Here is a 57533-nt window from a genome sequence, read left to right on the forward strand (position 1 = left end):
CCGTGCGCGCGAATGCGAGGAGGCGCAGACCGCGCTCGTCCGTCTGGCCAAGTCGCTCGCCGATCGCGGAGAGATCGTGCTGGTCGATCCCAAGTCCGATGAATCGATGATCTACTGATCATGTCGTTTCACGAGAACATCCAGGCGCGCCCGTTTGCCTTCGACCGCACGTTTACGCTTCCGGTGCGCGAAGCGGCGCGGCAGTATCGCCGCAAGACCGATGCGTCCGAGCTGGCGCATGACGTGGAGACCCTGCGCCGCCAGATCGAACGGCTGGAACAAGGCCACGCCGAAGAGCTGGCGCGCACCCGCTCCGAAGCCTTCGAAGCCGGTCGCAATCACGCCGCAGCCGATCGCGAAGCGGCCATCCTGTGCGCGCTCGACGCGATGCAGGCGTCGCTGGAGGAGATTTGGGAGCAGCACGACGAGATGCGCGTGCAGGCGGAGGCCGATGCGACCGAGGTCGCGCTGGTAGCTGCGGAAGCGCTCGCCGGACGTGCCATTGCACGCGAGCCCGGCGGTGCCGTCGACGAGGCGATCGGTCGCGCCCTTGCCCAGGTCGGGCGCGGGCAGGAAATCGAAGTGACCGTCCATCCCGATCTGGTCGACGATATCGAGGCGCGCATCGCGCTTCGCCAGTGCCGCGACCGGCGCAAGCTGTGTCTCGTCGTCTCCGCCGACCCGTCACTTCGACCGGGCGACGCGGTGCTCAATTGGGAGCGCGGCGGCGTACGCATGGATGCCGCCAGCCGCCGCCAGGCGGTGCTCGACGAACTCGCCCCGCTGCTCGCGTCGCAGAATTGAGGCAAACCGGGGGCCGATCGAGCGAATTTCGTCCGCGCGAGACCACCCGGCAATAATTTCCCACCGGCAGAAAATGCCGGGCCGCAACCCTCCTATAATGATCCCGGAAGCCGGCCCGATTGCCGGCGTAACTCGACGGGGCGACCTTGGAAGCATTGCGCAACTTTGCCGGACAGCTCGGACCACGTCGGCTGCTGTTGATGGGTGGCGTGGCGGTGGCGCTGCTCGCCACGCTGGCAGCCGTCGCCCTGAGCGGCGGTTCATCCGACCGGATGGGCTATCTCTACACCGATCTCGACCCTTCCGCGGCCGAGGCGATCACCGAGAAGCTGCGCGCGCAGAACGTGCCCTTCTCGCTCTCGGGCGACGGCACCGCGGTGCTGGCCCCCGAAGACCAGCTGCCCGAACTGCGGATGAGCATGGCCGGTGAGCAGTTGGGTGGCGCGATCGGCTACGAGGTGCTCGACACCCAGCAGGCCTTCGGCGTCTCCTCCTCGCGCGAGAAGATGAACGAGACGCGCGCGATCGAGGGCGAACTGGCCCGGTCCATCGGGACGCTTCAATCGATCACCAATGCCCGCGTCCATATCGTCATGCCCGAACGCGCGCTGTTCGCGCCCGAAGCGCGCAAGGCGAGTGCATCGGTGACCGTCAAGACCCGCGGGCGGCTGTCGTCGGGCAATGTCGAGGCGATCCGCCATCTGGTCGCTTCCGCCGTGCCCGAACTTTCTCCCGAAGCGATTTCCATCGTCGACCAGACCGGTGCCCTGCTGGCGCGTGCCGGCGAGGCGGGCGAAGCCGGTGCAAGCCAGGCGGACGAGCGCCAGATTGCCACCGAGGCCCGCATCCGCAGCCAGATCGAGGCACTGGTGGAACCGATCGTGGGCGTCGGCAAAGTGCGTGCCGAGGTCTCTGCGGAGATCGATCGCGACCAGACGCGTGAAGAGGCCCAGATCTTCGATCCCGACACACAGGTGATTGCACGCCAGATCTCGGTCGAATCGGGCGATCAGAGCCGCGAGAACTCGGGCGCCGACGATGGCGTGACCATCGGCGCGCAGCTGCCCGAAGGGGCGGATGTCGGCGGCATCGGCGGCGATAGCCGCGAGAGCGCGCGCAACGAGACGTCCGAGGATATCACCTTCCAGAACAGCAGCCGCCGCACTCTGACCACGCGCGCGCCGGGCAAGGTTTCACGCTTGACGGTGGCGGTCATGGTCGATGGCGGCGAACAGGGCCTTCCCGCCGAACAGGTGCAGCGACTGACCCGCCTGGTCGAGAATGCCGTGGGCTACGATGCGGAGCGCGGCGACAGCGTGATCGTGGAAAGCATGGCCTTCGCGCAGCCCGACGAAATCGCCGATGCCGACGAGAGCCTGTGGTCGCAGCTTCCGGTCAATCAGCTGTTCGATCTCGGCAAGCTGCTGATGATTGCGGCGGTCGGCCTGCTCATCCTGCGCATGCTGAAGCCCAAGCCCGACCCGGCGCTCGCCGGGGTTCTGCCCGCCCCCGGACAGGACGTGATCGACCTGACGCCCCAGCCCCGCGACGGCGAAGAGTACGATCCCGAACAGCTCGAAAACGACGGGACCCCGGCCCTGAAGGGCCCCCAGCTCGACGATGAAATCGCCCTCGCGCAGGTGGAAGGCAGCCTCAAGGCTTCGGCGCTCAAGAAGATCGGCGACGCCATCAGCGCCAGCCCCAGCGAGTCCGCCGCCGTCGTGCGCCAGTGGCTTAGTGCCTGAAGGAGAATTCCATGACCCAAGTGCAAGATGACAGCGCCGCAACCGAGATTGCGGAGGACGTGCTGGCCGACGCTCCGGCGCAAGCTCCTGCCGACGCACCCGCCTTCGTCGACCTGCCGACCCTCGGCGAGGCCGGACCCTCCGGAGAGCTGGAGGATCTGACCGCTTATGTGGGCGACGACGGTCCCCTCGGCCTCGAGGCCGTGCACGAAGTGCCGGTGAAGATGCAGGCAGTGCTGGGCCGCGCCCGGATGACCGTTTCCGAACTGATGCAGATCGCGCCTGGCCGCGTCGTCGAGCTCGACCGCAAGGTCGGCGAGCCGGTCGACATCTTCGTCAGCAACCGGCTGATCGCCCGCGGCGAGGTCGTGCTGATCGACCGCGCGCTGGGCGTGACTCTCACCGAAATCGTGCACGAAGACGACTGATGGGCGCCTCGCTATTCACCCCCGTTCGCATGACGCTGGTCGGCGCGCAGCACTCGGTCTTTCGCCAGGCCGCGCATATGGCGCGCGAAACCGGCGCGCTCGTGACGATGGCGGACGACGAGACAGCCGCGCTCGATCTCCTTCGCCGCGCAGGCGGCGACCTCGTGATGATCGACGTAGCGCTCGACGTGCGGAGTTTCATCGCCAACCTGCGCGCCGAACGCATCGTCATTCCGACCATCGCCTGCGGGATCGACGCGAGCGCCGAACGTGCCGTCGCCGCGGTGCGCGGCGGTGCACGCGACTACCTGCCGTTGCCGCCCGACCGCGATCTGATCGCCGCCGCGATCATGTCGGTCGCCAGCCCGCCGCTCGAAATGGTGGGGTCCTGCAAGGCGATCGGCGAAGCGATCGGTTTTGCCAAATCGATGGCGACCAGCGCCGCACCCATGCTGATCCACGGCGAGCCGGGCACCGGCAAGGAAGTGATGGCCCGCCTGATCCACGCGCATTCCGACCGGCCCGGCCATTTCGTGACCGTGGAGTGCCACGGCGTCGCGCCCGAAATCCTCGAATCCGAGCTTTTCGGCCATGAAAGCGGCGCGTTTCCGGGCGCGGTCGCGCGGCGCGTGGGACGATTGGACGAAGCCGAAGGCGGGACGATATTCCTGCGCGGCGTGGAAGCTCTAGTGCCCGCTCTGCAGGCGCGGCTGCTGGAGGTCGTGCAGGCCGCGGACACGTGCCGCAATGGTGCTTCCGCAAGCGCTTGCCCAGGCGCGCGGCTCATCACCAGTTCGAGCACCGATATCCGCACGCTGGTCGACAAGGGCCAGTTCCGAGCCGACCTGCTCGCGCGGCTGGGCCTCGCCGAGGTCCGCCTGCCCGCGCTGCGCGAAAGAGGGGAGGACATCATGGCCCTCGCGCGGCATTTCGCCACGCATTTCTCCAATCTCTACGACCTGTCGCCTCGCGAATTCGACGAGGAGGCATGCAGGGTGCTCGATGCCTATTCGTGGCCGGGCAACGTCCGCGAGCTGGAAGAAACCGTGCATCGAGCCACCCTGCTCGCGCGGTCCGGCATTATCGGACCGGACGCCCTCGTTCACAGCAATGGCGCACGGTTCGAGCCCGTGGAGAGGAATCACGATGGCAGTCTGCCTGTGCAGGGCCTTGTCGGTCACACAGTCGCCGAGGTGGAGCGCGAGCTGATCCTCCACACGCTGGAGCGGTGCGGCGGCAATCGCACCTCCGCGTCCTCGATCCTTGGCATTTCGGTGCGCACCATGCGCAACAAGCTCAAGAGCTTCGTCCAGGCGGGTATTTCCGTCTCGCCCTCCCACTAATGTCCTGAAGCGAAGCGCGCATCGCCATGCCCCAGCAACTGACCGGCTTCCTCGACCGCATCGGCGCCAACCGCGATCTCGCGCTGGCGATCGGCGTGATCGGCATCATCGCGATGCTGATCCTGCCGATGCCCGCATGGCTGCTCGACTTCGGCCTCGCGATCTCAATCACACTGTCGGTGATGATCCTGATGACCTCGCTGTTCATCGAAAAGCCGCTGCAGCTGTCCGCCTTCCCGACGATCCTGCTGATCGCGACGATGCTGCGGCTGGGCCTCAACCTCGCCTCGACCCGGCTGATCCTGGGGCACGGGCACGAGGGGCCGCAGGCCGCTGGCGGCGTGATCGGCGCGTTCGGGCAGTTCCTGATCGGCGGCGAGACCGTGATCGGGCTGACCATCTTCATCATCCTCGTGGTGATCAACTTCGTCGTCATCACCAAAGGCGCGGGCCGTATTGCAGAGGTCGCCGCGCGCTTCAGCCTCGATGCGATGCCGGGCAAGCAGATGGCGATCGACGCCGATCTGGGCGCAGGCATGATCAGCGAGGAACAGGCGCGCGCGCGGCGGCAGGAACTGGAGGCGGAAAGCGGCTTCTTCGGCGCGATGGACGGTGCCTCCAAGTTCGTGAAGGGCGACGCGATCGCCGGGCTGCTGATCACCGCGATCAACGTGCTGGTGGGCCTTATCGTCGGGGTCGCGATCCACGGGGTCGAATTCGGCGAGGCCTTCACGACCTATACGCTCCTCACCGTCGGCGACGGTCTGGTCAGCCAGATTCCCGCGCTGATCGTCTCGACCGCCGCAGGCCTGCTCGTCTCCAAGGGCGGTATGTCGGGCAAGACCGGCAATGCACTGGGCGAGCAGCTGGGTCGCTATCCGAAGGCCTTCGCCATGGTGTCGGTCCTGATGGGCGCGTTTGCGCTGCTGCCCGGCTTCCCCTTCCTGCCCTTCGCCTTCGTCTCCGCGGCGAGCGGCTATTACGGCTGGTGGGCAAGCCGCAAGCACCGGACCGAAGCCGCGCGCGAGAAGGCCGAGGCGGCGCAGGCCGAAATCGCCTCTGCCGAAACCGAAGAGCCGATCGCCAACACCATCGCGATCGACGCGGTGCGGGTGGAGCTGGGATATGGCCTGCTGCCGATCATCAAGGGCTCGGCCGCAGAGCCGCGCCTCGACGACCAGGTCCGCGCGCTGCGCCGCCAGATGGCGACCGATTACGGCTTCGTCCTGCCGGCGGTCCGCATCATCGACAACATGGGGCTGGGTGCCCACGACTACCGCGTCTTCATCCGCGAGACCGAGGTCGCGGCGGGCGAGCTGCGGCTCGACAAGCTGATGGTCATCAATCCCGGCGGGGCCGATGTCGGCCTGCCCGGCGATCCGGCGCGCGAGCCGGTCTTCGGCCTCCCCGCGCTGTGGATCGACCGCGAACTGCGCGACGAGGCGGGCCTGCGCAATCTGACCGTGGTCGACTGCGGCACCATCGTGACCACGCATTTGGCGGAGCTGGTGAAGGACAATATCGCAGAGCTGCTTTCCTATACCGAAACGCAGAAGCTGCTGAACGAAGTTCATACCGAGGCGGAAAAACTGGTGGCCGATCTGGTGCCCGCCAAGATCAGCATCTCGGGCATCCAGCGGATCCTCCAGAACCTGCTGGCCGAGGGCGTCTCGATCCGCGACATGGCGACGATCCTGGAGGCGATCGCCGAAACCGCGCCGCTGACGCAGAACCTGACGCAGATCACCGAGCATGTCCGCGCGCGCCTTGCCAGGCAGATTTCCGCCCAGCAGACCCGCGACGGCGCCATCCCGATCCTGACCCTGTCGGCGGACTGGGACCAGCACTTTGCCGAAAGCATCATCGGAGAAGGCGACGACCGCCATCTCGCCATGGCCCCTTCGCACCTGCAGCGCTTCATCACCCAGGTGCGCGAGCTTTACGACACGCTGGCCGCAAGCAACGAAATCCCGTGCATTCTCGTCAGCCCGACGATCCGTCCCTTCGTACGCTCGATCATCGAGCGCGTGCGTCCGGCCACCGTCGTGCTCTCGCAGAACGAAATCCATCCCCGCACCCGCGTTCGCTCGGTCGGCAGCATCGGCCAACAAATTGCGCTCGAAGCGCCCTGACCGAAATTCCGGTCATATAATAGATCGAGGCGCCCCCCGGGCGAAAGGACCGCATGACCCAACTCCTGTCGCTCGCCATCGGCAACCGCTCTCCCCTAGGCTTGTCCGGGGGCGCCCCCTCTTCCGCCGCACCGGGCCCCTCCTTCACCGACCTGCTGGCCGCACCTTCCGCTAAGGGCGGAGCGCTGCCGTCCCCGTTCGCGGGTACGCCGGTTGCGCCTCCAGCGATCGGGGAAGGCGCGCCCTCTGCCGTCCAGAGTATGGGCTTCGCAAGTGCGGTCGGGACACGTCCTTCGCTCACGCAAGAGGCAGGACTGCTCGCTTCTGTAGCACGAGGCCTCCCGGTGTCGAACGCGCCGCAAGCAGTCGCGAATGTCACATCCGCCAACGTAGGCCTCGCACCGCAGCTGACAGCTGAGGCGCCTCTCGAAGCGCCCGTCGTTGGTGGGATCGTGGTGGAGGAAAGCTCTTCACTGCCAACCGATCTACAGCCCGCTGCCGAATCCGAAAACGCAACCCCGAAAGCAGCCTCGCCCGGCGAGGATAGCCCTGCTTCGGCCGATCAGGTCGCTTGGGGCGAGGATAGCCTCGCGGCCGAGCCGGTCGCTCGCGAAAAACCGACCGAAACGGTCACCCGAACGAACCAGCCACTGACGCAAAACGTGCCTGAACCTGCAGACGCGGCGCGCCCCGCGGAACCCACGGACGCGTTGCAAGCTAACGAACCTGTCGAGCCGATCGCACAACGTGCCGACACCCCCCGTCCCGCCACCGGCGAGGATCACTGCGAGATGGCGACGCGAAGCCCGCCCATCGAAAGCCCGGAAGGACAGTCCGTGGAAGGTCGGGCAGAGACGCCCAGCCTCGAGGCTCAGCAGATGCCCATCGCCCCGCCGACGACCGGCGCGGCCCCTCCGGCCCCGACGCAACGCTTGCATCGAGCCGCGCTGACCCGCGATGGCGTCCACGCGCCCACCATGCCTCGTGGCGACGCCCAGCCGGCGATGACACCGACCGAGCGCACCCCGGCTCCCGACAAGGTTTCGTCACGGCCCTCCCCCGCGATGACGCCGGACACCGTGGCGTCGAACGACTTCGGGAAGATGGTCGAGCCCAAGGCAGCGGACGTCGCAGCAGCTGCGCTCGACAGCGGGCCGGCAGCGGGCGAACTCCTGCCGCAGTCGCGGACCGATCCCCTCAGGAATGCGCCGCCCGCGCCTGGCGCTCCGGCATCGCAGCCAGCCCCTGTCTCTGCCCGGCCGGGTGAGATCGGCCACCAGCTGGGGGTCGAGATCGTGCGCCACGGCCTCGACGGGCGCGACAGCATGACCATCCGGCTCGACCCGGTGGAGATGGGCGAAATCCAGATCCGCCTGCAATTCGACGATCGCGGTACGATGCGCGCGATCGTCACTGCGGAGAGCAGCGCGGCGCTCGAAATGCTCCGCCGCGACAGCGCGGACCTCGTTCGCGCGCTGGGCGACGCCGGCGTGCGCACCGATGCGCAGTCCTTCCAGTTCGAAGGACGCGGCCAAGGCCGCGGGGAGCAGCAGCAGCACGGCCGCCCCCAGACGCCCTCCGACCCGAACAGGGTACTGGCCGAAGCCGAAGACGACGGCGCGGCTCCGCCCCAGAGGCTGCACACCAGCGGCCAGCTAGACCTCATCGCCTAAGGACATCGACATGACCGCAATTTCATCGATTTCGCCCTTTGCGCAGAGCGATACCGCCGGCACCAAGGCGGGCGCCGAGCTCAATGCCAATTTCAACATGTTCCTGAAGCTGCTGACCACGCAGATGCAGAACCAGGATCCGCTCGATCCGATGGACACCTCGCAATACACCCAGCAGCTGGTCCAGTATTCGCAGGTCGAGCAGTCGATCCAGCAGACCTCCACTCTCAAGGACATTCTCGCCAGCCTTTCGACGCAGGATCTCGCCCAGTCGGCGAATTTCCTCGGCAAGCGCGTCGAACTCGACAGCGCGACCGCAGGCCTCTCGGATCAGCGCCCGGCGCAGTGGACGTGGCAGGCGGACCGGCCGGTCCAGACGCTCTCCGCAACGATCACCGACGGCCGCGGCCGCGTGGTGGAAACGCGCAGCCTCGATGCGCAGAGCGCGGGCAGCTTTGCCTGGGACGGCTCGCTGGCCGGCGGAGGAAATGCCGCTGCGGGTGGCTATACTCTTTCGCTCAAGGCACTCGACGCGGCTGGCCAGACCGTGCCCGTCACCATCCGCAGCACCGGGGTGATCGACGAGGTCGCGACGCGCGACGGCGCGGTGGTGCTCGGCATCAATGGACAAAGCTTCCCTTCGGGAGCGCTCGTGCGCGTAGTCGCGGGCGACTGAAATTTTTTTGGCCCTTCACTCCAGAAGCGGCCGGCAATGCCTATAATACAAGAAGGATCGGCAGTTCCTTAGTCTCCACTGCCAGGTAGCGACTTCCGGGGCATCCTCCCCCCACCCTCAGCGCAGAGACGCGATCGCTCTCCCGTCTCGGCGTGCCCCGGAAGTCCACCACCCCCCCTCCCCTTTCGCGCATTGATACGAGCCCCCAGTACGCGCACCCGCGCTGCTGGGATCAAGCGCGTGTCTGCAAATCTCAATGGATGTAGGACTGCTGCCGCCGCCCGAGCTCGCGCGCATGGGCGCAGACGAGGCACAGCTCGGCATAGACCCTGTCCCACAGCGCCGCCGCGATCCTGAAGGGTTCCTCGTCGTTGATCTGGTCGATGATGACGGCCGCATCCGGTTCGGGCTCGAGCTGGAAGCGCGTCGGGAAGGCGCCGCCGATTTCTTCCTCCGGCATGGTCCCGGGGACGGCCAGACGCGCCGACATGATGTAGCCGAGCAGGATGTCGGCACCGTAGGCGTCGAGCATCACCTTGCCCGCATCCTCGGCGTCGGGGCGGTCGATCAGGACCAGCGCACCGCGCGGATGTGGCTCGACACTGATCCTGACCACCTCGCCGAAGGGATCGGCGATTTCGCGTACGCGGGGATAGTTGGTAACCAAGGTCGAGGATATCCGTTCTGACATGCGCGCTGCCGGATCGGCAGCGCAGGCTGCGCTCATGCATCGCGCGGCCGGGAAAAAAAAGGGGCCGGACTTGCGCCCGGCCCCAGGATGCCTCTCCCCACCGGGGAAAGGCTGCGTCGACCGGATTAACGGAACAGCGAAGTGATCGTCTGCGGCGCCTGGTTGGCGATCGACAGAGCCTGGACACCCAGCTGCTGCTTGACCTGCAGGGCCTGCAGCTTGGCCGATTCCTTGGCCAGATCGGCATCGACGAGGTTGCCGATACCGCTCTCGATCACGTCCGACAGCTTGCTGTTGAACTCCAGCTGTCCTTCGATCTTGCGCGAAGCCGAGCCGAGAGTGCTCAGCGTCGACGTCACCGTGGCGGCCACGGTGTCGATCTCGGTCAGTGCAGTGTCGGCATCGGCCTTGGTGCCGAGGCCGGTGCCAAGGGCCGCGGTGACGTTGGTGTCGAAGGCCTGGTTGCCCACGCTCAGCGTGCTCGAGGTATCGAGCGACTGAAGCGCGGCGACCGAGCCGGTCGCGGTAGCGTCATCCTTCAGCAGGTTCGTTCCGTTGAACTCGGAGGAAGCGATGATCGTGGTGATCTGCTCCTTCAGAGCCGTGTAGTCGGAATTGATCGCGGTGCGGCTGTCCGCATCCAGACCTTCATCGGCTGCCTGGATGGCCTTGGCCTTCATCTGGTTGAGGATGTCGGAGATCTGCTCCGTACCCGCAACCGCCACGTCGACGGAGCTCTTCGCACGGTTGAGCGAAGAGTTGACCGCCGAAAGACCACCCACGTCGCCGCGGAGGGTCTGCGCAATCGTGAACGATGCCGAATCGTCCTTGGTCGATGCGACGTTCAGGCCGGTGTTGATGCGGTTCTGAACCTGCGACAGACCCTTGTTGGTCTGGTTGAGGCTCTGCAGTGCCGCCATTGCACCGACATTGGTATTGACTGAGAACGCCATTCTTCATTTCCTTCTGGATAGGGGGAACCGCCTTCTGCGGTCCGGGCCAGAAACGCTGGCCCCCGACGCGCTGCAAAAACACAGCCCGCCTTTCATTCTGGAAAGAAACCCGACCCGATCCCAAGCGATGTGGCCGATTTTTTCGCGTCCGCGGCGGGCCATGGCGCGCACATGCAGAAGCGGGCGGCGATGACCGGTCGCCCGGGACGGATCGCCACCCGCTAATTTTGCCAGAATGGCCGGGAACGCGGTTCAGAAGGGAAACAGCGCCTCGTAGATCTGCTGGCCCCAGCGTGCCTGCTGCAGGTCGGTCAACTGGCCGCGCCCGCCATAGCTGATCCGCGCCTCGGCGATGTTCACGTGCTGGATCGTGTTGCCCCGCCGGATATCCTGCGGGCGCACGATGCCGGTCACGATCAGCTCGCGCAGCTCGAAATTCACGCGCATTTCCTGCCGGCCACGGATCACCAGATTGCCGTTGGGCAGGACGTCGGTGACGATCGCCGCCATCGTCATCCTGATCGTCTCGCTGCGGCTGGTGGTGCCCTGCCCGCCCGAGCGCGAGCTTGACGTCGCGTCCACCGCGTTGCCCCCGATCACGTCTTCGAGCCCGAGCAGCGCGCCGACCCCGACGCTTTCGGAACCATTGCGCGAACGCGAGGTCGAATTACCCACCTCCGCCTTGTCCGCGATGTTGATCTCCACGGTCAGGATATCGCCCACCTGAGAGGCGCGCTGATCCTGGAACAGCGTGCCCGCACCGGCCCGGAAAAGCGAGGCCGATGGCGCCGAGACCGCCCCGGGCGCTGCAGCGGGAGTGCCCGCGCGCGTCGCAGGCACGCCGCCGCGCGCGATCGAGGGTTCGTAGCTCGGCACTTCCATCTGCTCGATCGGCGTCATCGCCGGCGGCTTGCCGACATTGGCGAGCCGATCCATCGTGCCGCAACCCGCAAGCGTAGCCGCCATCGCGGCGAGCATCGCAATCTTCTTCATGACAGTTTCCTAATCTCAACCCGCAGAAATGCGTACGCGGCCGCTGCTTTCGACGACACCGTCGAGCGTCTGGTTGGTGGCTTCGCTGAACACGCGAACCGGATCGCCGAGCGCTCCGTCCGCCAGCGCACGGCCCGTGGCGCTGATCGAGAGCGCGCCCGAGCGCAGGATGATCGTGACCGGCTGACCACGGCGCACCAGACGCGGTTCGGCCAAGTCTCTCGCACGAACGGGGCTGCCGCTGCGCAAGGTACGCGCCGCCTCCAGACCGGCGGCCTGCTCGGCCGAAACCGCTCCTCGCGCCTGCCCTGCGGAGACTTCCTCGGGCGCAAAGTCGCGCTCCGTCAGCAGGTCTCCGCGCTGGATCTGGCGGACGAGCACATCCGCCATGACGCCCTCGCCAGCCGCTTGTGCAAAGGCCGGTCCGCACGGCGCGAGGACGAGACCCGCGAACAGCGCGAGGCGGGAAAATGCTCGCCGGGTCATCAGCGTAGCTGGCTCGTCGTGCCGAGCATTTCGTCGGCGGTCTTCACCACGCGGCTGTTCATCTCATAGGCACGCTGCGCGGTGATGAGCGCGGTGATTTCCGCCACCGGATTGACGTTGGAGGCCTCGACGAAACCCTGCGAAAGATTGCCGAAGCCGGGCTCGCCCGGAGGCGAGATGGTCGGCTCTCCCGAAGCGGCGGTCGCTAGGAACAGGTTGTCGCCCTTGGCCTCAAGCCCCGCCTCATTGACGAAGGTGGCGAGTTCGATCTGGCCGACCGTCTGCAGTTCCGGTTCCCCGGCGAGCTTGACCTGCACCTCTCCCGTGCGCGAAACGACCACGTCGATCGCTTCCTGCGGAACGACGATGCCGGGCTCTACCGGCAGGCCCTGCGAGGTGACCAGTTCGCCCTGGTCGGACAGCTGGAAGCTGCCGTCGCGCGTATAGGCGATCTCGCCGGTGGGCATCTGGACCTGGAAATAGCCGAGGCCCTGGATCGCGAGGTCGTAGCGGTTGTCGGTCTGCACCAGCGCGCCCTGTTCGGCGATGCGGTATACGCCGCCGGTGCGCACGCCTGCGCCGATCTGGATGCCCGAGGGCACGCGGGCCTCGGGCCCGTTCGACGCAGCGCCGGGGCGCGAGACCTGCTGGTAGAGCAGATCCTGGAACTGGGCGCGCTGACGCTTGAACCCGGTCGTGTTCATGTTGGCGATGTTGTTGGAGATAACGTCGACATTGGTCTGCTGCGCGAGCATGCCTGTGCCGGCGATCGAGAGCGAACGCATGATTAGGTCCTTCCTTTATGAAGCTATGTAACGCGGATCAGCCGACGCGGCCGAGCCGGTCGAGCGCACGCTTGCGCATGTCGTTGAGGCTTTCGGCCATCCGCACGCTGTTCTGGTAGGTGCGCAGGATGTCGATCATCGCAGTGGTTTCCACGATCGGCTGCACGTTGGAGCCTTCCACTCCGCCGCTGCGAAGCTTGGTTTCCTCCGCCGGAAGGACGCGCCCCTCGGCCCCGGAATAAAGCCCGTCGCCTCGCGGCGCGAGGCCGGTCTCGTCGTCGAACACGGTGATCGCCAGCCGACCAAGCGGCCCGTCGGGGCCCATCACGCTTCCATCCCCGGCGATCGATACGCGCCCCGCCTGTTCTGGCGGCACGACGATCGGCTGCCCGCCTTCGTCGAGCAGGCGCTGCCCCCCGGCAGTGGCGAGTTCGCCGGTCTCCAGGACAGTGACGAAACCCGCGCGCGTATAGGCGGTGCCCGCGCCATCGGGCAGCTCGACCGCGAGATAGCCGGGCCCTTCGATCATCACGTCGAGCGGATTGCCGGTCGGCTGAAACGCGCCCGGCGCCGTGTCGTGGATCGCCCGAAAGTCCAGCACGAAGGATGTCGGGCGCGCATCGTCGACGATCGCCTCGTCGGCACGCTCGACATATTCGCGGAACATCGGCTGCTCCCGCCGGAAACCGACGGTCGAGGTGTTCGCGAGATTGTTGGCGACAATATCCATCCGCCGCCTGAGCGCCTGCTCCTGGCTAAGCAGTACGTAAGAGGAAATATCCATCGACTGTCAGTCCCGAAAAAACTGCTTCGAAAAAGCGCACTCGGCAAATCTTGCCGGGTGACGATCCTATAATAGGAGAAAATCACAGCCCGCGGACCGACTGCAGGCTTTTGCTAAAGGAAGGCGTCAGAGCGTGACCACCGAGATCACCGAGAGCACCGAAGACGGGACTGCGCCCGGCGAGGCTGCGAAAGCACCGCGCTTCTCCAAGAAGAAGAAAATCATCGCTGCCGTCGGCGCCGTGCTGCTGCTTGGCGGGGGCACCGCCGGCGTCCTTATGGCTGGCGGCAGCGGAGAGGGCGGCAGTGAAGCCGACCACGGCGATTCCGCGAGCAAGGATCATGGGGGAAAGAGCAAGGATCACGGCAAAGAAGGCAAGGGTCATGGCGAAGGCAAGGGCGACCTCGTCGAAGTCGCGCCGATGACGGTGAACCTGCGCACGAATGACGGCCAGGCCCGCTTCCTCAAGCTGCGCATCCTGCTCGCCGCAGAATCGTCGGAGGACGTGACCACGATCGAAACCAACCTGCCGCTCATCATCGACCGCTACCAGCCCTTCCTGCGCGAACTGCGCCCCGAAGACCTGGCCGGTTCGGCCGCCGTCTACCGTCTCAAGGAAGAGCTGATCCTTCGGGCAGCGGATACCGTGGGTCCGGGCGTCGTGGCCGACGTCCTCATCCAGGACATGGTCCAGCAGTGATGACCGACGACGACTTCGAAGAGTTCGAGCTTCCCGAACCTCCGGCAATGAGCATGCCCGAGGACGCAACGTTCGACCAGGCGAGCATCGACGCCCTGTTCGGCGATGCCAATGCGGATATTCCGCAGAAGAGCGGCCTACGCGCGGTGATCGAATCGCGCGTGGTCAGTCATGCCCGGCTGCCGATGCTGGAGGTGGTGTGCGAGCGTATGGTCCGCTCCTTCGCCACCAGCATGCGCAACCTCACCTCGGACGCGATCGAGGTCTCGCTCGACGAGATCGCCTCGGTGCGTTTCGGCGACTTCATGAATCGCGTGCCGCTGCCATCGATGCTGGGCGTATTCAAGGTTCCCGCATGGCAGGACTTCGGGCTCGTCGCGGTGGAAGCCAACCTGATCTATGCGGTCGTCGACGCGCTGCTCGGTGGACGGAAGGGGGGGGCACCGCGCAAGATCGAAGGCCGCGCTTTCACCACGATCGAGACCACGCTGGTATCGAAGGTGATCGATCTGATCCTGCGCGAATTCAGCACCGCCTTCGAACCGATCGCGCCCGTCACGATGGAGCTCGAGCGGATCGAGACCAGTCCGCGCTTCGCCGCGATCGCCGGCCCGACCAACGTGGCCGCCGCCGCAACCTTCGGGGTCGACATGGACGGGCGCGGCGGAAAGTTCACGATCGTTTTGCCCTTCGCGACGCTCGAGCCGGTGCGGGGCAAGCTGACGCAGCGTTTCATGGGCGAGAAGCTGGGCGGCGATACGACCTGGCGCGATCACATGCGCTCCGAGATCCTCCGCACCGAGATCGAAATCTGCACCGTCCTGGGCGAACGCGAAATGCGGCTCGCGGACCTCAAGTCTCTGCAAGTCGGCCAGACGATCGCTTTCGACGTCACGCCCGACGATCCGTTCGAGGTCACCTGCGGCGGCGTCCCGCTCGCCCGGGCGCAAATCGGACGCCAGCGCAACCACGTTGCCATCGGCATCGTCGACACAATCAATCAGGGGCAATCGCAATGAGCTTCACCGCCTTCACCAACATCATCACGATCCTCTTTTGCGTCGCGGTCATCGTCCAGAGCGTGCGCATGATGCGCAGCCTCAACCAGGTTCGCGAGAGCCAGCTCGACCGGACTGTGGGCGCGCTCGACACAGCCACCGCGAAAACGCGGAGCGTGCTTTTCGAACTGAAGGAAATCCTGACGACAGAAGGCGCGGCCAATGCCCGCTCGCTGGCCGAGGCGCGGGAGGTCCGCGAAGAGCTCAACGTCATGGTCGGCATTGCCAATGCCATGGCGGAACGCCTGATCGAGGCCGCTTCGACCGGATCGCGCGGTGACACTACCCCCGCCGCCGCAGCTTCGCAGGCGCCCAAGCCGACGCAAACTGCGCGTTCGCGCAGCGCGACCTCGGGCCGCTCAGCCGCGAAGCCGGCCAAGGCGAGCACTCCGAAAGCGACCAAATCTTCCGGCACGGGCCCCAAAACGGTCAAGGAACCGGCCGCCAGGAAACCGGCGGCGAAGAAAACTGGCGGACGCAAAACCGCCAATAAGCCCGAGCTGGTGCTCGATGTGAAGGAAATGGCATGACCCTCAAGCGCCCATCGCTGCTGATGCTGATGGCCGGGGCGGCAGCAATGTCGACGGTCGCCCACGGCGTCGCCGCCTCCGCCCCGAGCGAGGAAAAAGCCCAGACCAAGCCGCCCCAGAGCAGGCTCGGCTCCGCCATCCAGTCTGAAATGAGTCAGACGAAGAAAACCGCCCGCGAGCGGGAGCGCGAACTCGACTTGCGCGAACAGGCGCTCAAGGCATCAGAAAAGCGGTTGAAGAGCAATCTACAGACCCAGCAGCCGCTTGCCGCTGCCGATGGTGCCGCCAAGACGAAGGCGGATGCAAAGGCCGATAAGGAGGCCGAAGAGGCAGCGACGCTCGACCAGCTGGCGCGCATCTATCAGTCGATGAAGCCCAAGCAGGCCGCGCCGGTGTTCGAGCAGCTCGACATCGATGTGCAGATCGCGGTGGCGCGCAAGATGCGCGAGCGTTCGACCGCGCAGATCCTGGCTGCCATGACACCGGGGGGCGCCGCGCGCCTGAGCATGGCGCTGGCCGGGAAGCGGCCCCCGCCCCGGCGCGTGAGGGCAGAACCCGCCGGGTGAGCCTTGCGCTCACCCGGCGCGGGTAAAGCTCGTCTTCAGAAACTCTTTGCGGTGACTTCGACGAGGAGCACGCGGTCGATCCCTTCTTCGCGCGCGTGCAAAGCCTCGGTCAGTTCGTCCGACAGGCTTCGCGCGTCCACCGCCAGGAACGGCGAGGCGCGCAGGCGCGAAAACTCCGCCCCCGCCAGAAGCGCCTCGGTCCGCAGACCAGGCATGTCGTCTGCGATCCTTTTGGCGGCGGCACCGTCGTGCGCTTCGAGGACGATGCTGAAACGCAGGGTCCCCTGCAGCCTTGCTCCGTCGATGATCGGCACGGCGATCGCCTCCATCGCGACGAGATTGCCGTCGGACGCCCCGCCCCCGCCACCTGCGCCGGTGGCGCTGCTCATGGGGACGGCAGCGAGAAGCACGCCGCCCAGCAGGAGGGTCTTGCTATTCATGATGTGCTGCCATTTCCGTTCGAAAAAGGGAGTTCGAAGACGACCGGAGAACCGGCCCCTACCCTATAATAGAGGATATCCCGACCGGAGCGCGCATGAGTTACGACCAAAAACCTTCACGCATAAAGCTCGTCAGCAATGGCGGGACGGCGCATGCGCCCGGGAATGCCCCTGTCGATACGCGCCCGCTCGAGCAGGCGATCCAGGACGTCGTCGACAATGCGCAGCAGCAGCCTGCCACCGCGCCCGCGCGCCGGTTTTCGATCATGTCCGTGATCCTGTTTCTTCTCGGCTCGGCAATCGGCGGTGCGGGGCTCGTCGCCTGGCCGCATCTGGCGGGCTGACCGGCAGATGCGCAAACTCGTTTCCCTGACCGCCTCGCTCTCGCTGGCGCTCGGCGCTTCGGCCGTGGCCGAGGACGGGCCCGACCACGATCACGGCGAAACGAATGCCACGGCCGAGCCGGGCGGCGAGACCGGTAGCGATGTCGACTCCCGGTCCGAAATGAACGCTCAGGAGCACGTCCGCGCGCCTGCCGTGCGCCTGCCCGGCTTCGCCGCCGCGCTCGCGAACGACCCGCCGATACAGAGTGCTGCCGGATGGCGGATTATGCCCGAGCGCGATGCGTGGAAGGCGATCGCGAGCAGTACCCCTGCCACCCGCCAGCAGGCGCGCTGGGCCTACGCCCGCAGCCTAATCGGCAAGGGACGTTCGCCAGAGGCCTACGGCGTGCTGGTCGCAATGGCGCAGGACGATCCCGATCTCTCGCTCGTCGCGGCCCACAGGCTTGCGCTCGGCGCAGCGCTGGTGGGCCTTGGCCGCCATACGGACGCGCTCGATGCCCTGTCCGCCGACCAGCTGGCGGACAATGCCGAGGCTTGCGCTTGGCGCCTGCGCGCGCTGGCAGCGCTGGCAATGAACGCAGCGGCACTCGGCGAATGGAGCTGCGCCCGCCCGCCGATCGCCGCGCGCGACGGCAAACAGCGTGCGCCCTTCGTGCTCGCTGCCGCCGAAGCGGCCCTCGAAACTGGAAACCCCCGCAGTGCCCTCAAGGTGCTCAGGTCGGTCTCCGACGCCGATGCGGCGGCGAACCTGCTGCGCGGGCGTGCGCTTTTCGCGCTCGGGAGCGAGCAGAAGGCGCGGCTGAGGCTGGACCGGGCGGCCGACAACGGAACGCCCGAACAGCGCATGGATGCCCGGGTCTCCGTGCTCGAAGGACTGGTGGCGCATCATCATGCGGACCCTCGAAAGGCTGCCGCCGAGCTCGAACGGATCGGATATTCCTGGCGCGGCGGGTCGGTCGAAAGACGCGCCCTCAAGCTGCGCTTCACGCTTGCCGAAGCAGCGGGCGACGATCGCGCGATGCTGACTGCAGGGGCGGCGCTGTTGCGTTATCATTCGATGGCGGACGACAGCGGTGCGCTGCTCGGCGCGCTGCAGCAGAAGCTTGGCGCCATCCTTTCGCCTGGAAGCAAGGTCCCGCTGCCCGAGGCCGCGGGACTGTTCTGGGACTACCGCGACCTCAGCCCTTCGGGAGCCGGCGGCGATCTGCTCGTCAGTCGGCTTGCCGACAGGCTGCAGGCTGCCGGTCTCTACGAGCGTGCGGCCGGGCTGCTGGACTACCAGCTGATGGCACGCGCCAAGGACGTTGCCCAAGGTCCGCTCTCGGTCCGCGTGGCGAAGCTCTACATCCTCGCGGAACAGCCTGAAGAGGCGCTCAGAGCGCTTCGCGCGACCGACGGCAATATCTATCCCGACCCCATGCTGTGGGCGCGTCTGCGGATCGAGGCGGTGGCGCTTCACAAGCTCGGTCGCACCGAAGAGGCGCTGGCGGTGCTCGACGGCGTGCCAGAGGGTGGCGCGATCCGCGACGAGATCGAATGGGGTCGCCGCAACTGGAAAGCGCTCAGCGCATCGGGCGACCTGCCGGCAGTCGCCGGCGGCCGGCTGAGCGAGGTCGAGCAGACCATCATCCTGCGGCGCGCCATCGCGCTCGCCATGCTCGGGCGCGAGACATCGCTTGCCCGGCTGCGCACACGCTATGCGAACGCCTTCGTCGGGGAACCGACTGCGGCTGCGTTCGACTTGCTCACCGGACCGGTAGACGGGCTGGACTCGACCACCGTCGCGCAGGCCATGGCCGCAATGCCCGACGCAAGCCCTGCCGGGGACATCGCCGATCTGCTCGCTGGCGCGAGGACCAAGGGCAAACCGGTTACGTCCTGACGCGCCCCGACGCGCGTCCAATCCCGGTCGCACATACGCATTACCGCGCACGCACGCCTGCAGGCACGCGGGCCTGGCCACGCGCGCGTCTCCCTGGCGTCGGATCAGAGCCTGTATCGAGGCTTAGAGATACTTGGTGAGATTGAGCTGGGTGAGCTGCGCGAAAACCGAATAGCTCGCCTCGAGCGTCGCCTTCTGCTGCGCGAGGTCGACCGCCACCTGTCCCAGATCGGCGTCGACGTTGGAGGCGATGATGTCCTGCAGCAGCAGCGATCGCTGCTCGGCACGCTCGCCCAGCGTTTCCACGCGTTCCTGCCTGCGGCCGTTCTCGGCGTTCAAGGAACGCAGCCCGACCGAGCCGGCATCGATCTGCGCGACCGCGTCCTGCAAGGCGGCTTTCTGCACGTCGGTCAACCGGCTGCCGATCGGACCGGCGGCCGCGAGCGTGCGGAACGTCTCGTAGATCTCTGCTCCCACGTCGCTAGCGGTCAGGCCATAGGTCACCTTCGTGCCTTCGGAGAGATGGGCCACCGCCTTCACGTCGTCGTTGCGAAAGGCATCGGCCGCGGCCGTTGCGACCACGTCGTCCAGCGTTTGCGGAGCGAACGGCGACACGTCGGTGCGCGATCCGGCGAACAGGGCGACGCCGCCCTCCCTCGCGTTGAGGGTAGTGCGGAATTGCTCGAACGTGCTCTTGATCGACTCCTGAAGACCAACCGATTCGTCGGTGCCGATCGCGGTGACCAGCTGCGTGCGCAGGTCGATCATGGCGTTGTCGATGCCGGTGACGTGCGCGTCGTAGATGGCGAGCGTGGTGGTCACGTGCTTGGAGACGAGCGCCTGCGCATCCTGCTTGGCGAGCATGGTGTTCGCGGACATCGTGCGCACGGCCTGGGTCCCGAGGCTGGCGTAATCGAGCGCCTTCTTGCCGGTCGAAAGCGCCCTCTGGGTCGTGGCGAGATTTTGCTGCGCGCGCTGGATGGCATCGGCCATCGTGCGTTGCAGCGGTATGGTGGCAACCCGGTTCATCGCGTGTCCTTTCAGCGGACCATGTCTAGGAGAGTGTCATACATCTTGGTGGCGGTCGTCATGACGCGCGCTGCTGCGGCATAGCTGTTCTGGAGGACGACCATCTGCGACAGTTCTTCGTCCAGATTGACGCCCGAGAAGCTGTCGCGCCGGTTCACGGCGTCATCGCGCCGCGCGGCGGCGTCCGCCAGCATATCGCGAGCCTGCGCCGCCTGGGTGCCCGTGCGTCCCATCAGCAGGCCGGCAAAGCGATCCAGCGAAGCGACGCCGGCCTTGCCGAAATCGACCGACCGCTCGAGCGCCTCGACGAAGGCGCCCGCGCCGCGGTTGTCGCCGCTGCCGAGAGCAGGCTCGCCGATGGCGGCGTCGGTCCGCAAACGCCCGAGCGGGAGCCTGCCCGGGTCGGCGAGAACATCGGACCGCACGCCCGCTTCGCCCAGCCCCGTGGCGCTGCCGGTAAGGCCGGCAAGCGCGCTGAAAGAGACGCCGGTGCCGTAGCGGCTGGTGGAATCGCTCGGAATCGAAAGCAGCGCGCCGCTGTTGCCGGGGGTGGGGTCGAACCGCACGCGGCCGCGATCGTCCATCGTGAAATTGCCGAACGCGGCCAGCGGGCTCTGGTTGAGTTCGCTCACCAGGTCGCCGAACGTGGGGCCCAGATCGCCCGTCATCGTGGTCTGGCCCAGGGTCCGGCCGGTCGCATCGCGCAGCACCAGCTGGGCGGACTCGCCCGCGCCGAAGCCGTGCGCGTCGCTCGCCACGAAGCCCGGCGGGACGAGCGGCGCGCCTTCGCTGCGCACGATATCGTTGAGCCCGAAATAATGCGCGAAGCCGTTGCCTGCGCGCGCGCTGGGCGGATCGCCCTGCGCCACGACAACGCCGTTGGAAGAAGTGGCGGCCACGAAGGACAGGCGTCCGTCCTGCAGGCTGGCGGTCGCTGCCCCGCCGAGCCCGGCATTGATCGCGGCAATGCCGTCGTCGATCGTCGCCAGCGGCCCGAGGGCGTCGAAATTCACCGTAGTGCGCGCGACCAGAGTGCCGCTCCGGTCGGTCACCGCGAAGGTCGCCTGCCCGGCGAAGCCAAGACGGTCGCCACCGATCAGCCCTGTGGGCCGCCCGTCGAGCCGGCTGGGCGGCGGAAAGGCGGTGCCCGCATTGGCCACGGCGTTGAGCGTTTCTGCCAGTCCGCCGAAGAGCGACCCGAGCTGGTCCGAAAATTCGGGCAATGCACGATCGCGCAGGTCGAGCAAACCGCCGAGCTTGCCGCCCACCGCCGAGGAATCGATCTTCTCGCCCGTCGCCGTGGTCGGCACGCCCGCCTCGTTGGCGAAGCGGATGGCGATTACCGGATAGGTTGGCTGCGCCACCCCGTCGCCTGCGATCGGGTAGGACAATTGGCGCAGTTTCCCGTCGAGCAGGACCGCGCCATTGGCCGCGTCGATATTGACCCGCCCGTCGGGCTGCTGGCGGACCGCGATCTTCATCATTCCGCTCAGTTCCTGGATCGCGGTCATCCGCTGATCCTCGGCCCCGCCGGTGCTGCGCCCAAGACCCTTCAACTGGGCCACGGTGGCGTTCAGGCCGTGAATTCGCTCGAGCAGAACGTTGATCGACTCGACCGAGTAGCCGACCTCGGATTCCACGTCGCCGCGCAGGACCTGGACATCGTCATCGAGCTGGCGGAGCGCGCCGATCGCCTCCTGCACCTCGCCGATGAAACCGGCCGCGTTCTGCGGCGAGCTTTGCGCGCTGGTAAGCGCGATCGCCGCAGCGTTGATCGCGTCGAGCCGCGCGGGCACCCCGCTCTCGGCACCCGGGGCGCCGAGAAAGGCCTGCAAGCGCTCCATGTAGTTGGCGGTAACATCCGCCCGGCCCATGTCGCCCGAACGAAGATAGACCGTTTCCTCGAGAAACCGGTCGGCGATGCGCGTCGGCTCGCCGACCACGACGCCGGCGATGCGACCCTGGGTCACGCCGGTCGCCAGCGATACGCGCTCGCGCGCGTATCCCGGCGTGCCGACATTGGCGATATTGTTCGATACCGACCTGATGCCGGCCTGTGACGCCGACAGGCCGGATACCGCCGACCCCAGGATCTCGCTCAGCGACATTCAGTCAGCTCCCACCCAATCGATTGTTAACGCTTCAGCGCGCTGACTTCCTGAAGCATGTCGTCGACCGTGGTGATGATCTTCGACGACGCGCTGTAGGCGCGCTGGAAGCGGATCATGTTGGTGAACTCCTGCGCCAGATCGACATTGGAAGCTTCCAGCGTACCGGCCGCGATGGTGCCGCTGCCGAGTTCGCCCGGGCGACCGAGCGCGACATTGCCCGACTGCTGCGAAACGCCATAGGCGTTGCCCGGCATGCGCGACAGGCCGTCGGGGTTGGCGAAGGTCGCCACCGGCAGCTGGAACACCGCGCGCGCCGTGCCATCGTCGAAGATGGCGCTGACGATGCCGTCCTTGCTGACGTCCACCGACACGAGGTTGTTCAGCATACCGCCGTCCGAGCTCGAAGCGATCAGCGCCGACTGGCTGCCGAACTGGGTGAGCCCGTCGAGCCCGTCTTGGCTGCCGAAGTTCAGGTCGATCGGCGAGGATCCGGCCTGATTGGTCCATGCGACGTTGAGCGTACCGAACAGTGCCGGGGAAGAGTTGGCGAGATCGAGGCTGCCGTCCGGGTTGAATGCAACCGAACCGCTGGCCAGCAGGCCGTTGGCGGCGGTGACTTCGGCCGGGTCGGCGTAGATCTCGGCCACCCACTGGTTGGGCCCGGTCTTGGCAAAGCCCATCGTCACCTGGTGGCCGCCGCCCTGCGCGTCGAAGATCTCGAAGGTTCGCGAGAAATGCGGCTCAACCGCTCCGGTCGCCATGTCGCCGGCGGCAAAGGCCCCTGCGAGCGGCTCTTGCGTCGACTGGAGGTTCGCGCGGACCTGCAGGCGGGTGGTGGCAGCGGCGGTGCCGGTCAGTCCGCTCAGGCGGACCGGCTCAAGCTCGTTCAGGCCGCCCGTGCTGGCATATTCGCCCGCCGCATCGAGCCGACAGCCCTGCAGGTAATAGCCGCTGGTATTGCGCAGATAGCCTTGCTCGTCGGGACGGAAGGCGCCAGCGCGTGTGAAGGCGACGCCGCTTTCGGCGTCGCTGCCCTTGCGGGTGACGAAGAAGCCGCCCCCGTCGATTCCGAGATCGGTCTGGCTGCCCGAAGCCTGCAACAGACCCTGCTTCGAAATCATCGCACGCGGCGCCGCGGTGACGCCGCCTGCCGAATAGCTGCTGCTGACGCTGCCATCGGTCACGAGCGAGCGGAAGTCGGCCTCGACCCCCTTGTAGCCGACGGTGTTGATGTTGGTGATATTGTCGGCAACCGTCGCCATCGCGCTCGATTGTGCGCCGAGACCGGACACGCCGGCGTAAAGGGCGGAATAAAGGCTCACTTTAGTGGATCTCCTGGATGGCGGGCACGCGCGCCCGGTCACAAGAGCATTGTAGAAGAGCGGTTGGGCAAACCCAAAAGGCGGCAAATTTTTCCGCCTGTGCGCCGGGCGCGCCCGCTCCCCCTCTATAATGGCACCATCACATCACAGGGAACGTGCGATGCTTCGCATTACTTTACGCGACGGCGAAAAGGTCGTCATCAACGGTGCCGTGCTGCGTTCTTCGGGTCGTGCGGAGATCGTGGTCGAGAACTCGGCCGCGATCCTGCGCGGGCGCGACGTCATGTCTCCCGAGGAGGCGGATACTCCGGCGAAGCGACTCTATTTCGCATGCATGCTCGCCTATCTCGATCCGGCGAACCTTACCCGGTATCAGGGCCGCATTCTCTCGCTGTTCGAGGATTTCGTCGGGGCGCTGGAATCGCCCGACGCGAAGGAGCACTGCCTCTCGTTCGCCCGCAACGTCGCCTATTGCGACTTTTATCGCGCGCTGAGCGATTGCCGGGCCCTGATCGCCTACGAGACCACGGCCCTGGGCCGGCTCGCGCCCGCCGACGCCGCCTGACGTCATTTTCAATGCAGACGCTGGCTTCCGCCGCGCGGGCGATCCGCGCGCTCCCGCCCGATCTTCCCTTCGGTTCGGTTGCAGCCGTCCGCGGCGCGCTGATCGAGGTGGAGGGCCTGCTGGGCGCGGCCCGGATAGGCTCGCGGATCGCGATCAAGTGCGACGGCGGCCTCATCGATGCCGAGGTTACCGGGCTCGACCGCGAGACCGCGCATTGCCTGTGCTATAACGAGCCGCAGGGCATCGCGACGGGCTCGCGTGCCGACCTGCTCCAGGGCCGGTCGGCGCTGCGTCCCACCGCCGATTGGCTGGGCAGGGTCGTGGACGGCCTCGGCCGCCCGATCGATGGCAAGGGCCCGCTCGCCCCCGGCCCCGTGCCCCGCCCCTTCAAGGCCGATCCGCCTGCCGCCGCCCACCGCGCGCGCGTGGGGCGCAGGCTCGAGACCGGCGTGCGCGCGCTCGACCTGTTTGCGCCGCTGTGCCAAGGGCAGCGGCTCGGCCTGTTCGCGGGCTCGGGCGTGGGCAAGTCCACCCTGCTCTCGATGCTGGCGCGCTGGGTGGAGACCGACGTGGCCGTAATCGGCCTGATCGGCGAGCGCGGGCGCGAAGTTCAGGAATTCATCGAGGACGACCTGGGGCCCGAAGGCCTCGCACGCAGCGTCGTGGTCGTCGCGACCTCCGACTCGCCCGCCCTCATGCGCCGCCAGGCTGCCTGGACCACGCTCGCCATCGCGGAGCATTTTCGCGACGCCGGGCGCGATGTCATGTGCCTGATGGATTCGGTCACGCGCTTTGCCATGGCGCAGCGCGAGATCGGCCTCGCCAATGGCGAGCCCCCGGCGACCAAGGGCTACACCCCCACGGTCTTCGCCGAACTGCCGCGCCTGCTCGAACGCGCAGGTCCCGGAGGCCCTGGCCAGGGATCGATCACCGGCCTGTTCAGCGTGCTGGTCGACGGCGACGATCACGACGAGCCGATTGCCGATGCCGTGCGAGGCATTCTCGACGGGCATATCGTCATGTCGCGCAAGATTGCCGAGCGGGGGCGCTTCCCCGCGATCGACATTCTCAAGTCGGTCTCACGCATGCTGCCCGACTGCCACGCGGAGGAGGAGAACGCTCTCCGGCTCGCCGCCCTGACCCACCTCGCCACCTTCGGCGACATGGAAGAGCTCGTCCGGCTGGGCGCGTACGAGGCCGGGGCCGACGCCCGCGTGGACGAGGCCATTCGCCTCGCGCCGCACATCGAAGAACTGCTGAAGCAGACCAAGAACGACCGCGGATCGGCAGCGCAGGCCTTTGCCCGACTCGCCGAACTGCTGACGGAGGAACCGCAGTGAAAACCCCATTCGACACCGTCTTGCGCACCCGCCGCCGGGCAATCGACCACATGCGCATCGCGATCCAGGCCGAAGCCACACGCCTGCACGAAATCGATTGGCAAAGCCTGGCGCTGGAGCAGGAACTGGCCGACGAGTACAAGGCCTGTGCCGATAGCTGGGCTATCTCTTCCGAGGCATTCCTGCGGCGAAAGCTGTCAGAGCAAGCGCACCTGAACGCGCAACGGGTCACCGTGTCGGAAGAAGTTTCGCGGCTACGCCGCAAGGCCGTGGCCGCCTATGGCTCGCAGCATGTCCTCGAAAACGCCGCCGATGCGTTTCGTGCCGTCCAGCGGCGCAGGCAGGCCCGCGCCGAACAGCGCGAGGCAGACGATCTGGGTGCTGCGCGCATGGTCGCGCCCTCCCATACCAAGGCGGAGCCTGCGCTCCCGCGGCTCGCGGCGCGGTAACTCGCCATGCAGACGGCAGGTCTCGAAGCACTCACGCCCCAGGATCGGGCACGCGTCATCTATACGCAGGCGCGATCCGCGATGAGCGACCGCCTGTGGCAGGCGGCGATCGGAGGCGCGCAGGACGACGGATCGGGCGGGCAATCCCCTTGCCGGCACCATTCCGGAATGCTGCCGATGGGAATGGAGGCCCTGCTGGGCTCGGGTCACGGGGCCGACGCGCTGGCGCAGGCTTTCGACGCATTTGCCTCGGCAAAGCCTGGCTTCGGGACCGACGCCATCCGCCGCGCCGCTACCGAGCCCGAGACCCGGATCGACGCCATAGTCCCGCCCCTGATCAAGCCGGGCCTCGGTTTCGATGCGCCCTTCCCCGGCGGCTCCGTATCGAAGGACATCCCCGCGACCGGGCCGCTTGGCGGCCTGAGCGCCAATTCGCGCTTCGCCGGAACGCTGCAAGCAGCGGCCGAGCGCAGCGGCCTGCCCCCCGCCACCCTCGCCGCCATCGTCGATGCCGAGGCGGCCAAGCGCTCCGACGGCAGCTGGAACCTGATGTCGCGCAATCCCCGTTCAAGCGCCGCCGGGCTGGGCCAGTTCCTTTCCGGCACCTGGATCGGCATGGCACAGAAGCCCGGCAACTGGTTGCACGACGTGGCGCGCGAGAAAGGCTGGCTCAACGCCAACGGCAAAGTCGCCCCGGCCGCGCGCGGATCGCTGCTCGCGCTGCGCTACGACGCCGATGCCTCGATCTACTCGATCGCCGACTATGCCCGATCGAACATCGCCACCATCCGCCGCGCGGGCGTGGAGACGGGCGAGGATCCGCAAGCGCTTGCCCGGGTGGCCTATCTCGGCCACCACCTCGGGCCGGGCGATGCGATCCGTTACCTCAAGGGCGGCCTGAGCGAGAGCCGCGCGGCCCACCTCCTCAAGGCGCAGATCGGTTCGGGACAGGCAGTGCAACGGATCAACCGCATGGGCGATGCCTCGCTTGCCCACCGCGACTGGCTCAACGGGTATATCGCCCGCAAGATCAGGCCGGATCGCTTCGTCGGGCTCCGGCAGACGAGCAGCATCTAAGCCGGTCTCGGGCGCTTCCGCAAATCCCCCAAGCGAAGCATAGGGATATTACGGAAGGGGGCTTCTGTAGCATTGCTTAAAGTACAATACCCGAAAAGGTCCGAAAGAAGGCGTTTATAGGCCGCGCCCTATCCCCTGTTCAACACGAAGCCAGTTTGAACTGATGGGGAGAACATCAATGTCAAAAAGTACGGAAGCACTAGAATTCGCCGTCGCAGAAGTCATCGCCAATACTAATCCCGATGGCTCGCGCGGTTCTGCAAGGCAGCGCGCCAATATCGACCGTGCCTTTTCGAGAATTCTCAAGATCGCCGCTCCGCGTATTCGGCACTTCATTCGACAGTATGGCCTTTCCGCTCATCACGAAGACGCCGAGCAGGTCTGCGCTATTGCGGTTCACCGTGCGATCGAAGCCTATGATCCGACCAAGGCGAAGTTCACGACTTTCCTCAACTGGCAGATCCGCGGCGAACTCCAGAGCTTGCGCTTCCGCCTGATGACCGACCAGCGCCCCTCGGCCCGCAAGGTCGACGCCGTCACCATCACCATCCACGCCGGAACGACCACTCCGGACGGCGAGGAAACCAGCCTCGAGGCGCTGGTGGAAGACGGAGAGGCGCTGGAACGGACCGAGCAGTCGGCATCGGACCATCTCGCCCGCGAAACCTGCTCGGCACTGCTCGATGCCTATATCGAGGCCGAGCGCAAGGCTGGCATGGAACAGCTGCGCAAGCGGGCGCGCATGCGCCGTCCGAAGGGCGATATTCGCGACGCCCGCCCCGATCTTCCGGTGAGCTTCCGCGCGCACCTCGTCGGCCCCGATCCCGAGGAACTCGCCACGCTGAACGCACGGCTCGAACGCGATCGTGCCATTATCGAGCGCAGCCTGTTCACCGGCGACACCCGCGAAGCGCTGAGCCTTGATACCAGCCTGACGCGCGAGCGGATTCGCCAGATCGTGCGCCGCGCCAGCAAGCAGATGGCGCGTCTGGTCACCACCGATCCGCGCTTTGCGATGCTTGCCGAGCAGGCCGGTCTGCAGCATGCAGAAGCCCCGGCGAAGCGTCCGGCGGCACCGCGTGCCCCGGCCGGAATCCTGCCGGCCATGAACCAGCCCCAAAATCGGGCGATCACGGTCTCGGCCCCCGCCGAAGCTCCGATCGACCCCTCCCGTGCGGTTACCGTTCCGCCTGCGGTCGAGGCCCAGCCGTTCCGTCAGCTTTCCGCCTGACCGATTTGGGGGGAGAGCACATCTCCCCCCGCCAAGCGCGAGGTGTCGCGGCATGACCTTCCGCAAGGGAGCCTTCGCGCAGGCCGAACTCAAGGCGAAGCAGGGCGGCGCACCGGTCTGGACCTACCTCTGGACCCAGCCGAGCCCGGCGGCGGACGGGCGCTTCGGCGCGGTCCACGGGATCGATGTCGCGCCCAGCCTCTACAACACGCGCGGCGCGCTCAACGGATCGAGCAAGGAAGCGAACACGCTTGCCGCCGCGATCGCATCGAGCTGGGCGGCCTTCGCTGCCAATGGCGACCCGAACAACGAACTCGTGCCCGAATGGAAGCCCTATTCGCCGCCCGACCGCGCGACGATGATCTTCGCCGACGACCTGCGGGTGGAGAACGATCCGCGCTCGCAGTTCCGTAAATACTGGGGGCGGTGACGTCGCGTGAATTCCGCCCGGTGTCGCGGCGCGAGCTTATCCGTCGAAGCCGATCGGTCGTTCGGCCTTCCTGCAGATGCGCGAGGAGGCTGGCGGTGCGTGCCGGCAGCGAGGCACCCGTCAGCGCCGCGAGCGGAAAGCCAGCGTCGAGCATAACGGCGGGGATCGCCCCGTTGACATTGATGGGAACCGGGTGCCCCGATCGCGTCGGGCAGGACCTTCTCCACTGTACGCAGCATTGCGATATGATCGCCTTCGGACCCCCGTCCGGACGCAATGGCCAGCAGGCGACGAGCCAATTGCGCGGGAATTGCGCTCGCCCTGCTGCCTGCGGGCCAGCCATCGGATGAGCCTTTCAGCCGACGTAAAGGTCTCATTAGACCGATCTTAACCATGAAATCGCGACGACGGCAAGGTTATGCCGGGTTTTGTCGCCGCATGATTATATCATTAAATAATTATTAATTAGCATACTTAATTAGTTAGGTGATCTTTGTTTGTTAAAATTGCTTCCATAAATTTGGTTAAAAACAGGTGTCTCTGAACGATTACAGGGACAGCAAGAGTGTTATTGTCTGCCATCGGTGTCCTGCTGCTGGCCCTCACGGTGCTGGATGCGTTACTGACCATCCTTGATGCGAGCGGGCGGAGCTTGTTCTCCACCAAGGCCTATCGCTGTTTCTGGTGGATGTGGCGCCATCTTGCCAAGCTGCTCCCCGGTGCCATTGCGCAACGTGCCCTGAGCTTGGCCGCACCGCTGATGATCGCCCTGATGATCTCTTTGTGGATCGCGGGCGTCGTCACCGGTTTTGCGCTGATCTTCTATGGCGGGATGTCGGTCGGCAATCTGATCGAGGGCGGCGGTTCGCAACCGAGCCTTTCCGCTGCGTTCCGCCTGAGCTGGGTGACACTTTCGACGATCGGCTTCGTCGAGATCAGCCCGTCGAACATGATGTACTCGGTCGCGGTCGCGCTCGAAGCGCTCTTGGGGAGCGTCGTCCTGACCTTCTCGATCACCTATTTCCTGAGCGTTCACCGCAGCATTCTTGGATACGATCGCCTCGTCGCGGACCTCCATCATCGGATGGGGGACGACCAGGGCGCCATGGCGAGCGTCGCCGACCTTCTCGCGAGGAACGACGTGGCCGGCCTCCAGAGCCTGCTGGAAAGATTGCACGATGGCGTGATCGGCCTTCATCAGGGCCTCAGCCGCTATCCGATCGTCTATTTCTACCGCCCGCGATCGCTTGAAAGGAGCCTGCCCAGAACGCTGGAGGTTCTCGGCACGCTGGCGGACACCCTGACCTATTGCCACCCCGGGTTGCCCCAGTCGCTGCCCGCCCTGCGCGCGCTCAAGAACGGCATGATGGATCTGGTGAGCGACTTGAGCGACGCTTACGTCCCGGTCCATAAATCGGGCAAGGCAGAGCCGGTTTCCCTGGCCGATTTCGAAGCCGCCGCGAACGGGACCGACTGGACCGCGCCCGCATCGGTCCGCCGCTTCCTCCACAATTGTCGGACGGCGAACACATTCACCGATCGAAAGTTCGATCCCTCGCAATCATACCGCGATTACGTGGGCTGGCTGCCCGCCCATCGCCGGACAGAGGCCTTCGTCGCCGCGGTTGCCCACGATCTCGGCTATGAGGAAAACCTGCGCCCCCGCCGGTCGTCCTACCTGCTCGGAGTGCTGAGCAGAGGGCCCAAACAGGGCCCGCAATCGCTCCATTACCGAGAAGCCGGCCTATGAGAGTGCCGGTCAACTACTCGGCCTGGCTCGGCCGTATGAGGATGCTGATCCACCAGGCGTTCTGGATATTTCCCATGCTCGCCATCATCGGGGGGATCCTGACGGCGGGCTTCGTGTCGCGGCTGAACGTCACCACCTCCGCAAGCCTGGGCGGGCTCCTGACAACCGGCGGGCCAGTCGGGGCACGCAACCTCGTTGAAACGGTGGCCTCGACCTCGCTCAATGTCGTGACGATCACCTTCTCGGTGACGATCGTCGCGCTGCAGGTCGCCGCCGCACAATATTCACCGCGGGTGCCGCGCCAGTTCATCAGGGACCGCGCGACCCAGCTGACGCTCGCGGTCTTCATCTTCACCTTCGTCTACTGCCTCGCAGTGCTGCGCTCGATCCGCGAGGACACGGTGGTCGTGCCCCAGCTGGCCGTCACCGTCGCATTTTTGCTCGCGATCATCAGCGTCGCCTCGTTCGTCTATTTCATCCATCACATCGTCCACGCGATCCGGATCGAGCAGATCCTGCGGCTGGTGGAACAGCGCACGGTGTCGGCGTTGCTTTCCAATTACGAAAGGCGTGAGGCGGACGATCCCGAGCCCGACCTGCTCGACATTCCGGAGCGGGCGGTCCCGGTGCTGGCAAGCTCTTCGGGCATCATCCAGCGGGTCAATGCGAAGCTGCTGCTGCGCTACGCCACCAAACACGACCTCGTCATCCAGTACGTCTACATGCTCGGCGATCAGGCAGTGAAGGACACCGCGCTCGCCTGGGTCTGGACGTCCGATCCCGACGGCGAGTTGCCCGACCCCGGAAAAGAGCTGCAACCGCAGATCGCAAAGACGCTGCAGATCGGTCGCGAAAGAAGCGTCCAGGCGGATGTCGCCTTCGGGCTTACCCAGCTGGTCGACATCGCGCTGCGGGCGGTCTCGACCGCAATCAACGACCCGACGACCGCCTGCGCATCGATCCGTTCGGCCGAGATCGTCCTGGTGCAGCTGTGCAAGCACCGGCTGGGCGATCTGCTGCTGCGAGACGACGACGATGTGGTCAGGGTCGCCGTGCCTCGCCGCGCATTCGAAGCCTATCTCGACATGGTCGTCACCCCGCTGCGACGCACGTGCCCGGCGGATATGGCGGTCATGCTGCGCCTGTCCGAGATGCTGGCGGATGTCGGCCGCGCGGCGATCGAGAGCGACGAGCAGAGCGACCACGTCGCCCATCACATGGCGCTGGTCGAACGCGCGGTGTGCCGGGCGGTGCAGGAGGAAGAAGACATCGAGAAGATCCGCCGTGCATCGCAGGCGGTGGACAGAGCCCTGGCCGGCAAACCGCCGAGGCTGTCATGACCTGGCGCCCGGCCGTCACCATTCGCGCTGCGACCTTCTTCCTGATCGGCGGGGTCACCAGCAAGCTGTTCTACTGGGTCGTCGGCCTCGCCGGCTTCCTGCTCGCAGTCATCTTTTCGGCGCGCTTCTACACCGAAGTGCTCTGGTTCGACGAGCTGGGCTATCTCGAGGTGTATCTGACCGTCGTGAAGACCAAGATCTGGATGGGCGTGGTGCCCTTCCTGTTCATGGCGGGCCTGGTGGCGGGCAACATGGCGCTCGCCTTCAAGCTTGCGCGGGTGGACCGGATCATCTCGGCGGACGAGCGCCGGGTCGATGCGTGGCGACGGGCCTTCGAGCCCTATTTCTGGCCCCTGACGATCACCGTCTCGCTCATCTGCGGGCTGGTCGTCGGGTTGCAGACCTATCCCCACTGGCAAACCTACATCCTCTGGGCGAACCGCCTCGAGTGGGGGCGGAACGATCCACAGTTCGGCCGCGACCTCAGCTATTTCATGTTCGAGCTGTCGCTGCATGTCCTGATCAACCACTGGCTGTTCGTCTGCGTCCTCGTGACGTTGATCCTCACGCTCCTCACCAGCTACATCTTCGGCGGCATCCGCCCTCAGGCTCCGAACTCGATGCTGCCGTTCCAGGTCAACCTGCACCTGTCGGCGCTGGTCTTCGCGCTGATGGCGCTGATCGGCTGGGGCATGCTGCTGGAGCTGCATCTTCTCAGCTATTCCGAGCGCGGCGTGGTGACGGGGCTGGGTTTCACCGATTCGAATGCCAGCCTGCTCGCCTACAAGTTCGTGGCCGCGGCGGTCGTGTCGGGCTTCGTGATGTTCCAGGTGAACATCCGCCGCCCCGGTTACATCATTCCGACGATCGTCATCGTTTACCTGATCCTCGTCGGCCTTTCGATCGTGCGGTTCTATCCGAACCTTTTCCAGCTCATCATCGTCGAACCGCAGGAGCTGGAGCGCGAAGAATCCTACATCGAGGATCACCTGCAATTCACCCGCTACGGCTTCGGGCTCGATCAGGTCGAACGCCGCACCGCCAGTGTGGCGGACACCGGCAAGCTCGAGACGATCCATAACGACCGCCGCCTGCTTGAGACGCTGCGGCTGTGGGATCCTGCGACGCTGCTGATCAACTTTCGCGAATTGCAGGCATTCAGAGCCTACTACGATTTCAAGGACATCGACGTCGACCGATACCTCGTCGACGGCGAGATGCAGCCGGTGATGATCGCCGCGCGCGAACTCGATACCGAACAGTTGCCCGAACAGTCGCGCCGGTGGCAGTCCGAGCACCTGATCTACACGCACGGCTACGGCCTGGTTTCGGCAGCCGTCGCCGGAGCGACCGAGGCGGGCATGCCGCAGTTTTTGACCTCGGACATTCCGACCGGGGGCAGCGGGCCGACCTTCGTACGCAATCCGCAAATCTATTTCGGCGAAAGCTCCCCCGAATTCTCGATCGTGAACAGCAAGACGATCGAGCTCGGCAGGCCGCGCGAAGGACGCAGCTTCGCCAAGCACGAATACGCCGCCGACACGGGCGTGAAGATCGACGGGCTGTTTTCCCGCTTGCTGTTCGCGATCAATTTCTGGGACATCAGGCTGGCGCTGACCACCCTGCTCTCCGACGACAGCCGCGTTCTCTATCACCGCAACGTGCGCGAGCGCGTGCAGCGCGTCGTGCCCTTCCTGGAAGTCGATGCCGATCCATACCCGATCGCTGCCGACGGGCGGATCAAGTGGGTTGTCGATTGCTACACCACCAGCGACATGATGCCCTATTCCAAGCGCATCAATCTCAGCGACTTCTCCCAGGTCTTTCAGGGCAAGCAGGAGAGCGCAGGGATCATCCCCGCGGAATTCGTCCGCCTGCTGGAACGGCGCACCAACCGCGCAAACTATGTCCGTGGAAGCGTCAAGGCGGTCGTCGACGCCTACGACGGCAGCGTGGAGCTATACGTCACCGATCCGTCCGATCGGGTGCTACAGGCATGGCGCAACGCCTTTCCGGAGGTGTTCAAGCCGGTCGAACAAGCGAGCGCGCGGCTGCAGGACCATTTCCGCTATCCGCAGGACCTGTTCCAGATCCAGTCGGTGATCTGGGCGGATTACCACATGCGCGCGAGCGACGCCTATTACACCCGCGAAGGCGCATGGCGGATCCCCAAGGATGCGGACTACATCTCGCTGCGGCGCGAGCGCGCCCGGCCGGATCACGAACAGCGCAACGTGGATTTGCGGCCCTACTGGCTGCGAACGCGCTTCCCCCAGCGCTCCGAGCCAGAATTCGCGATCGTCCAGCCCTTCACGCCCGAGAACCGCAACGTCCTGTCGGGCTATCTGGTGGGGGGAAGCGACCGAGACCGGCTCGGCAAGCTGATCTCCTACAGCTTCCCGCCCGATGCGACCGTCATCGGCCCCGCGCAGGCGCAAGCGCGGATCGATCAGGACGAGCGGGTTTCGGCATGGATGACGCTGCGCATGCAGTCCGGATCGCGCGTATCGCGCGGACGCCTGCTCACCATCCCGCTCGATAACGCCATTCTCTACCTGCAGCCGCTGTTCGTGCAGGCCGACAAATCGAGCGTGTCCGAGCTGCTCGGCGCGCAGCTCGCCAGTGTGCCCGAGCTCAAGCAGGTCGTGATCGTCTTCGGCGACCGGGTGCTGATGCGCCCGACATTGAAGCAGGCGGTCGCCGCCCTGATGGGCGACGAGCCGGACGCGACACGAAGCGGAGAAAAACCGCTGCCCTCCGACGCCCCCCAACCCACCGATGACGCCAGTTCCACCGAGCCTGAAAGGTAGCGCCCTATGCTTACAATTGTTCTGATTCTGGCGATTGTCGTCATCCTCGCCAGCCTGATCGTGGCAGCGCTGCGCCGCCACGACAGCAACAACTATTTCGATCAGGATCGCCAGCCGTTCTATGCCGAGCCGGACCGGCTCGTGGAGGGCGGGCTGCTCTATTCCCAGAAGGATTACGAGACCAAGGAAGCGCACACCTACACGGTCACGCCTGCCGGCGAAGCGGGGCTGCGCGCTTGGCTGAGAGAGCCGAACAACGACCCCGGCTTGCTGATGCTGAACTATGCCGGGATCGTCGAACCCAAGGAAGCAAGGGAGCTCGCGACGAGCCGACGGCCGATCCATACGGCGCGCAAGGCGGAATACGAGCGGCTGGAGCAGCTGCTCATCAATCGCCCCGAGTGGCGATACGCGCTTGCCGCAAGCCGTCTCGGCATCCGGTTCGAGCGCGCGTGTCTCGGCTTCTGGGACGGTATCGCTGCGGAGCATTCGCCCGGGTCCGAACCTTCCGAGAAGGGAGACTGAGGCATGCTCATCATCATCCTGATCATCGCCTGCATCTTCATCTTGCTGGCCTATCTCGTCGTGACCGTGAGGCGGCACGACAAGAACGCCTATGCCGATCGCGATCGCGATCCCTTCTACAGCGAAATGGCGCGGCTCGCCGCCGCAGGCCTGCTCTACGAGGAAGAGGAGCGCCGGGTCGGCCGCCCGCGCCATTCCTTCATCGTGACGCCCGCCGGGGAGGCCGCGCTACGCACATGGCTGCGCGAACCGTTGAACGATCCGGGGCTGCTGCGGCTCTATTTCGCCGGGATAGTCGGCCCTGCCGATGTCGTCGCGCTGGCCCGCGAACAGGCTGCGAAGTGCCGCGAACGGATCGAGAAGTTCGACCGGGTAGAAGACCTCTTCGGGCGCAAGAAGGGGTGGGACGAGGAACGCGACCACCTCTCGCTGGTGCGGCGCTTCGAAAGCTTCTGTCTCGACTTCTGGGAGGAGCAGATCGCGCAGCCGCTCAACGCCCAACTCTTCGCCGATGACGGCGGCGAAAACGAACTCTCTTCGCACCTCGAAGAGACATCCGGGGAGGATCCGGAGACCAGAGGCCCACAGAAAACCGAGGGCCAAGACGAGGAGCCAAAGGACGACTGACGATCTCGACCAGCTTCGAATTCAACACAGGAGAAAGCCATGACACATGCAAGATCACGTATCGTTTCATCCATCAGCTTCAGCCTGGCGCTCTGCCTCGCGGCCTGCGGGCAAGCCGGGTCCGCCGAACAGCCGGACGATTCCGGCGAGGCAGGCAATGCGCAGCAGGAGAGCGATCCGCTGGTCCGGCAGGATAGCGAGGTGACGCGCGAGACGAGCACGGCCGACATTGTGCGTGATTCTTCCGAGACGGGGGAGCTGCAGGACGTGCAGGCGATCGAGCTGTTCACCGGCGACACCGCGCAGCCCGATCCCGCCAGGGGCATTTATCAGAAGGGGCGCGGATCGACCGCGCGTATCCAGTCCTCCGGTACGGGCAATGCGGCGGCCATCCGCCAGGCCGACGAGACGGGTGACGGCGCCGATGGATCATCCGCCACCATCGCCCTCGGCAACGACAGCAAGCTGGCCAACAATAGCACCGCCTACATCGACCAGCGCGGCGACAAGGGTGTCGTCTCGATCAACCTGCAGGGCGATTCCAATGTCTCTTTCGGTCGCCAGCACGCCAACCTCTCGGGCAGCGGAACCGGCGCGGAACAGGTGCACACACTGGCGGGCAACGGACATCGCAGCGAAATCATCCAGACGGCAGAAGCAGCGACTGCGGATGTGACGCTTTCGCAGGGCGCCAACAGCACCGGACTGGTGCAACAGGCACAGGCCGCTTCGAAGGCGTCGATCGCGATCAAGAACGGGCCTGGCAGCCAAGGCAAGGTCGTGCAGGCGGGCAATGGCCGCGGCAATAGTGCCGATATCGACATTGACGGCGCCCGCAACGACACCGAAATCACCCAGCGCTCGGACGACGGGCGGCAGGAAGGATCGGTCTCGCAGACGGGCGAAGAGTCCAAGGTGCAGATCGTGCAGGACGGCACCGGCGGCAACGTCAGCTCGATCAACCAGAACGGAGCCGACGGCAATGCCCTGATCCTGCAACAGCAATCGCCCGCCAACAAAGCGCAGATCGACCAGGAAGGCGCTTCTTCGCGCAGCCTCGAGGGCACGATCCGCCAGACGGGATCGGGCGGTCGGAACGAAGCCGATATCGACCAGACCGGGCAATCGCAGAGCGCTGTCATCCGTCAGGACGGTACAGGCGGCGGCAGCGTCGCCGGGATCGACCAGTCGACCGACGGGACCGACGAGAACGAGGCGCTCGTCGAACAGACCGTCGACGCGCAATCGGGTACCGACACGGTCGATATCGATCAGGGCGGCAGCGCGAACAGCGCCAGAGTCAAGCAGAGGCGCACCGACGGCGGCACGGGCAGCAATGCGACGATCACGCAACCCGGCGTGCGCGGGATGGCTATTATCGAACAGGACGGACCTTCGCTGAAAGGGCAGGTCGACCTGAACGGAAATTCCAACGAGGGCCGCATCCGCCAGAAGGGATCAGGTGGCGCCAGCGAAGCGTCGATCAAGACGGGCACCGGGACCGACAACAACACGGCCGAGATCAAGCAGAACAGCGGCGGCCTCGTCGCGTCGATCGACCAGATATCTCCCGGCAACTCGGCCACGATCGAGCAGGACAACCCCTCGCCCTCGCAAGGGACGGTCGAGGCGGATATCGATCAGAGCGCCGACGTGCAGAACAGTGCGGCGATCCTGCAATCGGGATCGGGAACGGTGCGAACCGCAACGCTCGCGCAGTCGGGGCGAGAGAACGACGGCCGGATCGAACAGTCAGGTGCCGGCAACCAGGTGACCGCCAACGTCCAGATGGGCGGCGATCTCAACGTGGTGAAGCTGATACAGAATGCGCAGGGCAGCGGATCGGTACAGGCCCAGTTGCAGCAGCAGGGCGACGACAACGAGATGAGCTTCCGCCAGCAGGGAAGCGCTCTCGGCGCAACGCTGTCGCAGGATGGCAACGGCAACACGATCGACGTCAGCCAGAGCGGCAGCGGCTACGACATTTCCATCATGCAGAAGGGGGACAATAACCGTTTCCGGATATCCTACTCCGGACCCAGCGAGGGTGGCGGAGGCTTCTCCGTGACGCAGACCGGAGGCGAAACGCGTGAAGAGTAGCACACTCCTGGGGGCCGCGGCGTTGCTGTTTTCAACGGCATCGTCGGGGCCCGCCACCTGCGACGGTGCGCGCGGCGCGTTCTGCGCCGACGCGGGATCCGCCAATCAGGGACTCATCATCACGCGAACCGCCCGGATCGAGTTCGAAATCGGCGAAAGCGAGCTGCGCCTGACCATCGACGACACCCGGTCTGGCGCCAAGACTATCCTCGATCTTCCGTCCGTGAGTCCGGGCGAGACTGGGGAAAGCCCGCGCTGATCGCGCTGATCCGCACGATTGCCGCTCGACAATGTCGATCCTCTGGGTCGAGCCTCGGGAGAGTCGCGGCGGACTTCCCGAGCGGATGTCACTCGGCCGGGACGGGGTGCGACGGCATGATGCCGCTCGTCCTTTGTCGCCGGGCGCGCAGCATCCATGCGGCCATCGTCAACACGCAGACTGCCCAGAAGATCGCTACGAAGGGTGCCGCATTGCCCAGGGCGAGGCGCGCCGCCAGTGTCGCGATCAGCCCTGCCGGGACGCCGATCACGAGACCCCACCAGCTCGCCCGGAGGTAGGTCGCTGGCTTCCCCGATCTCTCGCGCTTGTCGAACCAGACGAACGTCCCCGTCGCCACCACGACGGTCATCGCCAGTCCGAAGAGGATGTAGGCGATCTTGACCGGCAGGCCGCCGAAATTGCCGAAATGCAGATTGTAGGTGGACGCGGCGAGCTGCTGCCCCACCGTGCCGTCCGCCATGCCGACAGTGCCATGGAATTCGCCGTCGCCCGAGAATGCGTAGTATTCGCCGAAGATCAGACGGCGGGGGTGTTCGCCCACGATCTGCATGTGCTGGCCCGGGGTGCCGGGATCATGCAGGATGACGTAGTAGGGGAGAACCTCGGGATATTCGCGCTCCATGAAGGCGAGTGCAGTCCGCGCGTCCGGGACCGGCCCGGGCGAAGCATCGCCCTCCGGCTCGCTGCCGAAAACGGGCGCAAGCGCGGCGGCGCTGTCTCCGCCATAGGCTGACATGGCGAGGCCCGAGCCCGAGATGTAGAACAGCCCGATCATCGATCCCGTCAGCGCGATGGCGAGTGCGAATGGCAAGGTCCACACGGCCAGCCGGTTGTGCCAGTCGAGCGTCGCGACATCGTCCCCCCGGCGGGCGCGCAGACGGAACGCGTCGCGGAAGATGCGCGGGTGCGCAACGATGCCGGAGATCGCCAGAGCGACCAGCATGGCGCCGAACATGCCCACCAGCGACATGCCGATCATCGCGGGTAGGTTCAGCCGGTAATGCAGCGCGAGCAGGAATTCGGCCCAGGCATTCTCTTCGGGTTTCGCGATCTGCCCCTGCGCATCGATATGGACCGCCTGCGTATCGGTGGTGATCGTGGTGCGCGGCAGGGCCTCGGTCGGAAGGTGCACGTAGAGATGCGTCGTGGCCGGTCCGTCACTCTCGCTGGCGAGCACGTTCTCGATGCCGCGCTGGACGTCGGCCGGCGCGATCTCGGTCATCTCGGGCGCGTCGCGCTGTTCGAGCCTCTGCCACTCCTCGTAGAGCACGATGGCGGTGCCGGTGGCGCAGATCAGGTAGAGCAGCGCGCAGCACACCAGGCCCAGCGCCGAGTGGGCGGAGATCGCCTTGCGAACCGTGTCCTTGGAAAACGCGACGGTCATACAGTGCCTCCCTGTAACAGGAGAAACGGTGCCGAGACAGCAGCGAGGCCGAGCACCCAGCCCCATTGCGCGGCGCGGCGCGACATCATCAGCAGCGCGAAGGAGAGGATCGGCCATGCGAGGGGGACAGTTGCCAGAACCGCGACATTCCCGTCCGCCTCCGCGCCCCCGGCCAGCAGGATCAGCGCGCGCACGGCAAGCGCCAGCAGCACGCTCGCGCCCAATGCAAGCGGGCCGGCAAGCGTGAATGTCAGCCCGCCGGACCACCAGGCGGACGAAGCTTCGTCGTTGCCGCGATGGCTCGTCCTGACGGTTTTCGCCCGCGCCTTGCGGGCGGGTTTCGTCGCGGCGAAGGCCAGCGCGACGAACGCCGCGAAAGTCGCGACGAGCACCGTGACCGCAATGCCCCACTCCCCGGCAGCGAGATCGCCCGCAACGAGCGCCGCGAGCAGCGTCGCCCATCCCGCGATGTTCAGCGGGCTTGAGCGGTCCGACCTGCCCCACGAGACGCGGAGCACGGCCACGCCGGCGATCGCCAGCGCAGACGCCAGCCAGATCGGAGCATCGCCACCCATCAGAATGCCACGGTCAGCGAGCCGTTGATGCTGCGCTTCTCGCCGGGGAAGCAGTCCCCGCGCACGAGGCAGACCGCATAATATTCCTCGTCGGTCACGTTGCGCGCGGTCAGCCGCAGTGCGAACCGGTCGAAGTCGTAGCCGATCGACAGGTCGCCGACGGTCCGCCCGTCCACGCGATAGGTCAGCAGGCTGCCGTCGATCGCCGAAAGTCCGTTGCTTTCATTGCCGCCGACATAGCGGATGCCGCCACCGAGGCTGAGCCCGTCGAGCGCGCCCCGGAAATTGTACAGCGCGAACAGCGATGCCTGCCAGTCGGAGATAGAGGTCAGCGGCAAGCCATTAGGGTCTTCCGCATCGAGATAGCTGACGTTGCCGTCTATCCGGAGTCCGCCGATCAGCGCGTTGGCCTCCAGCTCGGCGCCGCGGACCTTCGAGACACCCTCCTGCTGGCTGTTGCCACCGACGAGCGAGTTGGGATTGGGCAGGTTGGAAACCTCGATGTCGAAGACCGATGCGGTGACCAGCGCGTTGATCCCGGTCGGCTGCCACTTGATGCCCGCTTCGTACTGGCGCCCCTCCTGCGGCAAGAGCTGCTGGTTGGTGACGGTGTCGATTCCGACGACCGGCTCGAAGCTCTCGGCATAGCTGGCATAGGGGGAGATGCCGGCGGGACCGCGCCAGAGCAGGCCGAAGCTGAGGCTGGTGGCGTCGTCCTTCTGGGTCGTGCCGTTTTCCACCCGGTTGCTCACATCGTCGAAGCGCACGCCCGCGTTGGCGACCAGTGAACCCCAGCTCATCTGGTCGGAGATGTAGATGCCGGTCGAATCGACGAAGTTGCGCGGGCCGTTGCCCTGCAGCTGTCGGATTTGCTCCACGCTCGGCACGTTCTGGTACTGTGGGTCGAACACGTTGAGCGTGCCCGCGTTGAACACGTAGGCGGTGTCGGAATCGGTGAAGACGTCCTGCGCCTGCACGCCTACCAGCAGTTCGTGCTCGATCGGGCCGGTCGAGAACTCGCCGCGCAGGCGCGCGTCGAGGGCCAGCTGCTCGCTGCGGTTGTCGGCAAGGTAGTAGGTCCACGCGCCGTTGCCGTCGGCATCGATGCGCGGCACACCGTTGCCCTGGAAAGCGATCCACGCCTGACGATAGTCGGCCACCGAATCGACGTAACGGCCGACCGCCTCGACCGAGAACACGTCCGACAATTGCTGTTCGAGGAGCAGCGTCAGCGCGAAGCTTTCGGTGTCGTAGGCGTTGAAGCCGGGCGCGCCCATATATTCGTAGGGGTCGATTTCCTGCCCGCTGGCCGAAGGGAACAGCGTACCGGTGACCGGCAGGAACTGGTGCGCGGTGTCCGAATCCTGCTTCGAATAATTGGCGAGGATGGTGACCTCGGTGCCGGTGGCCGGGCGCAAGGTGAGCGCGGGGGCGAGCACCAGCTTGTCGTCGTTCACCTCGTCGATCTGGGTGTCGGCATCGCGCAGGATGCCGACGAAGCGGAACTGCGCCTGGTCCTCTGCACCGGGGATCGCGACGTTGATGTCGGTGGCAATCTGCTTGCGGTCGAAGCTGCCGTAGTCGAGCCGCACTTCGCCTTCGGTCTCGCCGTGGGGCCGCTTGGTCACCACGTTGATGATGCCGCCGGGCGAACCCGCGCCGTAGAGCACCGAGGCCGGACCCTTCAGCACTTCGACCTGCTCGAGCGTGTAGATGTCCTGTCGGGTCGTGTTGTAGAACCCGAACAGGTACTGCAGGTTGTCGCGATATTCGGGCGCGTCGAGGCCGCGAACCTGCGCGAAATCGCCGCGGGTGGAAAAGCCGAAGGGCTCGGCCGTGACGCCCGCCGAATAGGTCAGCGCGTCGTCGAGCGACTGGGCGCCCTTCTCCTCGAAATCCTGCTCGGTCTCGATCGAGATCGAGCGTGCAGTCTCGACGATCGGCGTGTCCGATTTGGTCGCTCCGAAATCGGTCAGGGCACCCGTGACCACGATGGTACGCTCATCGCTTTCATCCCGCGGATCGCCAGTCTCGGCGGGCTGTGCCTGCGCGAAGGCGGGGGACGCGGCAATCAATGCCAGCGTGGCGGTCGTAGCGGCGAGAATCGGCTTCACAAATAGCTCCCTGAACACAAGATGATCGCCCGCTAATGCAACGTAGTCGCAATTGCAATCTAGGCGATGCGATTTCTCGGCTCAAGAATTGTGCGAAGGATTGTGTCCAGTGCGCTCAAACATGCCCAACGACGGCCTGAAAGCACCGCAGGAGAACGCAACGCACATCATGGAACTGCCGCCAGATCGTACCGCCATCGGAACGTTGAAATCCCGGTGCAGAACATTTCGCGCCCGACATCAAGCCAGCACGAGGCAGCGCTGGCCGGAAAACCGGTATGCTTATTCAGCGGGCGGGACGGCGATCAGCGAGCGCGCGCAGCCTCGACCGCGCGCATGATCCGGAGCACGTTACCGCCGGTCATCTTGCCGATGTCTTCGCGCGAATAGCCCGCTTCCAGCAGGCGGGCGGTGACTGCGGGAAGATCGGTGATGTCCATCAGGCCATCGATCCCCCCTCCACCATCCCAGTCGGTCCCGAAGCACACGTGGTCGACGCCCGCGACGTCGATCAGATGCAGCAGCGCTTCCATGTAGCGATCAAAACCGACGTCCCACATCGGCTGGGTCGCGTCGAGGGCGCGCCATTTGCGGCTGAGTTCGCGTTGCTGTTCGGGAGACATCTGCGCGATACGATCATACTGGTCGAACAGTTCGCCGCGCGTCCCCGTCAGGTTCAGCTCGCTCATGAAGATCGACGACATGCACACCGCTCCACCGTTTGCCGCGATCCGGCGAACGCGGGCGTCGTCGATGTTTCGCGGATGCTCGTAGGCCCAGCGCGGCGAGGAATGCGACAGGATGATCGGCGCTTGTGAAAGCTTCAGAAGCTGGTCGAGTACGGCATCCGAAGAATGACTGGCATCGATGATCATGCCCAACCGGTTCATCTCGCCGACCCACTCGCGGCCGAGCGGACTGAGCCCGTTCCACCTAGGATCATCCGTGGCTGAATCGCCCAGCTGGTTCGCCCCGCCATGGACCGGCCCAGCCATGCGGACGCCGGATTCGTAGAATTCGAGCATCAGCGAGAGATCCTCGCCGATCGGATAGCTGTTCTCGATCGACTTGAATGCGATCAGCTTGTCCTCGGCGGTCAGCGCTTCCGCCTCGGTCGCGCTCCTCGCCAGCCCGATCATATCGGGAAACTTAGCCAATTCCCGGTCGATCGCCTCGGAGCGGCCTCGCGCATGGTCGAGCGCGTTGCGATATCCCTCGGCAGTCAGCGGGCCCTGATCGGTGAAGATGACGAAGAAGCCCCCATCCAGATTTCCCGCCGCCATCCGCCCCAGATCGACCTGCGCGATCTCGCTCGACACGTCATGCGCTGCGGAGAAATCCCAGCCCTCGCGCCCGAAATTGATCGGCGTATCGAGGTGGGTGTCGAGCACGAGGAGGTCGCGATGAACGTCCCCGGCCTGCAGTTGCACGGGTTCGCTGCCCTGCCCCACCGCACAGCCCGTGAGCGTTGCGGCGACGAGCAGGGCTGTCGCGATTCTACTGGTCATGACGTGCTACTCTCGGATTGTGGCCGCCGCGTCACTGTGCGCCTGCGGCGACGGGATGAAACTCCAGATCGTGGTAGTCCCAGCTGAAATCGGCCACGGGCGACACCGCCTCCATGGTGATCCGGTCCACCGCCCCTTCGGCGTCGAGCGAAAAGGTCACATAGGCAGGTTCGAAACTTTCATCCTCGTAGCGCGTGATGAAGGTGTCGTACTGCCAGTGTTCGAGCCGGGCAGTAACCCCTTCCCAGTGCGGGAACGCGACCCGCAAGCCTTCATCGCCAGCGTTCACGGTGATCTTGCCGAACCACGGATCGGCGTAGTCGCCGGCATAGCCTGCCAGCGGCAGCGAGGGGCCGACATCGGCAGGCTCCTTGCCCGGCGCGGCCAGCTGCTGCGCCGCACTGGCGAAATAATTGTCGATGAAATCGCCGAAGGCGGCGGGCCAGTCGTTACCTTCGACCCCCAGATAGTGGTCGAGAAGTTCGAACTGCAGCCCGGTCAGCAGCCCCGCCTCCTCGCTGTTGGTCGCGAGGAAAAAGCCCACGTTGCGATCGGGCAGCAGGACGAGGCGGGTGATCGATCCATAGACCCCGCCGCCATGCATGACGACGCGTTCGCCCCGGTAATCGCGCACGTCCCAGCCGAGCGCGTAGGTGTTGAACATGGGTGCTGTCTCGGAAAGCGCACCGGCATAGATGGGCGTCGGCTTCAGAACCACGGGCTCCCACATCTCGCGCGCCTGTTCTTCGCTGAACAGCCGCGCATCACCCGGCAGGTCGCCCAGCGCCAGTTGCAGCTCGATCCACTTCGCCATGTCGTTGGCACTCGCGGCGATCCCGCCCGCCGGCGCGGCGACCTGCGCGACGACCAGCGACTCGTCGAGCCGCTCCATCGTGCCCATCCCGCGGATCGGCCCGTCGATCCGCGCGTGCGAGTCCGCCACCAGGTCGTCGGGGCCGCGCGCATTGTTTTCCACCGTTGCGCGGGTCATTCCCGCAGGGCGAAGGATGCGGTCGGTCACGAACCGCTCCCAGTTCTGATCGGTCACCCGCTCGATCAGGCGGCCCGCCACCATGTAGAGGATGTTGTCGTAGGCGTAGCTGCTGCGAAAGCTGGTCTCGAGCGGGATTTCGCCGAGCCGTTCGACGATGTCGGCGCGGGTGAGGTCGCTGCGCGGCACGAACAGCAAGTCGCCTGCGCCAAGGCCAAGTCCGCTGCGATGGACGAGCAGATCGCGCACCGTCATCTCGCGCGTGACCCAGGCGTCCTTCATCCGGAATTCGGGCATGATGTCGACGACCTTCTGGTCCCAGCCGATCCGCCCCTCGTCCACCAGAATGGCCAGCGCGGTCGAGGTGAAGGCCTTGGTCACCGAACCGATCGCAAAATTGGTATCGGGCCCGACCGCGACCGGGTCTTCAAGATCGGTGACGCCGAAGCCGTCGGCAAAGGTGACCTCGCCATTCTCGACGATCGCGATCGACAGGCCCGGGGCCTCGAACCGGTCGAGAAGGGCATCGGCGCGTTGCTCCAGGTTCGCGGGCGGTTCGGCGGCGGCGGGTGTAGCCACCAGCCCACAACAAAGGACGACGGGAGCAAGAATGCGGAGCTTACGCATACGGGTCATGACGGGGCGGCCTCCAGGTTTTGCGAAAAGATACGGAACGTGCCGAGCGTCAGCAAAGGCACAACGAAAAGGACCAGCATGATCCAGCCGAACGCGCCGTAGCCGGCGGCGATCAGATCGATCAGGCCGAGCTGCGCGGCGAGGAGGCCGGAGCCCAGGACGATGGCCGCGCTAAGCCCTATGCGCGCGGCCGCAGGAAAGGTCACGCCACGCTCGCGGGCTGCGGACATCGCGCGCTCCTCCAGCGCGTTGACCATCCCGATGCCCGTTTCGAGCAGCGCGATGAAGATCATCCCCTGGAACACGAAGGCGAACCACGGCACTCCGATGCGCGCGAGGAGATAGTCGGATGGCAAGGCGGCGGCACCGATCTCGGGCATGAAGGCGACCATGCTGAGGAAGAAGCCCAGGGCCGGAAGCATTGCGAGGGGCCCTGCGAGCAATCCCGAGACGAGCGCATCGCGGCGGGTCACCTGGTGCCGCAGGAAGGGCAGGATGAGGACGGCGCCGATGACGTTGTAGCTGGCGTAGGTGATCCCGCCGAGCGCCCAGTCCGAACCGGGCGGCGAGCTCGCCAGCTTGCTCCCGATCTGGTCGCTGAACGCCCAGAGCGCCAGCGCCAGGAAAACCGCGTAGACCGCGTAGATAAGCACGGAGGAGTAGCGGAACATGCGCTCTGCCGCAGCTGTGCCAAGGCTGACCACCGCGATGATAAGTGTCAGCAGCAGCCCCGTGCCGATCAGTGTCGGCCAGCCGAACAGGGCCGTGCCGATCTCACCCGCAGCCGCCGCGATCACCGCGATCACGAGCACCATGAACAGGACGTAGGCGATTTCGAACAGGATCCACCCGGGCCCCAGCAGCTCGGCGAAGAAACCGCGATAATCATTCGCCCGTACGATGCGGGCAAATTCGAAGGTGACGGCGCACACGATGCTCCAGATCGCCATCGCGAGAAGCAGGCCGAGCAGGCCGCCCAGCGGGCCGCTGCCCACGAAAAACTCGGCGATCTCGCGCCCGGTGGCATAGCCGCCCCCGATGACGACCGCCTTGAACGCGAGCCCCGGCAGGACCAGCCGCCGGAAGACCCCGTTCGAGGCGGCCGCATCGCTCATTCGGCGAGGCAGCTTTCGACGAGGGTGTCGAAGGACTCGCCGCCCCGGATCGGGTCGGCGACGGGCATTCCCAGCCGGGCGGTTTCGCGCGCCAGCAGATCGTTCGCCTCATCGGGGCCGAGCGTCGAGGTGTTGAGCGATACGCCTGCGCAGCGGATCGCCGGATTGGTCCTGCCGCCGAGCCTGATCGTCAGTTCGGCCAGCTCCTCGATCTCCGGCAGCGGGAAATCCGGGTGGCCGAGCACGTGCCGGCGCGCAGGATCGTGGCAGATAACGAACACGTCGGGCTGGCTACCATGCAGCAGCGCCATGGAGACGCCTGAATATGCCGGGTGATACAGCGATCCCTGCCCTTCGACGATGTCCCAGTGATCGGCCGCGTTATCGGGAGACAGGAGCTCAGCCGCGCCAGCGGCGAAGTCAGCGACCACCGAATCGAGCGCGATGCCGGCCCCTGCAATCAGGATACCGGTCTGCCCGGTCGCGCGGAAGTCGCTGTCCACCCCGCGCGCGGCGAGCGCTCTCGCAATGGAGAGTGCCGTGTATTTCTTGCCCAGCGCGCAATCCGTGCCCACCGTCAGGAGGCGTCTGCCACTGCGCTTGCGCCCCGTGGCGACCGGAAGATCGGCCGGAGGGGTCCGGATGTCCACCAGACGCTGCCCGTATTTCTCGGCAGCCGCGCGCATCCCCGGAAGGTCGGCAAGCCTCGCATGCATTCCACTCACGATGTCGAGCCCCGCCGCCAGCGCCTCTTCCAGTGCAGGCATCCAATCCGGCGCGATCCGGCCGCCCGAATTTGCGATACCGATCACCATCGACTTCGCGCCCCGCTCCGCCGCTTCGGCAGGCGAGAGGCGGGTCAGCCCGGTGCTGACGGTCGCCCCGGGAAGGACGGATTCGCCAAGGCACTTGTCGCCCGCCCAGTCGCGAAGGCCAAAGGCGGTCTTGGCATAACCCGCCTCCGTGCAGTCGCCGAGGAAGAGAAGGTATGGCGTGCGCAAGGCGCCGACGTCGTCGCCCGTCGTATCCTCCGGACGAGACGGCGCGCCTGCGTCATCTTCGTCGGCAGAGGCCCGGGATGCCAGCGCCACTGCGCCGCCCTTGCTATCCATCATCAGAAGCTGGCTGCGGCTGTGACACCGAAGGTCCGTGGACGGATCGGCGATGCGGAGAGCAGCGTGCCGGGGCGTTCGCCCAAGCCACCCAGGGCGGTCAGTCCACGAGAATTCGTCACGTTCGTGGCGTAAGCGGTGATGCTGAAGCTGTCGAACGCCACCCCGGCGCGCAAATCGACCTTCTCGTATCCGTCGACTTGCAGCCTGCGCCCGAACAGCGAGCGATAGGTCGAGTCGAACCCGCCCGCCTGGTCGCTCACCAGCCGTGCATCGCCTCCGACGAAAGCCGTCGCGCCACTGCCGAGGGCCCATTCGTAATCGACGCTGAGTGTCGCGGTCAGCTCGGGCGTAAAGGGCAGCTGATCGCCCTCCAGCCCGCCGGTTACCGGCGGCGTATCCTCGGTCAGTTCGGCATTGTTGTAGGCACCATTGATCGCCAGCGTGAAGCCGTCCGCAGGACGCACGGTCGCGGTGAGTTCGGCACCGTAGACGCGCGCCCCCTCGCCATTGTCGTTCGCGCCCACCGGACCGATCGCGGTGTCGAAGGCCGCGAAAATCAGGATGTCGTCCCAGTCGAGATAATAGATCGCACCATCCACGCTGAAAGTCCGGTCGATCGTCTCGCCGCGGAAGCCGACCTCGTAGCTCACAACGGTGTCCGCATCGTACTGGACCGGGAAGTCGGCGCCGGCACCCGGCGGCACGACGTTCGGTCCGCCCGGACGATAGCCCTTGGCGACGCGCGCATAGATCGAGCTGAAGTCGCTCAGCTCGTATCGTGTATCCGCCGACCAGGTGACGACGTCTTCGCTCGATTCACCCTCGGTGATGTTGGGCGAAGGCAGGCCCTGCAGCGGCTGGAAGGCACCGCGTTCGGTCTGGATCACGGTCTGATCGTTCCGGCTGTATCGCACGCCCCCGCCGACTTTCCAGCGCGGGGTCAGCTCGAAACCGACATTGGCGAAGGCCGCGACCTCTTCGTAGGTCGAATCCAAGTTGAGGACGAGCAGTTCGGGAAAGCCGAGGACGGCCGGATCGAACAGCACGCCGGTATCCTGCACGAAGGGCACGAGCGTCTGTTCGATCTTCACCGTCTCGTCGGTGTAATAGCCGCCGATCTGCCATTCGAACGGACCGCCTTCATTGGAAGACAGGCGCAGTTCCTGCGTGAATTTTTCCTGGTTGAGCGGCGCAGCGAGAAACACGCCCACGTCATCCGTCCGTCCACCGAACGACTGATAGACGAAGGTAACGGTCGGACCGAAACCGATCGTGTTGTCGGTCAGCTGCCGTTGATCGAGCTCGCCGAAGCTGGTGACCGAGGTGGCGGTCGCAAAGCCGAGATCGAGATCGATCGTTCCGTTGTAGAGCCGGTAATCGACATCGTTGTTTTCCGGATAGAACTCCGTCCGCACGAACCCGTCGACGGGATCGCCGGTGTTGGGGTCGGTCTGGACCGGATCGCCGGTGACGGGATCCGCATCGTAGGAACTGGGCGAGCCGGCGCGGATATTCTGCGCGATCGCGGTCAGGCGGACCGAGAATGCGGACGTCGGTTCGAACAAAGCCGAAATCCGTCCACCATAGATCTCCGCCTCGTCGATCTCTTCCTCGAAGCTGCGGCCGACCGCGTCGACGAAACCCGCCTCCTTGCGATAGAAGCCGCTGGCGCGCACCGCGAGCGTATCGCCGATGGGCACGTTGACGACGCCGTTCGCGCTCCATCCCGTACCGCCGCCATCGACCGTTTCGACACCGGCCTTCGCGCGGCCCTCGAATTCGCCGAGCTGGGGCGGGGTGGTGACGAAGCGGATCACGCCGCCAAGCGCATTCGACCCATACAAAGTGCCCTGCGGCCCGCGCAGCACCTCCACCCGTTGCAGATCGAAAGTGTCGAAGTCGCCGGCAAGGACCGCAGCATTGCCGAGGCTGGAGCTGGAGCCGAACGGCGTGTCGTCCACATAGATCGCAACGGTCGAACCGACCGATCCGGTATTGACGCCGCGCAGGATCACGCGCGTCTCTCCGGGGTTGCTCTGCGTCAGGCTGAGGCTGGGGACCAGTTCGACATAGTCGGTGAAGCTGTCGGCCTGCTGGCGCTCCAGCGTCTCTTCGCTCACCACGCTGATCGACTGCGGAACCTCGCTGAGCGCCTGGGTGCGCTTCTGCCCGGTGACGATGATCACCTCGCCGCGATCGGCACGGACTGGTTGCTCGACCTCGTCGTCCTGCCCGTCCGTCTGCGCGATCGCAGCTGCGGGCATTGTCATGGCAAGGACGGCTACGCCTGCGGCAAGAGTGGCCCGGCTCGAAAATCTGGCTTTTGTCATACCCCGTGTCCCTTCTGACAATTTGCCGCCGGAGACGCCTGAACCCGACTCCAGAGGCTGCTTATTTTCTTATCAGGACAATAATGTCCTTGTAAGAGAATTGTCAAATCCCGGCTGTCGACCCCACCTTCGTGTCCGGAACCTGCTCGGAAGAGCCGAAACGCGCGTCGAAAACCCGCCGGGCGGGCGCATCCAGCAGCCGCAGGACGATGGCTGCGGCGACCGCGATCGCGGCCAGTAGGCCGAAGTAGATCGATGGCGAGATTTCGCTCCAGAAGCTCCCTACGAAACCCCCGGCGAGGCTGCCGGTGAAGATCGCGAAGAACCAGCTGGCGACGGTGCTCGCACCGAGCCGCTGCGGAGCGAGGCGTGCGAAGATTCCCAAGCCATTGGGCAGGATGTAGAGTTCGCCCGTGGTCAGGATCAGGAAGAAGGCGACCAGCCAGATCCAGCTCGCCTGGCCATCCTGCTGGATGCCGGCGACGAAGGCGAGCAGCACGTAGGCACCGGCCACGACCAGCGCGCCGATCGCCATCTTCTGCAGAGGGGAATGCTCGGTCCCCGCCTCCGCCTGCCGCCGCCAGCGGGCGAGCAGGAACGGGGTGAGCAGAATGACGATCATCGGGTTGAGAGACTGGAACCAGGTCATCGGTATCTCGAAGGCGAACGCGGTCCGGTCCACCCCTTCGTTCGCCCACAGGGCGACCGTGTTGCCCACCTGCTCGTAGGCGCTGCGAAACAGGGTGACGGCAAGAAGCAGTGCGCCCAGCAGCATCAGCGTTGCGCGGTCGAAACCCTGCCAGGTTCCGCCCTCCTCCGCTTCGACAGCGGCTGGTTCGCGGGTCTCGGGCGGCAGGTATTTCCCGCCCAGCAGGTAGATCGTCAGGCCGATGACCATCCCGATGCCCGCTGCACCGAAACCGTAGTGCCAGCCGTAGAATTCCCCGAGCGTTCCGCAGATCAGCGGTGCGAGAAAGCCGCCGATATTCACGCCGACATAATAGATGTTGTAGGCCCACGGCCTGCGCGGGTCGTCCGCAGCATAGAGATCGTTGATCTGGCTCGGCAGGCTGGGGAGGAAGAAGCCGTTGCCCAAGGCGATCGTGCCGAGGGCAATGTAGAGCATCGGCTCGAAGGCCATCAGGAAGTGGCCCAGCGCCATGATCGTGCCGCCCAGGATCACCGCGCGCCGCTTGCCCAGCCAGCGATCGGCGATGATCCCGCCGAAGATCGGCGTGAAGTAGGCGAGCGCGGTGTAGGTGCCGTAGATGTAGGACGACATGCCCTGCTCGATCAGCAGCTCGATCGTCATGTAATAGACGAGCAGCGCGCGCATGCCGTAGTAGGAGAACTGCTCCCACATATTGGTGAGGAACAGGACGGTCAGGCCGCGCGGCTGGCCGAACCAGGTCTTCTCGCTTCCCGGAGCCAGGGCTGTCGTCACGCGACGTAGCCCCACACGTCCTGGCCGCAACTGACCATGCCGTCTTCATAGTGCAGCGACGGTTCGCGGTCTTTCGCGAGGAAGGTCGGTCCGTCCAGATCGACGTAGTCGCACAGCTGAGCGAGGATATAGGCGGGCGCCATAGCGAGGCTGGAGCCGACCATGTTGCCGACCATGACCTGGAGCCCGTGCTGCCGGCACAGGCGCGCGATTCTCAGGGCTTCGGTCAGCCCGCCGCACTTGTCGAGCTTGATATTGAAGACGGAGAACCTGCCTGCCAGCGCTTCCACATCGGAACTGGTCAGCGCGCTTTCGTCGGCAGCGAGCGGGATCGGACACTCGAAACCTTCCAGGTCGCCCTCGCGGCCGCGTGCCAGCGGCTGTTCGAGCAGCGATACCCTGCACTCGGCGAGTGCGGAGACGAGAGGGTCCAGCTCCCCGAGCGCGAAACCCTGGTTCGCGTCGACCATCAGCCAGACGTCCCCCCGCGCCTCCCGGATCGCGCGCACGCGCGCAATGTCGAGAGCGAGATCGCCTGTCAGCTTGATCTTGATCGCCTTGGCACTGCGGTAACGGCTTGCCCCGGCCGCCATCGCCTCCGGCGTGTCCGCGCCGAGCGTAAAGGTCGTGACGACCGGCAGCGGCGCATCGATCCCCGCCATTTGCCAGGTGGGCGTGGCGGTGCGGCGCGCCTCCAGTTCCCACAGTGCGCAGTCGATCGCGTTGCGCCCGCCCCCCGCGGGCATGGCATCGAGCAGACCCTTGCGATCGATCCCGGCCTCGATGACGCCACGCGCCGCTTCGATATCGGCCATCATGTTATCGGCATCGTCGCCGAGGTAATAGACGCCCCCTCCCTCGCCGCGCCCTTCGTGCGCGCCGTCGGAAAGCGTCGCCACGACCACCTCGCAGTTCTCGAACACGTGGCCCGAGATGCGAAAGGGTGCCGCGAGGCGCAGCGTCTCGCGCCGCGCCTCGAGCTTCAGGCCCGGCATCAGTAGTTGGTCCCGAACCCGATCAGGTGGAAGGCGAGGCCCATCCAGACGATCACCAGTCCGGCGAGCACCAGAAGGATGCTCCAGACCTTGGCGGTCCACGCGCGCTTGCCGGTCCAGACCTGCCAGAGATACCAGCAGAACACCGCCAGCCCCCCGAAGAACACCACGAACGTGGCGATCTGCAGGACGATGACGACCGTGTCGAAGGCTCCGCCGAGATTGGTCAGGTCGCCGAACATCAGGGTGATCGTGACCGCCCACCCCACAAGAACGAGGAGGATGGCCAGCGCGGCGATCCGCGAGAGGCGATAGCCGAGCAGTTCGCGCCCCTCATATCCCAGCGTCCCCGAATAATGCCGCCGGACCAGTGCACGCGTCGGCCAGAGCAGCGCCGTGAGCAACAGGATGAGAAGGCTCGCGTAGAGCAGCGGCATCAGCAGCGAGGAGTCCTTGTACCACGGGGCCCGCTCGAACACCGTGAAGGCGGACATGATCGACAGGCTGAACCGCGTCACCTCCCCATCGACAACCTCGGCACCCAGCTTCTGGTGGCTGTTGAGGTCCTCCCACAGGAAAGGCTCCACCTCGACCCAGTTGGCCGGGCGTCCGGTCAGGCCCATGCCCGGCGGCAGCACGAGGTCCCCGTCCGCGTCCACGCCGACAGTGGTCTGGCCGAGAAGCTGGGTAAGATTGAGGAAGGTCGAATCCGCACGGCGCGAGGGCACCCAGTTGCCCGCCAGCATCTGCGCATGTTCCTTGGCGGTTTCGGGATCGACCCGGCTCGTTTCCGGCTCTCCTGGGAAATAGCGATCAGCGAATTCGGTGAACAGGTTGATCCGAACGCCATTGACCGCGCCCGCTTCGCCGCCGCTGTTGAAGGACGCATAAAGGCCCACGCCCTCGTCCAGAAACAGGTGAAGCGAAGTATGAAAGCCCTCGGTGTCGCCGAGGTGGGCGATCACGTCCTGGCCGTTGATGTCGGTTTCGAAGAAGCCGAGCAGCATCCGGTCGAGGCCGGGGATCATGTCGGTCGCGGTGGTATGCATCTCGCGCGCGGTCTCGGCCTCGAGGATGCGGTTGCCGTCGAGCTCGCCATTGTTGAGGTGCGCCAGCATGAAGCGCGCCATGTCCGTTCCGGTGGAGGTCAGCGACCCGGCCGGCGAAGGCCCGACGATCTCGAACGGCACCGGCTCGCCCGATGCCGTGCCGTAACCGGTGGCGAGGTTGCCGCGCATGCTTTCCGGAACCGGCTGGCGGAACGTCGAATCGTTCATGCCCAGCGGATCGAAGATGTGCCGCTCCACATAATCGTAGAACGGCTCGCCCGAGACGCGTTCGACGATATAGCCGGCGAGCGCGGTGCCGTAGTTCGAATAGGCGGGCGTCTCGCCAGCGTCGAAGATGCGCTCGGGCACCCACTGCTTGAGCAGTTCGTCGTAGGGAGGGATCGTGTCGCGATCGTGCCCGATAAGATCCTTCACCTGTTCCTCGAACCCGGCGGTATGGGTCATCAGCTGACGCATCGTTACAGGTTTGCCGTTGCGTTCCGGAATTTCGAAATCGAGATACTGGTTCACGTCCGCGTCGAGATCGATGCGACCCTGTTCGACCTGCTGCATCACCGCGGTCCAGGTCACCAGTTTGGAAACCGATCCGGGCCGGAACAGGGTGCGTCCCGGGTCGACGGGGGTGCGATCCTCCACGTCGGCGAGGCCGAAGCCGCGCTGGGTCAGGATCTCGCCGTCCTTGACCACCACGACCACCGCACCGGCGATATCGCCGTCGCCCAATGCATAGGGCATGTACCCCTCGAGCCAGGTGTCGACATCGGTCTTCGTGAGATCAGCCGCGCCGTCCGGCCGGTCGCTCGCCTGGGCTGCGGCGGCCTGTTCGGCTTCCGGCGTCCCAGGGAGATTGGGGTCCGGCGTCTGCGCGAACCCGCTTCCGCCAATCCACAGCAGAAATGCGCCCATTGCTGCAATCGCGGCGAGCATCTCTTTCTTCAAACCCATGTTGTCCCCCCGCCTGTGCGGCTTGTTGCTTCGATCTGGCTTCGTCGCTAGCTTGGACGAATATTAGTTGGCGTGATCAGGACATAATGATCCTAATTAGAAAATTGTCAAATCGGGGCAGGCAGGAGGGGCGCGCGTGACGGAGCAGCACCAGACACTCGGCAGCCTCATGCGCGGCCTGCGCAAGCGCAACGGCTGGACTCTCAAGCGGATGAGCGAGGAAAGCGGCATCCCCGTCTCGACGCTTTCCAAGGTGGAGCATGACCGGCTCACGCTCACCTATGACAAGCTGCTCCAGTTGAGCCAGCGCCTGGGAATCCGCCTGTCGGAACTGTTCGCCGAGCCGGAGGACCGGGGCGAGCGGTCGATCACCGCGCGTCGCAGCATCGGACGGCTCGACCGCGCGGTGCGGGTTACGACCGACAATTACGACTATTACTACATGTGCCCCGAACTGCGGAACAAGCGCATGATCCCGATCGTGACGACGATCCGTGCGCGCACGGTCGAGGAATTCGGCAAACTCGTCCGCCATTCGGGCGAGGAATATATCCACGTGATCGAAGGCAGCATCGTGGTCCACACTGAATTCTATGATTCGGTCACGCTCGAAAAGGGCGAGGGAATCTATATCGATTCCGACATGGGCCACGCCTACGTCGTGGCCGAGGGGTGCGACGAAGCCCATGTTCTGGGCATCTGCGCGAGCCGCGAGCAGGACTTCGCCAAATCGCTCATGACCATCCACGGCGACGACGCGCCCGAGCATGATGGCAGTGCTAGCGGCACGGGATAGGGACTGGCTCCGACCGGGCACCCGCCTTCTCCGTCAAAAGGCGAAATGCGGAAAGCCGAGGGCTGCAATCAGGTCTGAACCGCCGGACCGCGCGAGCGCCATTCCCATTGAATCTCGCCAGCAAGGTTCTATACCTAAAGGTATGGAAAAGCTTGCAACAAGAGGTCGCCCGCGGGAATTCGATACCGACGTCGCACTTGCCGAAGCCCTGCGCCTGTTCTGGCAGAAGGGGTACGAGGGCACCTCGCTCAGCGACCTGACCGAAGCGATGGGGATCACCCGGCCGAGCCTCTATGCCGCGTTCGGCAACAAGGAGACGCTTTTTCGCCACGCGCTCGATCTCTACGAGAAGGACAAGCTCGCCTATATCGGCGAAGCAGTCGAGGCGCCCACTGCACGCGGCGTTGCCGAAACGCTTTTGCTAGGATCGGTCGACGTGGCAACCGGCGGCGAGTGCCGCGGCTGCATGGGCGTGATCTCGATGGTCGGCTGCCAGAGCGTGGAGCCTTCGATCCGCGACGACGTGAACGCCCGCGCCCAATCCGCAAAACAGCTGATCGTCGACCGGATGCAGCGCGCGATCAACGCCGGCGAATTCGCCGTGCCGACCAGTGCGGAGGCGATCACGCGCTATCTGCTCGCGCTGATGCAGGGTATCTCGGTGCAGGCCCAATCCGGAGCGACCCGGAGCGAGCTGATGGAAGTTGCTGATTCTGCGCTGCTTTCGTGGCCGTCGCGCTGACGGTTTTTCGCATCTGCGAAAAAATTACCGGGCGGTACAGAAAATCCGCTTGACCTGAACCCCAGATTACATACTTATCGGTACAGATAGCTGTGCAGCGGTGATCGCTGCGCGGTGGCCGGGTGCCGCGGGCCCCGGTTCGTCCGAATTGTGCGCGTCCTGCTTCGAAAGCTCTCGCTTTTGGAGGCGGTAGCGCTTGTCTCGACAAGGTCAGGAATACCCGATGCTCGACACCCCTCTCGACCGCTACGCCGATCACGCTACCGAGGAACGCCGTGCGCAGCAGGATGCCCAAAATGTCGACGAGGCAGGCTCGCCGGAGCTTGCCGATCACGAGCAATCACATGGGCTCATGCGCCACCGGCGCCTGTGGATCGGCCTCGCTCTGCTGGTAGCGATCCTTGGTGCGTGGTGGCTCCTCGGCGGCAAGCCTTCCGCCCCCGCCGCTGCGGCACCGCCCGCAGTGACCGCAGCGCTTCCGCTCCAGAAAGAAATCACCGAGTGGGACGAATTCGTGGGCCGCTTCCAAGCCAGCCGCAGCGTCGAGGTCCGCCCGCAGGTTTCGGGCGAGATCACGCGCATCCATTTCACCGACGGCCAGTTCGTCCGCAAGGGCGCGCCGCTGTTCACCATCGACGCACGAACCTATCGCGCCGCGCTCGCCGAGGCGCAGGCTGAGGTCGCGCGGGCCGAGAGTGCGCTTGCGCTGTCGCGCGACAATCTGAGCCGTGCGCAGCGGCTGGTCACTGACGATGCGATCGCCGCGACCGAGATCGACCGGCTGCAGGCCGAGGTGCGCAATAATGCCGCCACGCTTGCTGCGGCGAAGGCGCGGGTGAACTCGCGAGCGCTCGACGTCGGCTTCACCACCGTCCGCGCGCCGATTTCGGGGCAGATCTCCGACCGCCGGATCGACGCGGGCAACCTCGTCTCGGGCGGGGGTGGCAGTGCCGCCACGCTGCTGACCACGATCAACGCGGTCGACCCGGTCTATTTCGAATTCACCGGCTCCGAGGCGCTGTTCCTCAAGGCGCGCCGCGAAGGGCTCGACAAGGGCACGCCGGTCGAGATCCGCCTGCAGGACGAGGCCGACTATCGCTGGCACGGCACGCTCGACTTCACCGATAACGGGCTCGACAGCGAGTCCGGCACGATCCGCGCGCGTGCGGTCGTGCGCAATGGCGAAGGCTTCCTTGCGCCCGGGCTGTTCGGCCGAATGCGGCTGGCGACCGGCGGCACGCGGCAGGCGCTGCTGGTGCCCGATACCGCCGTCACCACCGACCAGACGCGCAAGCTGCTGCTGGTGGTCGGCAAGGACGGCACCGTCGCCACCCGCGCGGTCGAGCTCGGGCCATTGGTCGGTAATCTGCGCGTGATCGAGAAGGGTCTGAAACCCACCGACCGCGTGATCATCGAGGGCACCCAGATGGCAATGCCCGGGCAGAAGGTCTCCGCGCAGAAGGGCCGGATTTCGGCACCCCCGGCGGAGGCGACCGCGCCTCCCGAGACGCCCGCCTCGATCCCAGCCTCCTCCGCCAGCCTCGCCAGCTAAGGCGCGCCCGCGCGCAGCCTCACGCCCGAATTACGCCCCCAATTCACGCCCCAGACCACGCCCGGAGTGCGTCCATGAACATTTCCCGCTTCTTCATCGATCGGCCGATCTTCGCCTGCGTCCTCGCGGTGCTGGTGACGCTGGTCGGCGCGATTTCCTACTTCTTCCTGCCGGTCAGCCAGTATCCCGACATCGTGCCGCCGACGGTGACCGTCACCGCGG

52 protein-coding genes (2 of these 52 cut by a window edge) are annotated in these 57533 nt (G+C 65.7%); 31 read left to right on the forward strand and 21 right to left on the reverse strand.

All coding sequences use genetic code 11. The annotated features are described in order from the left end of the window. The 8 genes from DL238_RS12745 to DL238_RS12780 all read left to right on the forward strand — a co-directional run. Positions 1 to 118: the 3' portion of a flagellar motor switch protein FliG gene (locus DL238_RS12745; protein ID WP_115492606.1), read on the forward strand. 911 nt of this gene lie to the left of the window's left edge; 118 of the gene's 1029 nt are visible here — the last part of the coding sequence; its start codon lies off the left edge, out of view; its stop codon occupies positions 116 to 118. A 2-nt stretch (positions 119 to 120) separates the two neighbouring features. Continuing rightward, on the forward strand, positions 121 to 804 hold the full coding sequence (locus DL238_RS12750) for a FliH/SctL family protein (protein ID WP_115492607.1): 684 nt from the start codon (positions 121 to 123) through the stop codon (positions 802 to 804). 200 nt (positions 805 to 1004) lie between these two features. Continuing rightward, a complete protein-coding gene (gene fliF, locus DL238_RS12755; RefSeq protein ID WP_181883915.1) occupies positions 1005 to 2549 on the forward strand; it encodes a flagellar basal-body MS-ring/collar protein FliF in 1545 nt (514 codons plus the stop codon). Between the two features lie 11 nt (positions 2550 to 2560). Beyond that, on the forward strand, positions 2561 to 2977 hold the full coding sequence (fliN, locus tag DL238_RS12760) for a flagellar motor switch protein FliN (RefSeq protein ID WP_115492609.1): 417 nt from the start codon (positions 2561 to 2563) through the stop codon (positions 2975 to 2977). Further along, positions 2977 to 4320, forward strand: coding sequence for a sigma-54-dependent transcriptional regulator (locus DL238_RS12765; protein ID WP_115492610.1), 1344 nt, complete (start codon positions 2977 to 2979; stop codon positions 4318 to 4320). Before fliN ends, DL238_RS12765 begins: the two co-directional genes overlap by 1 nt. A 26-nt stretch (positions 4321 to 4346) precedes the next feature. Continuing rightward, positions 4347 to 6452, forward strand: a complete 2106-nt coding sequence (gene flhA / locus DL238_RS12770) for a flagellar biosynthesis protein FlhA (RefSeq protein ID WP_115492611.1) — start codon at positions 4347 to 4349, stop codon at positions 6450 to 6452. Positions 6453 to 7288: 836 nt separating this feature from the next. After that, complete coding sequence (locus DL238_RS16180) at positions 7289 to 8125, forward strand: flagellar hook-length control protein FliK (RefSeq protein ID WP_181883916.1); 837 nt, start codon at positions 7289 to 7291, stop codon at positions 8123 to 8125. Positions 8126 to 8135: 10 nt separating this feature from the next. Continuing rightward, on the forward strand, positions 8136 to 8801 hold the full coding sequence (locus DL238_RS12780) for a flagellar hook assembly protein FlgD (RefSeq protein ID WP_115492613.1): 666 nt from the start codon (positions 8136 to 8138) through the stop codon (positions 8799 to 8801). 253 nt (positions 8802 to 9054) lie between these two features. Here the strand turns inward: DL238_RS12780 and DL238_RS16395 are convergent, their stop codons facing one another. The 6 genes from DL238_RS16395 to DL238_RS12810 form a co-directional block, all read right to left on the reverse strand. Beyond that, positions 9055 to 9528 (reverse strand): hypothetical protein, encoded by a 474-nt coding sequence (locus DL238_RS16395; RefSeq protein WP_234031068.1) that lies wholly within the window; start codon positions 9526 to 9528, stop codon positions 9055 to 9057. Between the two features lie 89 nt (positions 9529 to 9617). Next, positions 9618 to 10445, reverse strand: a complete 828-nt coding sequence (locus DL238_RS12790) for a flagellin (protein WP_115492614.1) — start codon at positions 10443 to 10445, stop codon at positions 9618 to 9620. 252 nt (positions 10446 to 10697) lie between these two features. Continuing rightward, a complete protein-coding gene (gene flgH / locus DL238_RS12795; RefSeq protein WP_115492615.1) occupies positions 10698 to 11438 on the reverse strand; it encodes a flagellar basal body L-ring protein FlgH in 741 nt (246 codons plus the stop codon). A 15-nt stretch (positions 11439 to 11453) separates the two neighbouring features. Beyond that, positions 11454 to 11924: a flagellar basal body P-ring formation chaperone FlgA gene (gene flgA, locus DL238_RS12800; protein WP_115492616.1), complete on the reverse strand. Its 471-nt coding sequence runs from the start codon at positions 11922 to 11924 to the stop codon at positions 11454 to 11456. After that, complete coding sequence (gene flgG, locus DL238_RS12805; RefSeq protein WP_115492617.1) at positions 11924 to 12709, reverse strand: flagellar basal-body rod protein FlgG; 786 nt, start codon at positions 12707 to 12709, stop codon at positions 11924 to 11926. The genes flgA and flgG overlap by 1 nt, the downstream gene beginning before the upstream one ends. A 37-nt stretch (positions 12710 to 12746) precedes the next feature. Beyond that, positions 12747 to 13493, reverse strand: coding sequence for a flagellar hook basal-body protein (locus DL238_RS12810; protein ID WP_115492618.1), 747 nt, complete (start codon positions 13491 to 13493; stop codon positions 12747 to 12749). 133 nt (positions 13494 to 13626) lie between these two features. Between DL238_RS12810 and DL238_RS12815 the strand changes: the two genes are divergently transcribed. From DL238_RS12815 to DL238_RS12830, 4 genes are read left to right on the forward strand one after another with little or no spacing between them, the layout of a single operon-like run. Continuing rightward, complete coding sequence (locus tag DL238_RS12815) at positions 13627 to 14193, forward strand: flagellar basal body-associated FliL family protein (RefSeq protein ID WP_234031069.1); 567 nt, start codon at positions 13627 to 13629, stop codon at positions 14191 to 14193. Continuing rightward, the gene (gene fliM / locus DL238_RS12820) at positions 14193 to 15212 is read left to right on the forward strand and encodes a flagellar motor switch protein FliM (RefSeq protein ID WP_115492619.1); all 1020 of its coding nucleotides are present in this window, start codon (positions 14193 to 14195) and stop codon (positions 15210 to 15212) included. The genes DL238_RS12815 and fliM overlap by 1 nt, the downstream gene beginning before the upstream one ends. Further along, the gene (locus tag DL238_RS12825; protein WP_115492620.1) at positions 15209 to 15781 is read left to right on the forward strand and encodes a DUF6468 domain-containing protein; all 573 of its coding nucleotides are present in this window, start codon (positions 15209 to 15211) and stop codon (positions 15779 to 15781) included. Before fliM ends, DL238_RS12825 begins: the two co-directional genes overlap by 4 nt. Further along, positions 15778 to 16347, forward strand: a complete 570-nt coding sequence (locus tag DL238_RS12830; RefSeq protein ID WP_115492621.1) for a MotE family protein — start codon at positions 15778 to 15780, stop codon at positions 16345 to 16347. Before DL238_RS12825 ends, DL238_RS12830 begins: the two co-directional genes overlap by 4 nt. Positions 16348 to 16382: 35 nt before the next feature. Here DL238_RS12830 and DL238_RS12835 read toward each other — a convergent pair whose 3' ends face one another. Further along, positions 16383 to 16787, reverse strand: coding sequence for a hypothetical protein (locus DL238_RS12835; protein ID WP_115492622.1), 405 nt, complete (start codon positions 16785 to 16787; stop codon positions 16383 to 16385). Between the two features lie 95 nt (positions 16788 to 16882). On the opposite strand from DL238_RS12835, the gene DL238_RS12840 reads away from it, so the two are divergent. Beyond that, on the forward strand, positions 16883 to 17131 hold the full coding sequence (locus tag DL238_RS12840) for a hypothetical protein (protein ID WP_115492623.1): 249 nt from the start codon (positions 16883 to 16885) through the stop codon (positions 17129 to 17131). A 7-nt stretch (positions 17132 to 17138) separates the two neighbouring features. After that, entirely contained in the window at positions 17139 to 19013 is a 1875-nt protein-coding gene (locus tag DL238_RS12845) for a FecR family protein (protein WP_115492624.1), read from the forward strand. Positions 19014 to 19136: 123 nt separating this feature from the next. On the opposite strand, the gene DL238_RS12850 is transcribed toward DL238_RS12845, so the two are convergent. From DL238_RS12850 to DL238_RS12860, 3 genes are read right to left on the reverse strand one after another with little or no spacing between them, the layout of a single operon-like run. After that, the gene (locus DL238_RS12850) at positions 19137 to 20042 is read right to left on the reverse strand and encodes a flagellin (RefSeq protein WP_115492625.1); all 906 of its coding nucleotides are present in this window, start codon (positions 20040 to 20042) and stop codon (positions 19137 to 19139) included. A gap of 11 nt (positions 20043 to 20053) precedes the next feature. Beyond that, positions 20054 to 22150, reverse strand: a complete 2097-nt coding sequence (locus DL238_RS12855; protein WP_115492626.1) for a flagellar hook-associated protein FlgK — start codon at positions 22148 to 22150, stop codon at positions 20054 to 20056. Positions 22151 to 22176: 26 nt separating this feature from the next. Beyond that, positions 22177 to 23475: a flagellar hook protein FlgE gene (locus DL238_RS12860; protein WP_115492627.1), complete on the reverse strand. Its 1299-nt coding sequence runs from the start codon at positions 23473 to 23475 to the stop codon at positions 22177 to 22179. Positions 23476 to 23635: 160 nt separating this feature from the next. On the opposite strand from DL238_RS12860, the gene DL238_RS12865 reads away from it, so the two are divergent. The 13 genes from DL238_RS12865 to DL238_RS12930 all read left to right on the forward strand — a co-directional run bounded on the left by DL238_RS12865 (position 23636) and on the right by DL238_RS12930 (position 37978). After that, a complete protein-coding gene (locus tag DL238_RS12865; protein ID WP_115492628.1) occupies positions 23636 to 24040 on the forward strand; it encodes a flagellar biosynthesis repressor FlbT in 405 nt (134 codons plus the stop codon). A gap of 11 nt (positions 24041 to 24051) precedes the next feature. Beyond that, positions 24052 to 25380, forward strand: a complete 1329-nt coding sequence (gene fliI, locus DL238_RS12870) for a flagellar protein export ATPase FliI (protein ID WP_115492629.1) — start codon at positions 24052 to 24054, stop codon at positions 25378 to 25380. A gap of 50 nt (positions 25381 to 25430) precedes the next feature. Then, a complete protein-coding gene (locus DL238_RS12875) occupies positions 25431 to 25829 on the forward strand; it encodes a hypothetical protein (RefSeq protein WP_199801312.1) in 399 nt (132 codons plus the stop codon). Positions 25830 to 25835: 6 nt separating this feature from the next. Then, a complete protein-coding gene (locus DL238_RS12880) occupies positions 25836 to 26906 on the forward strand; it encodes a peptidoglycan-binding protein (protein WP_115492631.1) in 1071 nt (356 codons plus the stop codon). Between the two features lie 178 nt (positions 26907 to 27084). Continuing rightward, a complete protein-coding gene (locus tag DL238_RS12885) occupies positions 27085 to 28137 on the forward strand; it encodes a sigma factor (RefSeq protein WP_115492632.1) in 1053 nt (350 codons plus the stop codon). A gap of 52 nt (positions 28138 to 28189) precedes the next feature. Further along, positions 28190 to 28567, forward strand: coding sequence for a carboxylesterase family protein (locus DL238_RS12890; protein WP_234031070.1), 378 nt, complete (start codon positions 28190 to 28192; stop codon positions 28565 to 28567). Between the two features lie 565 nt (positions 28568 to 29132). Beyond that, positions 29133 to 30317: a two pore domain potassium channel family protein gene (locus tag DL238_RS12900; RefSeq protein ID WP_147291019.1), complete on the forward strand. Its 1185-nt coding sequence runs from the start codon at positions 29133 to 29135 to the stop codon at positions 30315 to 30317. Beyond that, positions 30314 to 31657, forward strand: a complete 1344-nt coding sequence (locus tag DL238_RS12905; RefSeq protein ID WP_115492634.1) for a DUF2254 domain-containing protein — start codon at positions 30314 to 30316, stop codon at positions 31655 to 31657. The genes DL238_RS12900 and DL238_RS12905 overlap by 4 nt, the downstream gene beginning before the upstream one ends. Then, entirely contained in the window at positions 31654 to 34467 is a 2814-nt protein-coding gene (locus DL238_RS12910; RefSeq protein WP_115492635.1) for a UPF0182 family protein, read from the forward strand. Before DL238_RS12905 ends, DL238_RS12910 begins: the two co-directional genes overlap by 4 nt. Before the next feature lie 6 nt (positions 34468 to 34473). Further along, positions 34474 to 34992 carry a hypothetical protein gene (locus DL238_RS12915; RefSeq protein ID WP_115492636.1) on the forward strand — a complete coding sequence of 173 codons (519 nt, stop codon included), beginning with the start codon at positions 34474 to 34476 and terminating at the stop codon, positions 34990 to 34992. 3 nt (positions 34993 to 34995) lie between these two features. Beyond that, the gene (locus tag DL238_RS12920) at positions 34996 to 35619 is read left to right on the forward strand and encodes a PadR family transcriptional regulator (RefSeq protein WP_115492637.1); all 624 of its coding nucleotides are present in this window, start codon (positions 34996 to 34998) and stop codon (positions 35617 to 35619) included. Positions 35620 to 35658: 39 nt separating this feature from the next. After that, complete coding sequence (locus tag DL238_RS12925; RefSeq protein WP_115492638.1) at positions 35659 to 37719, forward strand: hypothetical protein; 2061 nt, start codon at positions 35659 to 35661, stop codon at positions 37717 to 37719. Next, positions 37709 to 37978 carry a hypothetical protein gene (locus DL238_RS12930; RefSeq protein WP_147291020.1) on the forward strand — a complete coding sequence of 90 codons (270 nt, stop codon included), beginning with the start codon at positions 37709 to 37711 and terminating at the stop codon, positions 37976 to 37978. Before DL238_RS12925 ends, DL238_RS12930 begins: the two co-directional genes overlap by 11 nt. An 88-nt stretch (positions 37979 to 38066) precedes the next feature. Here the strand turns inward: DL238_RS12930 and DL238_RS12935 are convergent, their stop codons facing one another. The 11 genes from DL238_RS12935 to DL238_RS12985 all read right to left on the reverse strand — a co-directional run bounded on the left by DL238_RS12935 (position 38067) and on the right by DL238_RS12985 (position 54221). Then, a complete protein-coding gene (locus DL238_RS12935) occupies positions 38067 to 39383 on the reverse strand; it encodes a PepSY-associated TM helix domain-containing protein (protein WP_115492640.1) in 1317 nt (438 codons plus the stop codon). Beyond that, positions 39380 to 39958 carry a hypothetical protein gene (locus DL238_RS12940; RefSeq protein WP_115492641.1) on the reverse strand — a complete coding sequence of 193 codons (579 nt, stop codon included), beginning with the start codon at positions 39956 to 39958 and terminating at the stop codon, positions 39380 to 39382. Before DL238_RS12940 ends, DL238_RS12935 begins: the two co-directional genes overlap by 4 nt. Beyond that, a complete protein-coding gene (locus tag DL238_RS12945; RefSeq protein ID WP_115492642.1) occupies positions 39958 to 42072 on the reverse strand; it encodes a TonB-dependent siderophore receptor in 2115 nt (704 codons plus the stop codon). The genes DL238_RS12940 and DL238_RS12945 overlap by 1 nt, the downstream gene beginning before the upstream one ends. Before the next feature lie 305 nt (positions 42073 to 42377). Next, positions 42378 to 43580, reverse strand: a complete 1203-nt coding sequence (locus DL238_RS12950) for a dipeptidase (RefSeq protein ID WP_115492643.1) — start codon at positions 43578 to 43580, stop codon at positions 42378 to 42380. Between the two features lie 31 nt (positions 43581 to 43611). Next, positions 43612 to 45150: a serine hydrolase gene (locus DL238_RS12955; RefSeq protein ID WP_325048444.1), complete on the reverse strand. Its 1539-nt coding sequence runs from the start codon at positions 45148 to 45150 to the stop codon at positions 43612 to 43614. Between the two features lie 53 nt (positions 45151 to 45203). After that, on the reverse strand, positions 45204 to 46322 hold the full coding sequence (locus DL238_RS12960) for a YkvI family membrane protein (protein ID WP_115492645.1): 1119 nt from the start codon (positions 46320 to 46322) through the stop codon (positions 45204 to 45206). After that, entirely contained in the window at positions 46319 to 47437 is a 1119-nt protein-coding gene (locus tag DL238_RS12965; RefSeq protein ID WP_115492646.1) for a DUF1611 domain-containing protein, read from the reverse strand. Before DL238_RS12965 ends, DL238_RS12960 begins: the two co-directional genes overlap by 4 nt. Then, entirely contained in the window at positions 47437 to 49707 is a 2271-nt protein-coding gene (locus tag DL238_RS12970) for a TonB-dependent receptor (RefSeq protein ID WP_234031071.1), read from the reverse strand. Before DL238_RS12970 ends, DL238_RS12965 begins: the two co-directional genes overlap by 1 nt. A 163-nt stretch (positions 49708 to 49870) precedes the next feature. Beyond that, positions 49871 to 51211 (reverse strand): peptide MFS transporter, encoded by a 1341-nt coding sequence (locus DL238_RS12975; RefSeq protein ID WP_115492648.1) that lies wholly within the window; start codon positions 51209 to 51211, stop codon positions 49871 to 49873. After that, positions 51208 to 52206, reverse strand: a complete 999-nt coding sequence (locus DL238_RS12980; protein WP_115492649.1) for a dipeptide epimerase — start codon at positions 52204 to 52206, stop codon at positions 51208 to 51210. The genes DL238_RS12975 and DL238_RS12980 overlap by 4 nt, the downstream gene beginning before the upstream one ends. Next, positions 52206 to 54221, reverse strand: a complete 2016-nt coding sequence (locus DL238_RS12985) for a serine hydrolase domain-containing protein (protein WP_234031072.1) — start codon at positions 54219 to 54221, stop codon at positions 52206 to 52208. Before DL238_RS12985 ends, DL238_RS12980 begins: the two co-directional genes overlap by 1 nt. Positions 54222 to 54357: 136 nt before the next feature. On the opposite strand from DL238_RS12985, the gene DL238_RS12990 reads away from it, so the two are divergent. From DL238_RS12990 to DL238_RS13005, 4 genes are all read left to right on the forward strand, one after another. Further along, complete coding sequence (locus DL238_RS12990; RefSeq protein ID WP_115492650.1) at positions 54358 to 55017, forward strand: helix-turn-helix domain-containing protein; 660 nt, start codon at positions 54358 to 54360, stop codon at positions 55015 to 55017. 142 nt (positions 55018 to 55159) lie between these two features. Next, the gene (locus DL238_RS12995; RefSeq protein WP_115492651.1) at positions 55160 to 55759 is read left to right on the forward strand and encodes a TetR/AcrR family transcriptional regulator; all 600 of its coding nucleotides are present in this window, start codon (positions 55160 to 55162) and stop codon (positions 55757 to 55759) included. Between the two features lie 223 nt (positions 55760 to 55982). Next, entirely contained in the window at positions 55983 to 57311 is a 1329-nt protein-coding gene (locus DL238_RS13000; protein WP_234031073.1) for an efflux RND transporter periplasmic adaptor subunit, read from the forward strand. Between the two features lie 74 nt (positions 57312 to 57385). Then, on the forward strand, positions 57386 to 57533 hold the start of the coding sequence (locus DL238_RS13005; RefSeq protein WP_115492652.1) for an efflux RND transporter permease subunit. It continues 3041 nt past the right edge of the window; 148 of the gene's 3189 nt are visible here — the first part of the coding sequence; the start codon lies at positions 57386 to 57388; its stop codon lies beyond the right edge, outside the window.

This window comes from Alteriqipengyuania lutimaris, assembly GCF_003363135.1.
Taxonomy (GTDB): Bacteria; Pseudomonadota; Alphaproteobacteria; order Sphingomonadales; family Sphingomonadaceae; genus Alteriqipengyuania; species Alteriqipengyuania lutimaris.

What these genes read in the sequence shown, in the direction of transcription:
- DL238_RS12750 (WP_115492607.1), top strand. Translation starts at nt 121, where the DNA reads ATGTCGTTTCACGAGAACATCCAGGCGCGCCCGTTTGCCTTCGACCGC.
- fliF (WP_181883915.1), top strand. Translation starts at nt 1,005, where the DNA reads ATGGGTGGCGTGGCGGTGGCGCTGCTCGCCACGCTGGCAGCCGTCGCC.
- fliN (WP_115492609.1), top strand. Translation starts at nt 2,561, where the DNA reads ATGACCCAAGTGCAAGATGACAGCGCCGCAACCGAGATTGCGGAGGAC.
- DL238_RS12765 (WP_115492610.1), top strand. Translation starts at nt 2,977, where the DNA reads ATGGGCGCCTCGCTATTCACCCCCGTTCGCATGACGCTGGTCGGCGCG.
- flhA (WP_115492611.1), top strand. Translation starts at nt 4,347, where the DNA reads ATGCCCCAGCAACTGACCGGCTTCCTCGACCGCATCGGCGCCAACCGC.
- DL238_RS12780 (WP_115492613.1), top strand. Translation starts at nt 8,136, where the DNA reads ATGACCGCAATTTCATCGATTTCGCCCTTTGCGCAGAGCGATACCGCC.
- DL238_RS16395 (WP_234031068.1), bottom strand. Translation starts at nt 9,528, where the DNA reads ATGAGCGCAGCCTGCGCTGCCGATCCGGCAGCGCGCATGTCAGAACGG.
- DL238_RS12790 (WP_115492614.1), bottom strand. Translation starts at nt 10,445, where the DNA reads ATGGCGTTCTCAGTCAATACCAATGTCGGTGCAATGGCGGCACTGCAG.
- flgH (WP_115492615.1), bottom strand. Translation starts at nt 11,438, where the DNA reads ATGAAGAAGATTGCGATGCTCGCCGCGATGGCGGCTACGCTTGCGGGT.
- flgA (WP_115492616.1), bottom strand. Translation starts at nt 11,924, where the DNA reads ATGACCCGGCGAGCATTTTCCCGCCTCGCGCTGTTCGCGGGTCTCGTC.
- flgG (WP_115492617.1), bottom strand. Translation starts at nt 12,709, where the DNA reads ATGCGTTCGCTCTCGATCGCCGGCACAGGCATGCTCGCGCAGCAGACC.
- DL238_RS12810 (WP_115492618.1), bottom strand. Translation starts at nt 13,493, where the DNA reads ATGGATATTTCCTCTTACGTACTGCTTAGCCAGGAGCAGGCGCTCAGG.
- fliM (WP_115492619.1), top strand. Translation starts at nt 14,193, where the DNA reads ATGACCGACGACGACTTCGAAGAGTTCGAGCTTCCCGAACCTCCGGCA.
- DL238_RS12825 (WP_115492620.1), top strand. Translation starts at nt 15,209, where the DNA reads ATGAGCTTCACCGCCTTCACCAACATCATCACGATCCTCTTTTGCGTC.
- DL238_RS12830 (WP_115492621.1), top strand. Translation starts at nt 15,778, where the DNA reads ATGACCCTCAAGCGCCCATCGCTGCTGATGCTGATGGCCGGGGCGGCA.
- DL238_RS12835 (WP_115492622.1), bottom strand. Translation starts at nt 16,787, where the DNA reads ATGAATAGCAAGACCCTCCTGCTGGGCGGCGTGCTTCTCGCTGCCGTC.
- DL238_RS12840 (WP_115492623.1), top strand. Translation starts at nt 16,883, where the DNA reads ATGAGTTACGACCAAAAACCTTCACGCATAAAGCTCGTCAGCAATGGC.
- DL238_RS12845 (WP_115492624.1), top strand. Translation starts at nt 17,139, where the DNA reads ATGCGCAAACTCGTTTCCCTGACCGCCTCGCTCTCGCTGGCGCTCGGC.
- DL238_RS12850 (WP_115492625.1), bottom strand. Translation starts at nt 20,042, where the DNA reads ATGAACCGGGTTGCCACCATACCGCTGCAACGCACGATGGCCGATGCC.
- DL238_RS12855 (WP_115492626.1), bottom strand. Translation starts at nt 22,150, where the DNA reads ATGTCGCTGAGCGAGATCCTGGGGTCGGCGGTATCCGGCCTGTCGGCG.
- DL238_RS12865 (WP_115492628.1), top strand. Translation starts at nt 23,636, where the DNA reads ATGCTTCGCATTACTTTACGCGACGGCGAAAAGGTCGTCATCAACGGT.
- fliI (WP_115492629.1), top strand. Translation starts at nt 24,052, where the DNA reads ATGCAGACGCTGGCTTCCGCCGCGCGGGCGATCCGCGCGCTCCCGCCC.
- DL238_RS12875 (WP_199801312.1), top strand. Translation starts at nt 25,431, where the DNA reads ATGCGCATCGCGATCCAGGCCGAAGCCACACGCCTGCACGAAATCGAT.
- DL238_RS12880 (WP_115492631.1), top strand. Translation starts at nt 25,836, where the DNA reads ATGCAGACGGCAGGTCTCGAAGCACTCACGCCCCAGGATCGGGCACGC.
- DL238_RS12885 (WP_115492632.1), top strand. Translation starts at nt 27,085, where the DNA reads ATGTCAAAAAGTACGGAAGCACTAGAATTCGCCGTCGCAGAAGTCATC.
- DL238_RS12890 (WP_234031070.1), top strand. Translation starts at nt 28,190, where the DNA reads ATGACCTTCCGCAAGGGAGCCTTCGCGCAGGCCGAACTCAAGGCGAAG.
- DL238_RS12905 (WP_115492634.1), top strand. Translation starts at nt 30,314, where the DNA reads ATGAGAGTGCCGGTCAACTACTCGGCCTGGCTCGGCCGTATGAGGATG.
- DL238_RS12910 (WP_115492635.1), top strand. Translation starts at nt 31,654, where the DNA reads ATGACCTGGCGCCCGGCCGTCACCATTCGCGCTGCGACCTTCTTCCTG.
- DL238_RS12915 (WP_115492636.1), top strand. Translation starts at nt 34,474, where the DNA reads ATGCTTACAATTGTTCTGATTCTGGCGATTGTCGTCATCCTCGCCAGC.
- DL238_RS12920 (WP_115492637.1), top strand. Translation starts at nt 34,996, where the DNA reads ATGCTCATCATCATCCTGATCATCGCCTGCATCTTCATCTTGCTGGCC.
- DL238_RS12925 (WP_115492638.1), top strand. Translation starts at nt 35,659, where the DNA reads ATGACACATGCAAGATCACGTATCGTTTCATCCATCAGCTTCAGCCTG.
- DL238_RS12935 (WP_115492640.1), bottom strand. Translation starts at nt 39,383, where the DNA reads ATGACCGTCGCGTTTTCCAAGGACACGGTTCGCAAGGCGATCTCCGCC.
- DL238_RS12940 (WP_115492641.1), bottom strand. Translation starts at nt 39,958, where the DNA reads ATGGGTGGCGATGCTCCGATCTGGCTGGCGTCTGCGCTGGCGATCGCC.
- DL238_RS12950 (WP_115492643.1), bottom strand. Translation starts at nt 43,580, where the DNA reads ATGACCAGTAGAATCGCGACAGCCCTGCTCGTCGCCGCAACGCTCACG.
- DL238_RS12960 (WP_115492645.1), bottom strand. Translation starts at nt 46,322, where the DNA reads ATGAGCGATGCGGCCGCCTCGAACGGGGTCTTCCGGCGGCTGGTCCTG.
- DL238_RS12965 (WP_115492646.1), bottom strand. Translation starts at nt 47,437, where the DNA reads ATGATGGATAGCAAGGGCGGCGCAGTGGCGCTGGCATCCCGGGCCTCT.
- DL238_RS12970 (WP_234031071.1), bottom strand. Translation starts at nt 49,707, where the DNA reads ATGACAATGCCCGCAGCTGCGATCGCGCAGACGGACGGGCAGGACGAC.
- DL238_RS12980 (WP_115492649.1), bottom strand. Translation starts at nt 52,206, where the DNA reads ATGCCGGGCCTGAAGCTCGAGGCGCGGCGCGAGACGCTGCGCCTCGCG.
- DL238_RS12985 (WP_234031072.1), bottom strand. Translation starts at nt 54,221, where the DNA reads ATGGGTTTGAAGAAAGAGATGCTCGCCGCGATTGCAGCAATGGGCGCA.
- DL238_RS12995 (WP_115492651.1), top strand. Translation starts at nt 55,160, where the DNA reads ATGGAAAAGCTTGCAACAAGAGGTCGCCCGCGGGAATTCGATACCGAC.
- DL238_RS13000 (WP_234031073.1), top strand. Translation starts at nt 55,983, where the DNA reads ATGCTCGACACCCCTCTCGACCGCTACGCCGATCACGCTACCGAGGAA.